The organism is Halococcoides cellulosivorans, from assembly GCF_003058365.1.
Lineage (GTDB): Archaea > Halobacteriota > Halobacteria > Halobacteriales > Haloarculaceae > Halococcoides > Halococcoides cellulosivorans.
On record NZ_CP028858.1, the window covers coordinates 2233230 to 2290900 of the forward strand.

At 66.7% G+C, this 57671-nt stretch carries 47 protein-coding genes and 1 pseudogene (2 of these 48 cut by a window edge); 17 read left to right on the forward strand and 31 right to left on the reverse strand.

Going from position 1 to position 57671, the window contains the following annotated elements:
* Both HARCEL1_RS11075 and HARCEL1_RS11080 read right to left on the reverse strand, forming a co-directional pair.
* On the reverse strand, positions 1–765 hold the 5' portion of the coding sequence (locus HARCEL1_RS11075; RefSeq protein ID WP_108383520.1) for an RAD55 family ATPase. 66 nt of this gene lie to the left of the window's left edge; only the first 765 of its 831 coding nucleotides appear in the window; the start codon lies at positions 763–765; its stop codon lies off the left edge, out of view.
* A 75-nt stretch (positions 766–840) separates the two neighbouring features.
* The gene (locus HARCEL1_RS11080; protein WP_108383522.1) at positions 841–1647 is read right to left on the reverse strand and encodes an amidohydrolase family protein; all 807 of its coding nucleotides are present in this window, start codon (positions 1645–1647) and stop codon (positions 841–843) included.
* 206 nt (positions 1648–1853) lie between these two features.
* Between HARCEL1_RS11080 and thsA (HARCEL1_RS11085) the strand changes: the two genes are divergently transcribed.
* The 3 genes from thsA (HARCEL1_RS11085) to HARCEL1_RS11095 all read left to right on the forward strand — a co-directional run bounded on the left by thsA (HARCEL1_RS11085) (position 1854) and on the right by HARCEL1_RS11095 (position 5047).
* Positions 1854–3410: a thermosome subunit alpha gene (thsA, locus tag HARCEL1_RS11085; protein ID WP_108383524.1), complete on the forward strand. Its 1557-nt coding sequence runs from the start codon at positions 1854–1856 to the stop codon at positions 3408–3410.
* 81 nt (positions 3411–3491) lie between these two features.
* On the forward strand, positions 3492–4361 hold the full coding sequence (locus tag HARCEL1_RS11090) for a mechanosensitive ion channel family protein (RefSeq protein ID WP_108383527.1): 870 nt from the start codon (positions 3492–3494) through the stop codon (positions 4359–4361).
* Between the two features lie 107 nt (positions 4362–4468).
* On the forward strand, positions 4469–5047 hold the full coding sequence (locus HARCEL1_RS11095; RefSeq protein WP_108383530.1) for a class I SAM-dependent methyltransferase: 579 nt from the start codon (positions 4469–4471) through the stop codon (positions 5045–5047).
* A 4-nt stretch (positions 5048–5051) separates the two neighbouring features.
* Here the strand turns inward: HARCEL1_RS11095 and HARCEL1_RS11100 are convergent, their stop codons facing one another.
* Positions 5052–6722 carry a glutamate synthase-related protein gene (locus HARCEL1_RS11100; protein WP_108383532.1) on the reverse strand — a complete coding sequence of 557 codons (1671 nt, stop codon included), beginning with the start codon at positions 6720–6722 and terminating at the stop codon, positions 5052–5054.
* A 188-nt stretch (positions 6723–6910) separates the two neighbouring features.
* Positions 6911–8794, reverse strand: coding sequence for a HAMP domain-containing protein (locus tag HARCEL1_RS11105; RefSeq protein ID WP_108383534.1), 1884 nt, complete (start codon positions 8792–8794; stop codon positions 6911–6913).
* Positions 8795–9075: 281 nt separating this feature from the next.
* Between HARCEL1_RS11105 and HARCEL1_RS11110 the strand changes: the two genes are divergently transcribed.
* Complete coding sequence (locus tag HARCEL1_RS11110; protein ID WP_108383536.1) at positions 9076–11001, forward strand: beta-CASP ribonuclease aCPSF1; 1926 nt, start codon at positions 9076–9078, stop codon at positions 10999–11001.
* A gap of 21 nt (positions 11002–11022) precedes the next feature.
* Here the strand turns inward: HARCEL1_RS11110 and HARCEL1_RS11115 are convergent, their stop codons facing one another.
* The 15 genes from HARCEL1_RS11115 to HARCEL1_RS11185 all read right to left on the reverse strand — a co-directional run bounded on the left by HARCEL1_RS11115 (position 11023) and on the right by HARCEL1_RS11185 (position 22789).
* Complete coding sequence (locus HARCEL1_RS11115; RefSeq protein WP_233357332.1) at positions 11023–12108, reverse strand: ABC transporter permease; 1086 nt, start codon at positions 12106–12108, stop codon at positions 11023–11025.
* On the reverse strand, positions 12101–13909 hold the full coding sequence (locus HARCEL1_RS11120; protein ID WP_233357333.1) for an ABC transporter permease: 1809 nt from the start codon (positions 13907–13909) through the stop codon (positions 12101–12103). Before HARCEL1_RS11120 ends, HARCEL1_RS11115 begins: the two co-directional genes overlap by 8 nt.
* 2 nt (positions 13910–13911) lie before the next feature.
* Complete coding sequence (locus HARCEL1_RS11125; RefSeq protein ID WP_108383541.1) at positions 13912–14805, reverse strand: ABC transporter ATP-binding protein; 894 nt, start codon at positions 14803–14805, stop codon at positions 13912–13914.
* Between the two features lie 132 nt (positions 14806–14937).
* Positions 14938–15522 (reverse strand): NAD(P)/FAD-dependent oxidoreductase, encoded by a 585-nt coding sequence (locus HARCEL1_RS11130; RefSeq protein WP_108383544.1) that lies wholly within the window; start codon positions 15520–15522, stop codon positions 14938–14940.
* Between the two features lie 251 nt (positions 15523–15773).
* A complete protein-coding gene (locus HARCEL1_RS11135) occupies positions 15774–16109 on the reverse strand; it encodes a rhodanese-like domain-containing protein (RefSeq protein ID WP_108383546.1) in 336 nt (111 codons plus the stop codon).
* 75 nt (positions 16110–16184) lie between these two features.
* Complete coding sequence (locus tag HARCEL1_RS11140) at positions 16185–16712, reverse strand: NUDIX hydrolase (RefSeq protein ID WP_108383548.1); 528 nt, start codon at positions 16710–16712, stop codon at positions 16185–16187.
* 49 nt (positions 16713–16761) lie between these two features.
* Positions 16762–17088: a DUF5810 domain-containing protein gene (locus HARCEL1_RS11145; protein WP_108383550.1), complete on the reverse strand. Its 327-nt coding sequence runs from the start codon at positions 17086–17088 to the stop codon at positions 16762–16764.
* A 25-nt stretch (positions 17089–17113) separates the two neighbouring features.
* Entirely contained in the window at positions 17114–17569 is a 456-nt protein-coding gene (locus tag HARCEL1_RS11150) for a GNAT family N-acetyltransferase (RefSeq protein ID WP_108383553.1), read from the reverse strand.
* A 309-nt stretch (positions 17570–17878) separates the two neighbouring features.
* Positions 17879–18103 carry a YgaP family membrane protein gene (locus HARCEL1_RS11155; protein WP_108384267.1) on the reverse strand — a complete coding sequence of 75 codons (225 nt, stop codon included), beginning with the start codon at positions 18101–18103 and terminating at the stop codon, positions 17879–17881.
* Between the two features lie 112 nt (positions 18104–18215).
* Entirely contained in the window at positions 18216–19943 is a 1728-nt protein-coding gene (locus tag HARCEL1_RS11160; protein ID WP_108383556.1) for a restriction endonuclease, read from the reverse strand.
* A gap of 131 nt (positions 19944–20074) precedes the next feature.
* Complete coding sequence (locus HARCEL1_RS11165; RefSeq protein WP_108383558.1) at positions 20075–20632, reverse strand: HemK2/MTQ2 family protein methyltransferase; 558 nt, start codon at positions 20630–20632, stop codon at positions 20075–20077.
* Positions 20633–20635: 3 nt separating this feature from the next.
* The gene (rsmA, locus tag HARCEL1_RS11170) at positions 20636–21475 is read right to left on the reverse strand and encodes a 16S rRNA (adenine(1518)-N(6)/adenine(1519)-N(6))-dimethyltransferase RsmA (protein ID WP_108383560.1); all 840 of its coding nucleotides are present in this window, start codon (positions 21473–21475) and stop codon (positions 20636–20638) included.
* Positions 21468–22034 carry a DUF655 domain-containing protein gene (locus HARCEL1_RS11175; RefSeq protein ID WP_108383562.1) on the reverse strand — a complete coding sequence of 189 codons (567 nt, stop codon included), beginning with the start codon at positions 22032–22034 and terminating at the stop codon, positions 21468–21470. Before HARCEL1_RS11175 ends, rsmA begins: the two co-directional genes overlap by 8 nt.
* Before the next feature lie 108 nt (positions 22035–22142).
* Complete coding sequence (locus HARCEL1_RS11180) at positions 22143–22499, reverse strand: RNA polymerase Rpb4 family protein (RefSeq protein WP_108383564.1); 357 nt, start codon at positions 22497–22499, stop codon at positions 22143–22145.
* Positions 22496–22789 carry a 50S ribosomal protein L21e gene (locus HARCEL1_RS11185; protein ID WP_108383566.1) on the reverse strand — a complete coding sequence of 98 codons (294 nt, stop codon included), beginning with the start codon at positions 22787–22789 and terminating at the stop codon, positions 22496–22498. The genes HARCEL1_RS11180 and HARCEL1_RS11185 overlap by 4 nt, the downstream gene beginning before the upstream one ends.
* A 281-nt stretch (positions 22790–23070) precedes the next feature.
* On the opposite strand from HARCEL1_RS11185, the gene HARCEL1_RS11190 reads away from it, so the two are divergent.
* Positions 23071–27951, forward strand: a complete 4881-nt coding sequence (locus tag HARCEL1_RS11190) for a PGF-CTERM sorting domain-containing protein (protein ID WP_108383569.1) — start codon at positions 23071–23073, stop codon at positions 27949–27951.
* Positions 27952–27990: 39 nt separating this feature from the next.
* Positions 27991–28893: a hypothetical protein gene (locus tag HARCEL1_RS11195; protein ID WP_108383572.1), complete on the forward strand. Its 903-nt coding sequence runs from the start codon at positions 27991–27993 to the stop codon at positions 28891–28893.
* On the opposite strand, the gene HARCEL1_RS11200 is transcribed toward HARCEL1_RS11195, so the two are convergent.
* Positions 28894–29880, reverse strand: a complete 987-nt coding sequence (locus tag HARCEL1_RS11200; protein ID WP_108383575.1) for a zinc metalloprotease — start codon at positions 29878–29880, stop codon at positions 28894–28896. It lies immediately after the preceding gene.
* Between the two features lie 303 nt (positions 29881–30183).
* Between HARCEL1_RS11200 and hisH the strand changes: the two genes are divergently transcribed.
* The 3 genes from hisH (at position 30184) to HARCEL1_RS11215 (ending at position 32603) form a co-directional block, all read left to right on the forward strand.
* Positions 30184–30831, forward strand: a complete 648-nt coding sequence (gene hisH, locus HARCEL1_RS11205) for an imidazole glycerol phosphate synthase subunit HisH (protein ID WP_108383577.1) — start codon at positions 30184–30186, stop codon at positions 30829–30831.
* A gap of 25 nt (positions 30832–30856) precedes the next feature.
* On the forward strand, positions 30857–31405 hold the full coding sequence (locus HARCEL1_RS11210) for a KH domain-containing protein (protein WP_108383580.1): 549 nt from the start codon (positions 30857–30859) through the stop codon (positions 31403–31405).
* Between the two features lie 205 nt (positions 31406–31610).
* Positions 31611–32603, forward strand: a complete 993-nt coding sequence (locus HARCEL1_RS11215) for an ATP-binding protein (protein ID WP_108384270.1) — start codon at positions 31611–31613, stop codon at positions 32601–32603.
* Here the strand turns inward: HARCEL1_RS11215 and HARCEL1_RS11220 are convergent.
* The 3 genes from HARCEL1_RS11220 to HARCEL1_RS11230 all read right to left on the reverse strand — a co-directional run bounded on the left by HARCEL1_RS11220 (position 32600) and on the right by HARCEL1_RS11230 (position 37155).
* Complete coding sequence (locus HARCEL1_RS11220; RefSeq protein WP_108383583.1) at positions 32600–34015, reverse strand: cellulase family glycosylhydrolase; 1416 nt, start codon at positions 34013–34015, stop codon at positions 32600–32602. The genes HARCEL1_RS11215 and HARCEL1_RS11220 overlap by 4 nt on opposite strands.
* A gap of 83 nt (positions 34016–34098) precedes the next feature.
* Complete coding sequence (locus HARCEL1_RS11225) at positions 34099–35361, reverse strand: family 43 glycosylhydrolase (RefSeq protein WP_108383586.1); 1263 nt, start codon at positions 35359–35361, stop codon at positions 34099–34101.
* 81 nt (positions 35362–35442) lie between these two features.
* Positions 35443–37155 carry an endo-1,4-beta-xylanase gene (locus tag HARCEL1_RS11230; protein ID WP_108383588.1) on the reverse strand — a complete coding sequence of 571 codons (1713 nt, stop codon included), beginning with the start codon at positions 37153–37155 and terminating at the stop codon, positions 35443–35445.
* Positions 37156–37240: 85 nt separating this feature from the next.
* Here HARCEL1_RS11230 and HARCEL1_RS13450 point away from each other — a divergent pair, with 85 nt between their 5' ends.
* Positions 37241–37393 (forward strand): hypothetical protein, encoded by a 153-nt coding sequence (locus tag HARCEL1_RS13450; protein WP_159077112.1) that lies wholly within the window; start codon positions 37241–37243, stop codon positions 37391–37393.
* Positions 37394–37459: 66 nt separating this feature from the next.
* Here the strand turns inward: HARCEL1_RS13450 and HARCEL1_RS11235 are convergent, their stop codons facing one another.
* Together HARCEL1_RS11235 and HARCEL1_RS11240 are read right to left on the reverse strand one after the other, a co-directional pair.
* Positions 37460–38521: a TrmB family transcriptional regulator sugar-binding domain-containing protein gene (locus tag HARCEL1_RS11235; RefSeq protein WP_108383591.1), complete on the reverse strand. Its 1062-nt coding sequence runs from the start codon at positions 38519–38521 to the stop codon at positions 37460–37462.
* A gap of 66 nt (positions 38522–38587) precedes the next feature.
* Positions 38588–39772 (reverse strand): polysaccharide lyase, encoded by a 1185-nt coding sequence (locus HARCEL1_RS11240; RefSeq protein WP_159077113.1) that lies wholly within the window; start codon positions 39770–39772, stop codon positions 38588–38590.
* 382 nt (positions 39773–40154) lie between these two features.
* Here HARCEL1_RS11240 and HARCEL1_RS11245 point away from each other — a divergent pair, with 382 nt between their 5' ends.
* A complete protein-coding gene (locus HARCEL1_RS11245; protein ID WP_108383596.1) occupies positions 40155–41288 on the forward strand; it encodes a Cdc6/Cdc18 family protein in 1134 nt (377 codons plus the stop codon).
* Here the strand turns inward: HARCEL1_RS11245 and HARCEL1_RS11250 are convergent.
* The 3 genes from HARCEL1_RS11250 to HARCEL1_RS11260 all read right to left on the reverse strand — a co-directional run bounded on the left by HARCEL1_RS11250 (position 41266) and on the right by HARCEL1_RS11260 (position 48924).
* Positions 41266–42954, reverse strand: coding sequence for a PAS domain-containing sensor histidine kinase (locus HARCEL1_RS11250; protein ID WP_108383598.1), 1689 nt, complete (start codon positions 42952–42954; stop codon positions 41266–41268). The genes HARCEL1_RS11245 and HARCEL1_RS11250 overlap by 23 nt on opposite strands.
* 41 nt (positions 42955–42995) lie before the next feature.
* Positions 42996–44168, reverse strand: a complete 1173-nt coding sequence (locus HARCEL1_RS11255) for a glycoside hydrolase family 16 protein (RefSeq protein ID WP_233357335.1) — start codon at positions 44166–44168, stop codon at positions 42996–42998.
* Between the two features lie 142 nt (positions 44169–44310).
* A complete protein-coding gene (locus tag HARCEL1_RS11260; protein WP_108383601.1) occupies positions 44311–48924 on the reverse strand; it encodes a S8 family serine peptidase in 4614 nt (1537 codons plus the stop codon).
* A 429-nt stretch (positions 48925–49353) separates the two neighbouring features.
* On the opposite strand from HARCEL1_RS11260, the gene thsA (HARCEL1_RS11265) reads away from it, so the two are divergent.
* From thsA (HARCEL1_RS11265) to HARCEL1_RS11280, 4 genes and pseudogenes are all read left to right on the forward strand, one after another.
* Positions 49354–51042 carry a thermosome subunit alpha gene (thsA, locus tag HARCEL1_RS11265; RefSeq protein WP_108384273.1) on the forward strand — a complete coding sequence of 563 codons (1689 nt, stop codon included), beginning with the start codon at positions 49354–49356 and terminating at the stop codon, positions 51040–51042.
* Between the two features lie 964 nt (positions 51043–52006).
* Positions 52007–52321 carry a hypothetical protein gene (locus HARCEL1_RS11270; protein WP_108383604.1) on the forward strand — a complete coding sequence of 105 codons (315 nt, stop codon included), beginning with the start codon at positions 52007–52009 and terminating at the stop codon, positions 52319–52321.
* A gap of 424 nt (positions 52322–52745) precedes the next feature.
* On the forward strand, positions 52746–53138 hold the full coding sequence (gene tnpA / locus HARCEL1_RS11275) for an IS200/IS605 family transposase (protein WP_108383606.1): 393 nt from the start codon (positions 52746–52748) through the stop codon (positions 53136–53138).
* Position 53139: 1 nt separating this feature from the next.
* Positions 53140–54452 (forward strand): annotated as a pseudogene (locus HARCEL1_RS11280) (RNA-guided endonuclease TnpB family protein).
* Positions 54453–54500: 48 nt separating this feature from the next.
* Here the strand turns inward: HARCEL1_RS11280 and HARCEL1_RS13455 are convergent.
* Positions 54501–55148, reverse strand: a complete 648-nt coding sequence (locus tag HARCEL1_RS13455) for a DUF389 domain-containing protein (protein ID WP_159077114.1) — start codon at positions 55146–55148, stop codon at positions 54501–54503.
* A 379-nt stretch (positions 55149–55527) separates the two neighbouring features.
* On the opposite strand from HARCEL1_RS13455, the gene HARCEL1_RS13460 reads away from it, so the two are divergent.
* Positions 55528–55977 carry a hypothetical protein gene (locus HARCEL1_RS13460; protein ID WP_159077115.1) on the forward strand — a complete coding sequence of 150 codons (450 nt, stop codon included), beginning with the start codon at positions 55528–55530 and terminating at the stop codon, positions 55975–55977.
* A 35-nt stretch (positions 55978–56012) separates the two neighbouring features.
* On the opposite strand, the gene HARCEL1_RS11295 is transcribed toward HARCEL1_RS13460, so the two are convergent.
* Entirely contained in the window at positions 56013–56678 is a 666-nt protein-coding gene (locus HARCEL1_RS11295) for a riboflavin synthase (protein ID WP_108383614.1), read from the reverse strand.
* Positions 56679–56757: 79 nt separating this feature from the next.
* Here HARCEL1_RS11295 and HARCEL1_RS11300 point away from each other — a divergent pair, with 79 nt between their 5' ends.
* The gene (locus HARCEL1_RS11300; RefSeq protein WP_108383617.1) at positions 56758–56988 is read left to right on the forward strand and encodes a DUF7533 family protein; all 231 of its coding nucleotides are present in this window, start codon (positions 56758–56760) and stop codon (positions 56986–56988) included.
* On the opposite strand, the gene HARCEL1_RS13465 is transcribed toward HARCEL1_RS11300, so the two are convergent.
* Positions 56985–57671, reverse strand: the 3' portion of a protein-coding gene (locus tag HARCEL1_RS13465; RefSeq protein ID WP_159077116.1) for a helix-turn-helix transcriptional regulator. Its footprint extends 267 nt past the window's final position; only the last 687 of its 954 coding nucleotides appear in the window; the start codon falls outside the window, past its right edge; the stop codon is at positions 56985–56987. The genes HARCEL1_RS11300 and HARCEL1_RS13465 overlap by 4 nt on opposite strands.

Genomic DNA, 57671 nt, shown 5'->3' on the forward strand with positions numbered 1-57671 from the left:
GATGTCCTCGGCCTCGATCTGGGCGAGCACGCCCCGGAACGACCGGACGACCATCGTCCGCTGGCGTTCGTTGCCCGCGCTCTCCCAGTCGAACTGGAGCACGCCGGTCGCGGCGTCGACCAGTCGGCCGTGCTGGATCGGTTCGAGCGCCTGTTCGTCGACGTGGACGAGGACGACCGCTCTCCAGGTCAGCGCCGCCCGCGTGAGCGCGCGCATCATGACCACGACGTCCCGCCAGTCGGCGGTCTCGCCCGGAGCGCCGACGAGGTCGGTCAGCGAGTCGACGACGACCAGACTCCCGGGGGCGTGGTCGCTGAAGAGGTGCCCGACGCGGGCGAGCAGACCCTCACGGTCGCCACTGGAGAGGTCGGTGATCGAGTCGGCGGCCTCGCCGTACCAGTCCCGCGGGATCGGACTGGGCTCGAAATACCGCGACGCGAGGTCGTGGACGGTCATCTCGTCGAACGCCGCACTGATCGAGGCGTCGACCATGCGATCGATCTCCCAGCGAACCTGGTCGGAACTCGACGTGACCGAGAGGTAGTGCACCGCGTCGGGGAGGCGCGCCTCCGCGGAGAGATCACCGTAATAGAGGTCGTAACTCTCGGGGTCGGACAGCGCGAGCGCGTTCATGATCGCCGTCGTCTGGACGAACGACCGCGCTCCCGCTCCGGCCTCGCCCGAGCAGAGGACGACGCTCCCCACCGGTGGGCCACCCCCCATGAGGCGATCGAGTCTGCGGATACCGAACGGGATCCGCTCCATACCCCGCGTTCACACCCCGCGCGTTTGGCCGTTGTGGCCCGCGGCGTGGTCAAAACGCGCCGGCCGTGCCCACCCTCAGGGCGCCAGCGACTCGAACACCCGGCCGGGATTCGTCGAGAACACCCGTCGCATCGCGTCTTCGGGCACGTCCAGGGTGAGAATCTCCATGATCGCGACGTTGGGGTGGGCCATGGGCGCGCCGCTGCCGAACAGGATCTGGCCCGGGTGTTCCATGATCGCGCGTTCGAGTGGGTCACGGAAGCGCACGAAACTCGTGTCGAGATAACAGTCGTCGTAGCTGCCGAGCAGGTCGATCGCCTCGTGGGTCAGTGCGTCGTCGAGTGGGTAGCCACCGAAGTGCGCGACGATCACCGGCATCGACCGGTCGAGCAGTGTCGCAGCGATCCGGTCGGGCGGGAATCGTCGCCCGCCGTGGACGATCACCGGGAGGCCGACCGATTCCAGGCGGTCGAGGACCGCCGGCGCGGGCAAGCCGTCGACCCCGGGGTCGAGTTTGAACCCCTCGAAGCGGTCGTCGTAGGCGTACTGTTCGACGTCTTCGGGAGGCGTTCCCCCGCCGGTGACTCGTCGCCCGGCGTTGACGGCACGGTCGAGTGGTCCGTCACCCGGCCGGCGAGCGCCGTCCAGACGGGCGATCGGAACGAGCGAGCGATCGACACAGAGGCGGGCGACCGCGTTGTTCGCCGCGAGATAGCCGTCCTGGCGGGCCGCCGGGAACACGAGCGAGCGGACGATGCCGGCCTGGTGCATCTCGCGTTCGAGGCCGTCCGGATCCGGCGCGTCGCGCGGTCGGCGCTCGGGGTCCGGCTCGAATCGCGTGTGGACGTCGACCACCCGGAACTCGTGTTCCAGTTCGAGCATCACCCGAGTCGGGGGGCGCCGGAGCCTTAACTGACCGGCCCAGAGTATCAATATAAACCCCGTGCGGCGGACCAACCAGGGGACGCTCCGGGGGCCACGCGCGGTCGCCAGACGGCGCGGTGAGCGCCGTCGATGAACACTTTTATATAGAACCGCTAACGACCATTGAGTGAGGAATTCCAATCATGTCATCTGGTCAGCGCCGCATGGGGGGTCAACCCCTTTTCGTTCTCAACGAGGACAGTGAGCGGACCCACGGGAAAGACGCGCAGTCGTCGAACATCTCTGCGGGCAAGGCGGTCAGCGAGACCGTCCGGACCACACTCGGTCCGCGCGGAATGGACAAGATGCTCGTCTCCGACGACGGTGAGGTCGTCATCACCAACGACGGGGCGACGATTCTCGAAGAGATGGATATCGAACACCCCGCCGCACAGATGATCGTCGAGGTCGCCCACACCCAGGAAGACGACGTGGGCGACGGCACCACGACGGCGTCTGTGCTCGCGGGCGAACTGCTCTCGAAAGCCGAAGACCTGCTCGACGACGAGGTTCACCCGACCTCGATCGTCGAGGGGTATTACGACGCCGCCGATCTGGCTCACGAGGCCGTCGACGACGTCGTCATTTCCGGCGATCTGAGCGACGAGCAGTTGATCCAGGTCACGAAATCCTCGATGACCGGCAAGGGCACCGGCGACATCGAGGCCGGGCCGCTCGCCGAGACCGCCGTCGAGGCCGTCCGCCACGTCGACCAGTACGGCGGAGGCCGTGACGACATCGACATCGAGGGGAAAGTCGGGGGCGCGTCCTCGAACACCGAACTCATCGAGGGCGTCCTGATCGAGGAGGACCCCGCCCACGAGAACATGCCCACGTCGATCGACGACGCGACGATCGCGATCGTCGACGACGAGATCAATCTGGCCGAAAGCGAGATCGACGCCTCCTACGACGTCACGAGCGTCGACCAGTTCGACGCCGCCCTCGAATCCGAACAGGACGAACTCGACAGCTACGTCGAGGCGATCGACGAGGCGGGCGTCGACGTGCTCGTCGCAGGCCGGAAGGTCGCCGATCGCGTCCAGGTCGGGCTCGCACGAGCGGGCATTCTCGCGCTCCAGAACGTCAAAGACCAGGACATGGCGTCGATCCACCGCTCGACCGGGGCGTCCCGCGTCAGTAGCGTCTCGGAACTCGAAAGCGACGACCTCGGGACCGCCGACAGCGTCCACGTCGAGGGCCCGAAAGGCGACGAAGTCGTCTTCTTCGAAGGCGGGTCGGGATCGGAATCCGTCACGCTGTACGCCCGTGGTGGGACCGAACACGTCGTCGACGAACTCGTCCGCGCGCTCTCGGACGCCGTCGACGTCGCGCTCGCCGCGATCCAGAGCGGAAACGTCGTGCCCGGCGCTGGCGCGACCGAGATCACCGTCAGTGACTATCTGCGCGCCGAGGCCGCGAGCATCGACGGCCGGAAACAGCTCGCCGTCGAGGCGTTCGCCGACGCCATCGACGTGATCCCCCGGACGCTCGCAGAGAACACCGGGATGGACTCGATCGACGCGCTCGTCGAACTGCGCGCCGCCAACGAGGAGGGCGACACCGTCGGGATCATCTCCGAGGGCCAGACGGGCGTCATCGACGACCCCGCCGACTACGGCATCCTCGACCCCGCCGCGGTGAAACACGAGGCCATCGATTCGGCGACCGAGGCCTCGACGATGATCGTCCGGATCGACGACGTCATCTCCGCGAACTGATCGGCCGTTTCGGTTCTGTTGTTCGAGTGTTATATATCCCACCGGGACCAGCTATATACCCACTCCGTCGGAACCGCAGCCATGGCCGTCGGTCCCGACCTCGTCACCCAGTTCGAGCCACTCCTCGACCAGTACAGCGAGTGGTTGCGCACGGCCGGGATCTTCCTGGGGACGTTCGTGGGCACGTACTTGCTCGGCCGAATCGTCCTCGTCCCGCCCGTGGTCCGGGCGGTCGCCAGCCGGAACCCCGACAACGAGACGCTGGTCGGCGCGATCGGACTCTATCTCCGGGTGGCGATCGCCATCCTCGCGGTGCCGATCGCCGTCACGGCGGCCGGCTTCGGCGGCGTCGCGGTCGGCTCGAGTGTGATCCTCGCGGCCGCGACGCTCGCGTTCGGTATCGCCGGCCAGGACGTCATCGGCAACTTCGTCAGCGGGATCTTTCTGGTCACCGACCCGGATTTCAACGTCGGGGACTACGTCGAGTGGGACGAGGAGTGTGCCGGCACGATCGATCGGATCTCGCTGCGGGTCACGCGGATGCGCACGCCGTCGGGCGAGGTCATCGTCGTCCCGAACACCGAACTCGCGACCGCCGCCGTCCGCCATCCGTACGCCCAGGACCGGTATCGGATCAGCCAACGGCTGGTCGTCGGGTACGGCGACGACATCGCGAGTGTCAGAGCGTTGCTCGTCGAGGAAGCCGCGGCCGACGAGCGAGTGCTCGCTGAGCCCGCACCCGTGGCGAACGTCACCGATCTGGGCCCGAGTGCGATCGAACTGACGGTGCTGTTCTGGGTCGGCGATCCGAAGGATCGCAACATCGGCGACGTGCGGACCGCCTTCGCGACGCGGGCGAAAGAGCGGCTGCTGGCCGAGGGCGTGGATCTCGCACCGACCGGGACCCAGGAGCTCTCGGGTGAACTGGGGATTTCCGAGCGCAGCGGGTGACGCTGCGGCGGGTGACGTGGTCGATCTTGTCGTCAGCACGTTTTCGCCGCGGTCCGCGTCAGCGCCAGCCCGGCTATCTTTACATCAGCCCGCACGAAGAGGCCGCCATGATCAGTCGGTTGGTCGAACAATCGAGACGACCAGACGGACTCCTGGGTCGGGTGCTGCTCTGTACGATGGGGCTCGCTCACCGGCGACTCACCGCGTGGGGCCTGGAGCAGGTGGACCTGGGGGCCGACGACACCGTCCTCGACGTTGGCTGTGGCGGTGGTGGAGCGCTCGATCGGTTGTCTCAATCGGTGACCGATGGCCACCTCCACGGGCTCGACCTGTCCCGGACGGCGCTCACGAAAGCGCGACGGATGACCCAGGCCGACGACGCGACGGTGCGCCTCACACAGGGCACAGTCTCGACGATGCCGTTTCCAGACGAGAGGTTCGACATGGTCACGGCGTTCCAGACGCACTATCACTGGCCAGCTCTCGACACTGATCTCGCCGAAATCTATCGCGTCTTGCGTCAGGGTGGGCGGCTCCTGATCGTCGGCGAAAAAGTCAAACTTCAGTACCACCTCGAAGACTACGAGACGACCACGGCGACGGCAGATCTGCTCGACGCTGTCGGATTCTCCGAGTCTGAGACAGTCGATCACCCGGAATGGCTCTGCGTGATCGGCGTTCGGTGACCGCTCAGTCGTCGGCCGTGACCGGCTCACTCGCCGACTTCAGCAACGCCTTCGCTTCCTCGTCGTACGCTTCGGTCAGCAACGGCAGGTCGGTCACCCGCGCGGTCTCCTCGTTTTCGGCCATCAGATCCGAGCGCTCGATGGCGTCGATGCTGAACTTGCGTGCGCCGGCCATGAGCTGTTTCAGCCCGGCACCGAGTTTGTCGGTCAGGTTCCAGAGCGCGACCGCGCCGTAGGGGATGTCCTCGACCGACTGCTCGCCCAGCGCCTCGTCGACGTCCTGCCAGCCCGAGAAGATCTGTTCGGGCGTCTCGCCGTACTCGGTGACCGTCGGGGGCAGGTCCTCCCAGGTGCCGTTGATCTGCTCGCGGCGGTCGGGGTGGAGCGCACCCTCGACGTTCGTCCCGACGAACCCGGGGATCATCAGCGCCCGGCCCATGCAGACGAGCTTGACGTACGGGGAGCCAAGCGCGAGCGTCTTGAAGATCTGATCCTCGGTGGCGATCCCACCCGCGAACGCCAGATCGGGCACGAACTGGCCCTCGTCGTCCATCAGTTCGGCGTATTCGAGCGCTTTCGAGTGGATGTGGACCGACGGTGTGCCCCACTCTTGCATCATGTTCCAGGGGCTCATGCCGGTGCCACCGCCCGCGCCGTCGATCGTCAGGAGGTCGAGTTCGGCCTTCGAGGCACACCGCATCGCCAAGGCGAGGTCTTCGTTCGAGTACGCCCCCGTCTTGAGCGTGATGCGCTCGAAGCCGAGTTCGCGGAGGTATTCGACGGTCTCCAGGAACGACCGCTCGACGTCTTCGGGTTCGGGAGCCTCGGTCGCGCCCAGGCGGCTGTGTCGGGCGAAATGCTCCAGATTGCCCTCGCGATAGGCCTTCTGGACTGCCTCTTTCGTCGGGTCGGGGTCGACGACGTAGCCCCGATCCTTGAGGAACTGGGCGTACTCGATGGAGTCGACCTGGATCTCGCCGCCGATGTCTTTGGCACCCTGGCCCCACTTGAGTTCGATGATGACGTCGTTACCGTGCTCCTCGGCGACGTACTCCGCGACGCCGTTGCGCTGGTCCTCGACGTTCATCTGGACGATGATCGCACCGTACTCGTCGTCGGCGTACTCGTTGTACGTCTCGATCCGGCGGTCGAGTTCCGGCGAATCGACGACGCGGCCGTCTTCCATCGTCGACTCTCGATCGACAGCGACGACGTTTTCGCCGATCACGATCGGGAATCCGCGCAGCGCCGCGCCCACCGCGAACGATTCCCAGTATTTTTCCGCGATAAACGTCGACCCGAGCGCACCCGTCATCAGCGGGAGCTTGCACTTCGTGGTCGTCTCGGCCCCGAATTCGGTTTCGAGGTCGACGTTCGTGTACAGCGCGTCGTCGGCCGATGCGGAGACGCCCTCCGGCAGGCCCTCCGCGCCGTGGGCGTACCCCTGGATGCGCATCGACTCGTAGCTCACGCCGTCGGTGGTCGCGTTGCGTGCGCCCGCCGTGATATCGCCGTACCGGCGCGGATACAGCATCTCACGGCCGCGCAACGACGACATCCAGGTCTCACACGACCCCACGCAGTCGGAGGTACACAGCGTACACAGTCCCGACTCGGCGGGGTCGCCACGGTTGGTCGTGTCGAGCACGTCGTCACGCTTGTCGTATTGTGGCATTACTTTCCGGTTCTCAATCTTCGTACTTAAATGGACCGGATTTTGTCCCAAATATCCCCGGTTTTGGCCCACAAAACCCGACCAATCGTCAACTAATAGCGTCGGATCGGTCGAGAACCACCCTCAAACGAGCGGGAGCGTCACGAACGTCACCCCGATTACTCGTCCGATGGTCGATCGACCAGTTCTTACTCGTCGTCCGAGGCCCCGGGCCCGGTCGGGAAGTAGAACTCGTGTTCGGAGTCGGTCTCGAAGCGACTGAGCACGTCGTCCAGCGGCCGAGCGTACCGCGTGAGGTCCTCGGCACGCTGAGAGACTTCCGAGAGTTCGGCGGCCTGTTCCTCGGCGGCGCCAGAGACGGTCTCGGCCTCTGCCATGGTGTCTTCTGCGAGCGCGAGGATCTCGTCGATCGCGTCAGCGATCGTCTGGAGGTTCTCGATCGAGTCGTCGAACTCGACGTCGGGGCTCTCGATGCCCTCGAACGCATCGATCGCGGCGTCGAGGTCGTCACGAACGGCTTCGAGGCGTTCGATCTGGTCGTCAGTGTCCGCGGAGATCTGCTGGACCGAGTCGGCGGCCTGTTCGGAGGCTTCCCGGACGTTCGCGGCGGACTCGAAGACGACCTCGCCGCTGGTCTCGACCTCGTCGGCAAAGGTCGCGAGTTGCCCCGTGGTCTTTTCGAGTTCCGCGATCATCTCGTTGAACGACGCGGCGATCCGGTCCATCGACTCGTTCTCGCCGTCGGGGTCCATCCGCTGGGTGAGATCGCCCGCCGCACACCGCTCCATGGTCTTGGAGTACTCCTCGGCCTTGCGTTCGAGGTACTGATTCATCTCCATGGCCTCGGCCCGGGAGACCTCGGCCTCTTTGCGGGCCTGCTGGGCCTCGTCGATCTGGATCGACAAGGCCTTGCGCATGCTGTCGAGACTGCCGTACAGCTGTCCGATCGCGTCGATGCGGTCGGTCTCGATGTCGACGTCGAGGTTGCCCTGCTCCATCTCGACGGCTTTCCCGCGAAGCCGATCGATCGAGCGGGTGACCGACAGTCCGAGGCCGGCCCCGACGATGCCGAAGAGGACGAACCCGACGATCGTCGCGAGGAATCCGAGCGTCCGGAGCGTGCTCACGAACGAGAACGCCTCGTCGGTGGGCGTGTGGACCGCGACGACCCAGCCTTCCGTGAGGTCCTCGACCTGCACACGGGAGGTCGCGACGGTGTACTCGCCGCCGTAGACGTCGTTCGGACCCGTGCGTGGTGAGAAGCACGTCTCACCGACGCCGGGCGTCTCGAACACACAGTCGATCGGCGCCGACCCATCACCGCCCGTGTAGGCGGTCCCGACCTCGGAGTCGGTCGATGCGGCCTGGACGACGCCCGACCCACCGACGATCTGGGTGAACTGCTGGGACGACTCGGCGTCCTGGCTCACTTCGGCCAGCGTATTGCGGAGCCCTTCGACGCTGAACTCCGCGACGAGATACCGGTCCGAGGTGAATCGGACGGGACTGACGAACCCGATCACGTTCCGATCGCCAGTCCGGTAGACCTCCGACATCGCCACTTTGCTCTCGGGCATGTCCGCCGGGGCAGCCTCGGTGACCCAGCCCCGGTCGGCCGAGGAGAGCGTCGCGCCCTTCTCGATGGTCGCGCTCTCGATCGTCCGGAACTCACCCGACTCGGTGCGCTCGACGAGGTGAAGCTGGTCGACGCCGAACATCACCGTCCAGGTGTCCGTCCGGGCCGATCTGAGTGCGGCATCCCGTTCCGCGGGAACACCCCAGACCTCGTTTTGCGAAGAGAGCCGGACCGACACCGCGTTTCGCTCGATCCAGGTCTCGACGGTCGAGGCCTGCTGCATCGCGATCTGTCGGTGCTCGTCCTCGACGGTCTGTTCGACCTGCCCGGCCAGTAGCTGGGTCGCTCCCAGCCCGACCGCGACGACGATCAGCCCCATGACGAACAGCACGAGAACGAACTTGAGAGCGAAACTTCGACGGATCGGGTCCGGCACGATCGACGCGACTATGCCCGACGGTTCGCTCGAATCGTCCGTGTCTGAAACACCACTCATTGCGTTAATCCCCCGTGAGAGCGACGGCCGAGACCAGTAGAACCGGCCAGTCACACGGTCACGTTCCACGAGATTACCCCTCAGAATACAAAAGTATTCGGGAACCCGTCGGCCGCTGACGACAGGTTTTTGTACGCCAGAGAGGCAAAGACCGACCAGACGTCGGTTTTCCGGAGCGTCCGGATCGCAATCCCGACACCCAGCGATACAACCTATGATTATCAGTGCCAGCCGACGGCGCGGGCTCCCCGCTGGAGCCGTGCCGGGCACCCCTACGAGCCATGAGTAGAGTCGACGAGCGTCTCGACGAGATGGAACGAACCGTCGTCCGGGAAGTGCCCGACGACATCACGATCACGGACGTCGCCTTCGAGGGTCCCGAACTGGTCATCTACACCCAGGATCCGCGTGCGTTTGCCGAGCGCGGCGACCTCGTTCGACACCTCGCCTCCGAGTTGCGCAAACGGATTACCGTCCGGCCCGATCCCGCCGCGCTCGACCCGCCCCGGGAGGCCGAATCCGACGTCCAGGCGGTCATTCCCGACGACGCGGGCGTGACCGATCTGGACTTTCACCAGGACACCGGCGAGGTGATCATCGAGGCCGAAAAGCCCGGCATGGTGATCGGGAGCCGGGGATCGACACTCCGTGAGATCACCAGCGCGACGGGCTGGACACCCGAAGTCGTCCGGACGCCACCGATCGAGTCCGCGACGGTCTCGAACGTCCGGGATTTCCTGATGCAAGAACGCGAGGATCGCCGTGACATCCTCGAACGGGTCGGCCGGCAGATCCACCGCGAGGAGATGTCCGACGACCAGTGGGTCCGGATCACCACGCTCGGCTGCTGTCGCGAGGTCGGCCGCGCGAGTTTCATCCTCTCGACGCCCGAAACACGCGTGTTGATCGACTGTGGCGACAAGCCGGGCGCCGAAGACGAGGTGCCGTACCTGCAGGTGCCCGAGGCGCTCGGCAGCGGCGCGAGTTCGATCGACGCCGTCGTCCTGACGCACGCTCACCTCGACCACTCCGCGCTCGTTCCCCTCCTCTTCAAGTACGGCTACGACGGGCCGATCTACACGACCGAGCCGTCCCGGGATCTGATGGGCCTGCTCTCGCTGGACTATCTCGACGTCGCCGCCAAGGAAGGGCGAACGCCGCCCTACGATTCGGAGATGGTCCGCGAGGCGATCAAACACACCATCCCGATCGAGTACGGCAACGTCACCGACATCGCCCCGGACATCAAACTGACGCTGCACAACGCGGGCCACATCCTGGGCTCGTCGATCGCACACTTCCACATCGGCAACGGCCGGTACAACGTCGCCTTCTCGGGTGACATCCACTACAGCGACACGCGATTGTTCAACGGGGCCGTCAACGAGTTCCCGCGGGTGGAGACGCTCGTGCTCGAATCGACCTACGGCGGGCGCAACGACTACCAGACCGACCAGGAAGATTCCGAACGCGAGTTGAAGAAGGTCATCAACCGGACGATCGAGCGGGACGGCAAGGTGCTCATCCCGGCCTTCGCGGTCGGGCGTGCCCAGGAGTTGATGCTCGTCCTCGAAGAGGCCATGCGCGAGGGCGACATTCCCGAAGTGCCGGTCCACCTCGACGGGATGATGTGGGAGGCGACGGCGATCCACACGACTTACCCCGAGTACCTCCGCGACGAGTTGCAAGAACGCATCTTCCACGACGACACCAACCCGTTTTTGGCCGACCAGTTCAACCACATCGACGGCGGCGAAGAGGAACGCCAGGAGGTCGCAGACGGCGGGCCCGCGATCGTCCTCTCCACCTCTGGGATGGTCAACGGCGGGCCGATTATGTCATGGCTCGAACATATCGCACCCGATCCCGACTCGACGCTGACCTTCGTGGGCTATCAGGCCCAGGGGACGCTCGGGCGGCGCATCCAGAACGGCCGTGACGAGATTCCCGTCGGGAATAGCAACGGGCGCGGACGACAGAACACCGTCGCGCTCAACATGGACGTCGAGACCGTCGACGGCTTCTCGGGGCACGCCGACCGGCAGGGCCTGGAGAACTTCGTGAAGACGATGAACCCCCGCCCGGAGAAGGTCCTCTGTGTCCACGGGGACGAATCGTCGGTGCAGGACCTCTCCTCGGCGCTGTATCACGACTACAACATGCGGACGTTCGCGCCGAAGAACCTCGAAACGTTCCGTTTCGTCTAGATTTCTTCGAGAGTGCGGCCGTCAGGCCGTGACGGACGCTCGGCCCACCCACCACCGCACGACGAGGTACGCGACCGTCGCGCCCGCGACGATCACGAGCAGGTGCACCCAGGTACCGACCGTCGCGCTGCCGACGCCGAGTTTCGCGACGGTGTTCACGGGGTGTTCGGGCAACGCGGCCGTCGCCGCGAGCAGTGCCAGGCCGAGGATCGAATACAGCAGTTGCGCGGGGCGTCGCCGACGGAAGGCGAGCGCGAGGCCGCCGCCGAGTGCGCCCAGTGCGAGTGCCACGCCCGTGACGAGCGCGAGCAAAGCGACCGGGCGGGCGACGCTGATCCCGTTGACCGCAAAGAGGGCGAGCCAGGCGGCGGCCTGCAGGGGTGCGAGCGCGACGAGACCCAGGGTCTTCCCGTCGAGGATCGTCCGGCGGTCGATCGGCGCGACGTCGAGTAGTTCGATCGTCGCCCGCTCGAACTCCTCGGAGAGCGTGTCCACGACGACCGACCCCATGATGAAGGGGGGCAGGAACATCAACAGTGGGACGAGCACGGTGTAGACGAACGAATAGTACTGGTTCGACTCGACTGGCTGGGGCACCTCCAGGACCTGCTGCTCGATGGCGTCCGAGCGGACGATCCGCTCCTGGCGTTCGAGCGTTTCGAGTACGTCTCTGACCGTCGCGACGTACACCGTCGGCCCGACACTGCCCTCCGGGATGTACGCCGTCACGGCGATGCGCCCGTCGACGATGTCAGTATGCAAGGCCACGTCGACCACCCGACCCTGGAGCGCCCCCAGCGCGGCCGACTCGCTCTCGTACGGCGATATCGCGACGGCGTCGTGTTCGCGCGCCGCGCGCTGGAGTTCCTCGACGGCGTCGCCCGAGACCGCCGCCTCGATGGCCTGTTCGCCGCCGGTCGAGGCGGGATCGTACAGCGTCGTCAGGCCGACGACCAGAAACGACGAGAACGCCGCGACGAACAACTGGATCAAGATTGCGAGGACGATCGTCTTCTCGCGACCGAGCGAATCGATCTCGCGGCGCGCGATCCGAACGCGCGGGCGACGCCCCCACGCGGCGATCCGCTGACGAAGGCGGTCAGGCAAGCGCCATCACCACCACGAGGTTGTAGGCCAGGTGGACGACGACCGCGAGCGAATAGCCGACGGCGTAGCGGCGCCGCCCGCCGATCGCGCCGAGTGCCGACAGCGTCGCCGTGCCCGCGTGGAGGACGAGTGGCGCGAGCAGGAAGCCGATCAGCACCGGAACGGACTCGGGCACGCCGCCGGTCACGAGCGCGGCCTCCTGGACGGCGGGCGTCTCACCCCCCGCGAGCGCGACGATCAGGACGAACTTCTCGGCGACGAAAAAGCCCAGGCCGCTGGCGATACCGATCTTCAGGGCGCTCGCTCGCGTCCTGGGATACAGGTCGTGGACTACGCCCGCGTAGAGATGAATACTCTTGGCGGCCTCCTCGACGAGCGCGACGACGACGAGCACGAGCACGATCGCGACCGTCGGATAGGACAGCGAGACCGGAAAGAGTGCGGCGACGCCGATCAGTTCCGCGACGAACACGAACGGGATCAGGGCGGCGCTCAACAGGGCGGCCGACCGGACGCCCGTGATCCGCCCCGCGAACGCGTCCAGGACCTTCCAGGGCACCGGGCGCTGGGTGAACAGGTCTTCCTCGCGATAGAGGCCCATGCCCAATCCGAACGCGATCAGCGCGACCAGCGCGGGCGGGCCCATCGAGAACAGCGCCGCGCCGGGCTCGATCGGCAGGCCCTGGAGGTCCCGCACGACGATCGTTAGCGGCGAGATCAGCGCGATCGGCAACTGATCGGTGAAGATCGCCGGGACGAACGCATACGAGGTGACGCCGACGGTGATCGTCACCGTGAGGAAGGTGAGTTCCTTGAACGAGCGCGCGAACATCGCCGCGAGGAAGGTCAGGCCGAGAAAGAGGCCGACGATCGGGAGCACCGCGAGCACGGCCAGCGGGCCCGCCCCCGAGCCGCCACGGAGCACACCGATCCCGACCGCGAGCAGGACCTCGAACCCGACGGCGATAGCGAGGTAGGGCAGGGTCTTGCCCGCGACGATCTCACTCGGCGTGACGGGCGCGACGAGCGTCAACTCCCCGCGACGATTCAGCCGCTCGCGCAGCATCGAACTGCCGTACGCCTGGATCACGAAGTTCAACGGGAGGACGAACAGAAAGGCGAAGATCAGCGATCGAAACGGGAACGGTGGGTCGATCGAGGATGGATCGCTTCTGGAGGAGTTCTGGGTCGCGAGCAGGCCACCGAGCCCGCCCAGCGACCCGCCGGCGTCCGAGACCTCGCCGTCGCTCGCGTCACCCGTACCGCCGTCGCCAGTACCGCCGGGGCCGTCGCCGCCCGTCCCGCCGGTGGACCCGTCACCGACTGACCCATCGCCAGCGTCGCCAGCGTCGAGGTCGATCGCCGACCGTTCGACGTACTGGACGGCGACCGTGACGGGAAAGGCGGCGGACTGATCGGCCTCCGCGCGCATGCGGACATCGTTGTACGTCCCGATCGCGCCCCGGAAGTCGGTGTAGGCGGCCCGGCCTTTTTCGCTGTCGGCGAGGCTGATCTGGTGGGGCTGAACGAGCACGTCGATCTCGCCGTTGTCGGGCGATCGGACGGCGAGCGCGGGCGCGGGAACGGGATCGTCGTCGACGACCGGGTGGTAGGGGCTGGTCTCCTCGACGCCGATCCGGAACAACCCGGACTCGGGGCTGACCCCACCGATGGCCGCGACCGGGAGCGTCGCGCTCGCGAGGAGGAGGGCGACGGCGATCATCGCGCCCGTCCGGCGGTCGATCGCGACCGATCCGGCGAGTTCCCACCGCGCGATCCGGGCGATCGGACGCCAGCGCACGGTCAGGCCTCCCGGGTCCGCTCGGTGGCCTGCTCGCGCTCGGCGACGTTCAAGAAGACCTCTTCGAGGCTGGACTCCTCGGTGCGGATGTCCAGGACGCGCCCGTCGCGGTCGGTGGCCGCCTCGCGGATCGCCTCGACGGCGTCCATACTCGATGCGACAGAGTGGTACTGCCCGCCCTCGCTGGTCGCGCCCGACACCTCGACGTCGGTGTAGACGTGATACCGGCGCTCGCCGTGCTCTCGACGGAGTTCCTCCAGCCCACCGCGCGCGACGATCGCACCGTCGTTCATGATCGCGACGCGATCGCAGATCGACTCGACGTGAAACAGGTTGTGCGCGCTGAACAGGATGGTCTTGCCCGCGTCGGCCAGATCGCTGGTGAACTCGATGATGTAGTTGGTCGTCAGCGGGTCGAGGCCACTCGCTGGTTCGTCGTAGATCAACACCTCGGGGTCGTTGATCAGCGATCGCGCGATGGCGACCTTCCGGGTCATCCCCTTGGACATGTCCCCGATCCGGCGGTCGCGATGCTCCAGATCGAGATCGGTCAGCGTCTCGTCGATGCGCCGATCGGCCACGTCGCGGGGGACGTCGTACAGATCCGCGAAAAAATGGAGATACGAGGTCGCGGTCATCTCCTCGTACAGCGGGGATTCCTCGGGGAGAAAGCCCAGATGGCGGCGCATCTCGGTGGTGGCGACGTCGTGGCCCGCGACGGTCGCCGACCCGCCGGTCGGTTCGATCAGGCCCGCGAGCATCTTCAGTGTCGTCGTCTTGCCCGCGCCGTTCGGGCCGACGATGCCGAACACCTCGCCCGAATCGACCTCGAAGGTCGACCCCTCGACGGCGACGAAGCCGCCGTAGGTTTTGCGCAGGCCGTCCGCGGAGATCATGGCCACTGATTGGACCTCACGGTGTTTGTAGCCACCGGCGATCAGCCTTCCTTCCGGCTGTTTTCGGGCGAATCGAAGGTCGCCCTCGCGGTTCGGCTGGCGATCCAGTCACGCACCAACCGTCGATCCCGGTCACGCGTCGATCAACGAGTCGAACAGCGCGTCCGCGTCGGCGGGCACGTCGAAGTCGTGGTAGTGCTCGCCCTTTTCCTTCGAAAGAATGTTGAGCGCCGCGGCGGCCCCGTCGCCGGCGGCGATGACCGCCTGCCACTCCTCGACGCGGACCACCGCACCGGTCGCGTAGGCGTCCGCGACGGAGGTCTCCATCGTCACGTCCACGTCGACGACGTCCTCGGCGGTCGTTTCACAGCCCAGATCGGTCGCGAGCGAGCGGTCCGCCCCCGTCGCAAACACGACGTAGTCGGCGGTCTCGGAGCCCTCGGTCGTCTCGACAGAAAAGCCGTCGTCGGTCGTCGTGACGCGCTCGACGGCCGTGCCCTGGCGACGGTCGACGTCGAAGTCGTCGACCTGATCGCGGAGTGTCTCCATGTACACCGAGCCGTCGATAGACCCGATCCCGGGGTAGTTGAACAGGTGCGCCTTGTGCATCCAGGTCTCGTCGGTGTCGAAGACCGTCGTTTCGAGTCCGTTCTTGGCGGTGAACAGCGCCGCGCTCAGTCCGGCGGGGCCGCCCCCGACGACGATGACGTGTGTCATGGAGGGGGCTCTCGCGCCGTGGTGTTAAAGCTACGTCACGGGGCGAGAGGGTGTCGGCACGGGCACGGCGACCCCACCCCCGCGGACGGTCCAACATCGAGGGTAGATACCGGCCATTTTAGAGCACCGACGATATACAGCCTGACGGTGGCGATGACGAGCAGTTACCCCCACCGAGCCCCGTGTGACGAGGCCCACTGACCGAGCCACCGTCTTTCGACACAGACGCCCACCAGCGCCCGCTTCACAGGTCACTCCGCGTCGACGGCCGTGCCGGTCACCGGTCCGTCCCAGGCGTCGATCCCGCCGGTGAGGTTGTAGACGTGATCGCCGTCGATACCGCCGTGGGCCGCGAGGAGCCGCGCGCCCTGCTGGCTGGCGATCCCGTGGGCACAGACCGTCACGATCCGGTCGGGGTCCCGGTCGGCGATCGCGTCGCTGTGCTCTGGAATCGTCCCCAGCGGGACGTTCTCGCTGTCGGGGATGTGCCCGCGCTCGAAATCGGCGGACGCGCGCACGTCGACGAGCAGCGTGTCGTGGTCCTCGCGGACCGCGGGGAGGTCGTCCGGATCGATAGCTGCGACCATGCGAGACATCGCGGTGGTGGAGACAAACCCGTGGCGGTCGCGGCAGGCAGTCGCGACACGCGACCAGCGGGGGCCCTACAGCAGGCCCTCCTCGGCGGCGAGCAACAGTCCCTCGATCGTGGCGTCGTTGGCGGGATCCGCGCGAGCGCGGTCGAGGGCCTCGTCGATCGGCACCCGGACGATATCGAGGAACTCGTTGTCGTCGCGGTCGATCTCCACGGGGTGGAGTCCCTCCGCGAAGACGATGGCGCGTTCGTGGCGCAACACGCCCGTCGCCACCCAGAACTGTTCGAGCAGGGCGAGCCCCGACGGATCGAGACCGGTCTCCTCGCGGAGTTCGCGCGCGGCGGCCTGCGTGTACGATTCGCCGTCTTCGACGATCCCCGCGGGCAGTTCGAGACAGGACTCGCCGATCACCGGCCGGTACTGCTCGACCATCACCAGATGGTCGCCCGCCCTGGCGACGACGACCACCGCCGGCGGGAGTTCGGCCCAGTAGTAGCGTTTGGTCGACCCGTCGGGCTGACGAACGCGGTCGTATCCCCCGGTGTACCAGCCAGTCTCGTACTCGACGACGGACTCCTCGACCTCGAATTCGTCCATGCCGGCGCTCGGCCCCTCACACACTCAAGGCTACCGCCAGCGCGGGCGGTCACTCGTCGGCGTCGGTCCGTTCGTCGGCGTCGGTCCGTTCGTCGGCGTCGGACCCGTCGGTCGCGTCGAGCCCCGCCTGGAAGGCGTCACGGGCCTGTTCGGCTCTCCGATCCACGCCCGGCGCGTCCGGTCCGGGATCGATCGGTTGGACCGACTCCGCGATCCGGTCAGCGAGCGCCGCGGTCGTCAGATCGGGCCAGTCACTCGCGTGAGCGTCCAGCCAGCGCTCGTGGTCGTCGCCCTCGATACTCGCGGTGATCGCGACGTGATCGGTGAGATGGTCGAGATCGGCCTGCCGATCGCCACAGACCGGGCACTCGTACATACGCGCCCATCGGCGCCGCGGTCTATCAACCTGACCGTCGATGGACGAAGAGCACGGCGTCCTCGCCGTCCTCGTAGTACGCGGCTTCGCGGCCGTGCTCGCGATACCCGACCGCCCGGTAGCAGGCGATCGCCGCGGCGTTCGAGGGCCGGACTTCGAGGCCGACCACACCTGCGCCCGCGTCGTGAAGCCGCTCGGTCGCCACCCCACAGAGGTGGCGGCCGACGCCCGCGCCACGGGCCGCCGGCGCGACCGCGAGATCCTTGATGTGTCCGCACGGGCCGTCGGGGCAGGATTCGAGCGTCCCGACGACGAACCCCTCGATCGCATCGCGACGATCGTAGACCAGAAATCCTGGCGCGTCCACCAGCGCCGCGAACGCCTCCCGTGGCCATGGGGCGTCGAACGAGGCGCGCTCGATCGCCGCCACGGCGTCGAGATCGCGTCGGCGTGCACCCCGAACGACGGGCGAATCGCTCACGGCCGCCGTTCGACCCGACGGGATTTGTGCCCGTCGACCCGACGGAACGCTGACGGCCCGAAGATATTCGGCCCCGAGTTTCGAATGCGATAATTGCGAACGAACATTCAAGTACAACGACCGATCATATCCAGGTGCACCCAACCGGGTGCCATCCCCACCCACCCCCCCCCCACCCTCTTTCCGTTTTTTACCTGAGAAGCGATAGCGCCGAGCGTCCAGTCCCGTCACTGAGCGTGGCGTTCCATCGATTCGAGCGCCGACTCCGTCACTCAGAGCGTCGCGTCCCGGACGAAAGCAGTGGCGCCGTCAGTCGCTGGTGTCGACGCCGATCAGCGAATAGAGCGCACACGTCTGTGTCACGCCAGTCCCGATCAACACGAGTCCGATCAGTCCGACGACAGCCGCCACGACGAGATCGACCGGCGATCCCAGGCCGGCGACGCCCATCGCCACGACGACGGCGACGATTACGGCGACGAGGCCGGCGGCGATCCGAACGATGCGATCCGTCTGTCCCACGTTGTGGTTCATGGTGTCTCCGGTCGGCAGTGCGTCGGGCACCTACTTAAGATAAGGTGGCGAGATTCGATCGAACGGGGCGAGAACCGATCCGTTCGCGTCCGAGGACTCCCCGCGGAGTTCGTCAGGCCGCCGCCCCGGACTCCGGGGTCCGATCGGCCTCGATGATCGTCGCGAGGCGCTCGGCACTGAGCACCGTCAGTCCGCGCTCGGTCGCCCGATCGTGGACTGGCGGTGGGATCTCCGGTGCGACGAGAACGCCGACGTCGGCACCCGACGTGGCGTCGGCGGCGTCGGCCAGTCGTGTCACGTCACGTGTCGTCGGCGTCCCGTCGTCACCGACCACACAGACGAGAATCCGGATGTCGAACGGGTCGTCCCGCGACGCGATCAGATCGTACGGGTCGTCGTCGCCCGCGACCGTCGTGGTCGACCAGCCGTTGCGTGTGACAACGTCCGCGAGAAGGTCGGTCAGATCGGCCGAATCGAGAGCGTCGAGTTGGTGGTCGAACCCGCCCGCCGAGAGTGGTTGGACCTCGGCGCTGGGTTCGGGAACGCCGTCGGGGCTGGCGGTCGACGGGGCGTCGAGCGATTCGAGGCGATCGTCGACGGCCTCGAACCACGGATCCAGGTCGCTATCCAGGTCGGGATGGAGTTCGCGTGTCACCGCTCGGGCGCGATCGAGATGCGTGCGGGCGTCGTCGTAGTGTGTCCGGGCGCGGTCGTCGTCGCCCTGGTCCGCATACGCGTCACCGTCGACCAGTCGATCCCACGCGAGGTTGGTCCACGCCTCGTAGATGCCCTCGACGATTTCGATGATGCGCTCGCGAATCGCCTCGGGATCACCGTCGAACTGGTCGCCACGGTCGCCCCAACAGACCGACAGTGCATCCCGATACTCCTCTAAGGCCTCTTCTAAGGCGATCGCTCGGCCCATCCCGTCGAGTTCGAGGGCGTGTTCGTACGCCGATCGAGCGTCCGCGAGTGGTCGCCGGGAGAGATCAGCCAGATCGCGTTTCACGGTGGCGAGTCGGTCCTCTACCGGTTCGTCCAGCGAGGGTGGCTGAAGATCGGCCGCTCGCTGCAGGGCGTCCCGGGCCGTCGTCATCGCGTCGTGGGCATCGTGATACGCTCCCGCTTCGATCGCGTCCTGAGCGCGCTCGTGGTGGCGTTCGCCCCGATCGAGATGGACTCGTGTCCGGAGCATCGCCACGTCGTCCTCCCCGGCGAGTCGTGTCAGCGACTGCATCGCGCCCGGTCCGAGCGATTCCAACCGTGACTGGGCCTGCATGAGCGCCGCTTCGGCGGCGTCGGCCCGGTCGAGTGCCGCGTCGTACTCAGAGGCGTCGAGGCGGTCGAGCGCGTCGGACATCCGCTCGCGGAACGACTCGATCGCCGTGCGCGCGCCCGACCACGCACTCAATGCCCGTTCGAGGTACGCCTCGACACGTTCGAGGTCGCCTTTGAACGGGACCTCCCAGCGCTGAGCGGGCGTGACGAGCACCAACCGCTCCGAGAAGAAACTCTCCTCGCGCCGGACCGCGACGATCTCGACGTAGGGGACGTTGACGACGCGGTCGTCCGTGCCGTCGGCCCCACCGACGACGAACAGCGTCCGCACGTCCGTGAGGATCACGACCGTGTTGTGGCCCGCACTCGGCTCGATCTCCTCACAGTCGCCGTCGTCGTCCAGAATCAGTCCGCGCTGCCCGTTCGTGAGGAGGTACTGTGGCTCCTCGTCCTCACCGAGATACTGGTCGAGAACGCGCCGTGCGCCCTCGATCCCGGCGGCGTCGACTGTGTCGCCGGGATGACCCCGACGACCGTCCGCGATTTCGATGATCTCCCCCATTGATTGGCCCCACCAGGGCTCGGCCGTTGGTACAACAATGAGGCTGCTAGTACAAAAATAATGCCTATGAAAACAAAGTGATTTTTCTCACGCCACACGGCGTGAATCGATCGCCGTCTACCGATCGGGGGCTACCGGCGGAGTTCGAGAACAGTCAATCGTTCGAACGGAAACGACTGCTCAGCGACCGCCCGAGCGGAAAATCCCGCGTCGGCGGCCCGCTCGCGGACGGCGTCGAGGCCCGTAAGTGTGCTCACGAGCAGATACGCCCGTCCGCGCGGGCGGAGCGCGCGCCCCAGATCGTCGAGAAACGGGTCGATCACGCGGCGGCCGTCCGGCCCACCGGAGAGGGCCCGCGCGAGCCAGTCGTCGCGTTCCTCGTCGGCCGGCGTCGGGAGATAGGGCGGGTTGAACGCGATCACGTCCGCCGCGTCGGTGGCGATCGGATCCAGGAGGTTCGCCCGCACGATCGGGAGACCGCGATCGTGAGCGCGCCGGCAGGCGTGCGGGTTCAGATCCGTCGTGATCAGGCGGCCGGGACGGTCAGCGACGCTGGCGGCGACCTCGCCGCTGCCGGTCCCGACTTCGAGCAGGGTCTCGCCCGCCCGGAGGTGCTCGTCGATGACCTCCGCCAGGAGATGGGAGTCCTCGGCCGGCTCGTAGACGTCCGGAAGGTCGTCGGGAACCATCGGTCAGGCGAGACGCGCGATCCGGGCGAACGTCTCGGGCGCGAGCGATCCCGGGCGCGCGTCGAGAATCTCCTCGTCGAGCGCGTCGAGCACGGCCGCGGGGTCGTCGATGCCCGTGATGTGAGTCGTGTTGCGGATCGCGTTGCGCGTCGTCTTCCGGCGCTGCGTGAACACGCCCCGCACCACGTCGAAAAACCGGTCGTCGTCCGAAACCTCGTAGGTCGGCGTTCGGGGGTCGAGCCGGACGACCGCGCTCTCGACGGCGGGTTGTGGATCGAACGCCGTCGGCGGGACGGGCTCTTCGATCGTCACCGCGGCGTAGTGGCCCGCCGTGACCGACAGCCGGCCGTACTCGTCCTCGCCGGGGCCGGCAGCCATCCGCTCGGCGAACTCCCGCTGGACGAGGACGACGGCGGGCCGCCCCCGCGGGAGCATCTCGAAGAGGAGTTCACTCGACGGCCCGTAGGGCAGATTCGACACCGACGCCGTGTATGCGGGCCACTCCGCGTCGAGGGCGTCACCCTCGATCACGGTCAGCCGATCGGCAGCGATCGCGTCGACGAACTCCCGCCGGAGGAAGGCCGCGAGCTCGGAATCGCGCTCGATCGCGACGACGTGGTCGGCGACTGCGAGCAGGCGATCCGTGAGCGCGCCCGTCCCCGCGCCGATCTCCAGGACGGTCGTGGTGTCCATCCCGGCCTCGACGGCGTACCCGACGATCCGATCGAGCACGCGGTCGTCGATCAGGAGGTGTTGATCGTCGCGTGGGTCGGGGTCGAGGCCCGCCCGATCGCGGAGTGCGTCCGGGTCGCGACCGTCGTGGTCGTCGAGTGGATCAGTCATCGTCGACGAAGATTCGGTATTTGAGATCGTCTTCGCGGATCTCTTCGAGGATGCGATCGAGGACGACCTCGCGAGGCGTGTGGAGGCCGTCGACCCGCTCGGAGAGGTCCTCGAACGACTCGAACGGACCGCGTTTGCGCTCGTCGAGGATCGCGTTCCGGAGTTTCTTCCCGATCCCCGGCAGCAGGTTCAGCGCGTGCAGCCGCGTGGTGATCGGCTGGGCCTCGGTGTAGAAATCGACGAACCGTCGCTCGTCGGTCGCGACGATCTCGTCGATGGCGTACTCCAGTTCGGACTGGGCACCGCTCGGCAGGTCGTCGTATGCGATCTGGTTGGCTCGCTCGATGACGTCCGCGTACAGCGGAACGCGATCACCGATCGAGACGTCGCCGTCCTCGGAGCACACGCACTCGAACAGTCGAAAGCCCTCGACGGTCACCACGTAGGCCAGCGGCTGTTTTTGATACTGCGGGCGGTCGTCCTCGGTGCGACCGTGGGGCAAATGATCCAGTACGACCGCCGTCGGGGACTCAGAATCCCCCTCACCCGCGCCGTTCATGACGGTCAGGTACGCAGAGCGGATACTTAAAAGCTCTCTGGTCGGACCGTCGCAGTCCGGCGACGCGAGTCGCCACGCCGGCCCGACGGTCCGGCCGGACGACGCGCGTCAGGCGTACTTCGCGACGACGTTGAGGATCTCGTCGAGTTCGTCGCCGGAGAGCGTGTACCGCTCCTGGGCGAAGACGGCCCGGAGTTCGTCCCGATCGCGAGGTTTGAGATCGACGATCTTGTGGGCCGTCCGCTCGTCGATCTTCTCGATGTCGTCGAGTTCCGCGAGGAACTCCTGAGCCTCCTCGGGGTCGAGCGTGGCGAACCGGTTCACGTGCTCGACCGCGCGCGTGAGTTCGTACCGCATCTCGCGGTCCTCGTCGAGCGCGCGGTCGGTCTCGATGTCACCGAGGATCGTCTTGGCCTCCGCGATGGTGAGGTACTGCTCGTCGACGATCTCGTCGAAGATCGTCATTCGTTCTGTTGCTGGAGGTGGGCCGGTTTCGCGACGATCGTCTTCGGCGTGTCACCGTCGACGATCTCGACTTTGTACGCCGAGCCCTGCGAGCCGACGACTGTGCCGGTGTGACCGTTGAATCGCGGGTGGAACCGGCCCTCACTCACGCTCGGGTCGAGTGCGAGGTGGACCGAATCGCCGTCGTCGAACTGCTCGACGACCTGCTGGGGCGGCGTCGTGCCGCGGTTACGCGAATCGTTCTGGAGTTTGTTGCGCGTCCCCTGGAGCGGACCGTTGGAGTTGGGCATAGATACGGACTGTTACCCCTCTGGCCGTAATAAAACGTGCGTTCCCGTCCCGACGACTGCCCCCACCGTTCGGAAGACGAGACAGAGATCAGACAAGTAGGCCGCCATCCCATTTTCTATGATGGTCTTCCAATAAAAAATAGCGACAGGTATGCGAAAAATCTATGTCGGAATCGATCGTACAGTTAGGGAGAGCGATGGATCCGGATTTTGATCGACCAGGGGTGGCGGGGGCATTGGCAGTCGTAATGACATTAGCCGCGATAACAGGGGGTATCGCGGTGTCGAGCGTCACTGGAGCGGACGCAGCCGTTCAGCCCGATCTGGCGGTCGACACGACCGTCTCGGGCCAGGAAGTGACGATTTCGGTCGACTACACCAACGCCTCCGCGATCAACATCAAGGAGGTGCCAAACACCTGGACCGTCGTCGATAGTTCGGACGGTCTGGCCGAGAAATCACCAGAGGGAGAGAGTTATCGCAACGTCGGCTGGGTCTGGATGGACAGCCAGACCGGCACGGAGACCGTGACCCTCGAAGTCCCCGAGGGTGAGAGCGGGCCCTTCTCGCTCCCGGTCGAGGCCGAGAATATCGACGGCGGAACGGTCTCGGAGACGGCCGAGTTCTCACTCGACGAGAGCACCGACACCGAGACGACCGACAGTGCGGGCGACACCGCCCCGGGCCTGACGGTCCAGGGCGATGCCGTCGCCCCCGGTGAGACCGCGACGGTCTCGGTGACCGCCGAGAACGTCGGTCTCCTCTCGCTCGACGGCATCCCGACCGACTGGACGATCGAGAGCTACGACACGGCCGGCGGGTCACCGATCGAGGAGACCACCGACGGCACCGACGAGATCGCCTGGGCCTGGGATCAGAACCAGGACAGCGTCACCGTCGTGGTCGCACTGGCCGTCCCCGCGGACGCCGCGATCGGTGAGACGGCACTCACCGCCGAGGCCGCCAACGACGCCGAGGGGACAACCACCGCACCGATCGGCATCGACGTGATCGAAGAGGAGGAAACGGTACACACCCACCAATCCGGTGAAACGACCGACACACCCGATGTCACCGACGAGCCGACGGATTCCACTGGTGACGATCCGACCGAGACGGTGACGCCGACCGACGAACCGGCCGTCAGTCTCGAAGGAGCAGTCGTCGCGCCCGGCGAGACCGCGACCGTCACGGTGACTGCCGAGAACGTCGGCTTGCTCTCGCTCGACGGCATCCCGACCGACTGGACGATCGAGAGCTACGACGCGGCCGGTGGGTCGCCGGTCGTCGAGACCACCGACGGCACCGACAAGATCGCGTGGACGTGGGATCAGAACCAGGACAGCGTCGCCATCGACGTGGCCCTGTCCGTCCCTGCGGACGCCGCGATCGGTGAGACGGCACTCACCGCCGAAGCCGCCAACGACAACGAGCTGATCGCCAGCCACACCGCGTCTGTGCTGGTGAGCGAGGGCGTCCCGACCGACGAGACGCCGACCGACGAACCGACGACCGAGGAGACACCTGGCGACGAACCGACGACCGAAGTCGGTGACGAACCGACCGAGCAGACCCCGAGTGACAACCCGACGACCGTCTCACCCGGGAGCCCCGCCCTCAGCGTCGGGAGCGGAGTCGTCGCCCCCGGTGAGAGCGTCACTGTCTCGCTCGTCGCGGAGAACGTCGGCCTCCTCTCGCTCGACGGCATCCCGACCGACTGGACGATCGAGAGCTACGACGCGGCCGGGGGATCACCGATCGTCGAGCCCACCGACGGCACCGACAAGATCGCCTGGACCTGGGATCAGAATCAGGATCGGGTCGAGATCGGCGTGACCCTGTCCGTGCCCGCGGACGCCGCGCTCGGTGAGACGGCACTCACCGTCGAGGCCGCCAACGACAACGACATCTCGGTCACCGACACCGCCACCGTCTCGGTGACCGACGAGACGTCGACCGACGAACCGACGCCCGTCCCCGGGAGTCCGTCCGTCAACGTCGAGGGAGGCGCAGTCATGCCCGGTGAGACCACGACGGTCTCGCTGACTGCCGAGAACGTCGGCCTCCTCTCGCTCGACGGCATCCCGACCGACTGGACGATCGAATCCATCGACGACGCCGGCGGGTCACCGATCGACGAGACCACCGACGGCACCGACAAGATCGCCTGGACCTGGGACCAGAACCAGGACAGCGTCGCCATCGACGTGACCCTGTCCGTGCCCGCGGACGCCGCGCTCGGTGAGACGGCACTCACCGCCGAAGCCGCCAACGGGGCTGATCTCTCGGCCACCGACACCGCCACCGTCTCCGTGACCGACGAGGAGGTCCCGACCCAGGAGACGCCCGAAGAGGCCGTCCTGAGCATCGAACCCGTCGAGACCGAGGACGGGTACGCGGCCTCGCTCGTGCTCTCCGAGGCTCCGAACGGCATCTCTGGCTACGAGGTGACGCTGGCCAGCGACAACACGGACGTCCTGCAAGTCGCCGGCAGTGACCGAGTGAGTCCGGTCACCTGGGGCGACGCGTTCGACACGATCAACACGGTGAATCGGGCCGACGACGGCTCCGCGATCACGCTGAAAGCCACCAATTCGGAGGACATGCACGAACCGGTGACGGACATCGAACTCGCGACGATCGACCTCGACGCGATGGGTGAGGGGTACGCTGAGCTCGACGTCGGCGTCCACGATATCCAGGACGGTGGAGGATACACCATCCCGGTGACCACCGAGTCCGAAGTCCTCGCCGTCGGTGGCGCGCCCGAGACGACCGACCCGGGCACCGACGAGCCGAGCGAGACGACGGTCACGCCCGTCGATAATCCGGGCTCCAGTGAGGACCCGGCCGTCAGCGTCACTGGCGGCACGGTCCGCCCCGGTGAGACCGTCACGGTCGACATCACCGCCGACAACGTCGACGCGCTCTGGTTGGGAGGCATCCCGAACAGCTGGACGGTCGAGTCCGTCGACGACCAGGGCACGACGCCGATCGTCCAATCCTACGACCACGGTCAACAGATCGCCTGGAACTGGGGCAGCACGGTGACCGACGTCTCGGTCTCCGCGACGGTCGCCATTCCGGAGAACGCGACGATTGGCGACACGACACTCAACGCGACAGGGAATCTGGCGGGCCTCCCCCAAACGAGTGACACGGCGACCGTCTCGGTCGTCGACGAGGTCCCGACCGACGAGCCGACCACCGACGAGACGCCCGAGCCGGCCGTCCTGAGCATCGAACCCGTCGAGACCGAGGACGGCTACGCGGCCTCGCTCGTGCTCTCCGAGGCCCCGAACGGCGTCTCTGGCTACGAGGTGACGCTGGCCAGTGACAACGCGAGTGTCCTGCAGGTCGCCGGCGGCGATCGAGTGAGCCCGGTCACCTGGAGCGACGCGTTCGACACGATCAACACGTACTCGCGGGCCGACGACGGCTCCGCGATCACGATAGAAGCCACGGATCCGAACGAGATGGTTCAGGACGGGGCCGAGGACATCGAACTCGCGACGATCGAGATGGACGCGATGAGTGAGGGGTACGCCGGACTCTCCGTCGGCGTCCACGAACTCCAGGACGACACTGGCGCCGACATCCCGGTGACCACCGCGTCCGAAGTCGTCGCCGTCGGTGGCGCGCCCGAGACGACCGACCCGGGCACCGACGAGCCGAGCGAGACGACGATCACGCCCGTCGACGAGCCCGGCTCCGGTGACGATCCGACCGTCGACGCCACCGATGGCACGGTCCGCCCCGGAGAGACCGTCACGGTCGACATCACCGCCGACAACGTCGACTCGCTCTGGTTGGGAGACATCCCGAACAACTGGACGATCGAGTCCGTCGACGATCAGGGCACGACGCCGATCATCCAAACGTTCGACAGCGGCCAGGAGATCGCCTGGAACTGGGGCGGCACGGTGTCCGACGTCTCGATCTCCGTGACGTTCGCCATTCCGGAGAACGCGTCGATCGGTGATACCACGCTCACCCTCGGAGCGAACGGTCTGGACTCCGTCGACACGTCGACCATCTCGGTCGTCGAGGAGCTCCCGACTGACGAACCGACTACCGAGCCCGGCACGGACGAACCCGGCACGGACGAGCCTGGCACGGACGAGCCTGGTACGGACGAGCCCGGTACGGACGAGCCTGGTACGGACGAACCTGGCACCGACGAGCCTGGTACGGACGAGCCTGGTACGGACGAGCCTGGCACGGACGAACCCGGTACGGACGAACCTGGCACCGACGAGCCTGGTACGGACGAGCCTGGTACGGACGAGCCTGGTACGGACGAGCCTGGTACGGACGAGCCTGGTACGGACGAGCCTGGTACGGACGAGCCTGGTACGGACGAACCCGGTACGGACGAGCCTGGTACGGACGAACCCGGTACGGACGAACCCGGTACGGACGAACCCGGTACGGACGAGCCTGGCACCGACGAGCCGAGTGACGCACTCTCGGTCTCTGTCGCGAACGCGAGCGTCGCACCCGGTGAGAACGCGACCCTGACTCTGACGGCCGAGAACGCCGGCATGCTCTCGCTCGACGACATCCCGGCCAACTGGACGATCGAATCCGTCGAGGCTGGCGGAGCCACGTCGATCGACGAGACAGTCAACGACAGCCAGGAACTCGCCTGGACCTGGGATCAGAACCAGGACAGCCTCAGCCTGAACGTCACGCTCGGCGTGCCGGCGAACGCCTCGACCGGAGCGGTCACGCTCACGGCCACCGCGTGGTCGAGTGACGACAGCAGCGTGACCGACACCGCCACCGTGTCGGTGACCGAGTCGGCCTCGGAGACGCCGACCGAAACGGATACCCAGGACGACGAGGGTGACAGCGGCGGGAATGGCGGCGGCGTCGGCGGCGGTGGAAAGAAAGAGATCCCGACGGACGACGACTCGGGGTCCGACGACGGTGACACCGAACCGATCGACCCGATCGACCCGGACACCGAGTCTGACGACGACTCCGGTGGTGCGGCGGAACCCTCGACCGACGACGCGGCCTCGACCGCGACGACGACCGGTGAGGCAGTCGACCCGCAGACGGAGTCCCAGACCGACGCCGGTGGGCCTGGCTTCGGGCCGCTGGTCGCGCTGATCGCACTCGTCGCCGCCACGCTCGTCGCCGTGCGTCGAGACTAACCCCAATCGCTTTTTGTCGCGCCGTCGCCTCGTTCGTGTATGGAGAGAACAGCGACCCACGGCGAGGGGGTGGCCCGCGTCGCGACGCTCGCGGTCGTCGTGATCCTCGTGGCCAGTCTGGCCGGGCCGGCGCTGGCCGACCCGACCCAGGAGTCGTTTCCGAGAGCCTCGGGGAGCGATCACGTCGTCGCGCCGGGCGAGACGGTCACCATAGAACTGGCGGTCCAGGACGTCAATAGCATCAAATTCGAGCCAGTGCCGACCGACTGGGAGATCGTCTCCAGCACCAGTGACGGGACCGACGGGCAAGTCGAGCAGTTGGACTCCGGCGACCGGGTCGTCGGATGGGTGTTCCCCGAGGCCGTGGCGAATCGAACCGCGACGGTCACACTGCGCGTCCCCGAGGACGCCGCCACCGACCAGTATCGGTTCAACGTGAGCGCCGAACACGTCGAGAACGGCATGGCGCACGCCTCGACGATCGTCAACGTGAACCCGGACGCCGATTCACTCGTCATCCCCGAACCGAACGCCCACGGCCCATACACTGTCGTCGAGGGCGAGTCCGCCCCACTCGACCCGGTCTGGAGTGAAGACCCCGACGGCACGGTCGCGGGCGTCACATGGCTCCAGTTGGGTGGCAACGGCGAAATCGACAACCAACACTTCTTCCCGCCGAACGTCATCGCCACGAACGAAACGGCGACCGTCGAGTTGCAGATCCTCGACAACGACGGCCTGCTGGCGACCCAATCCGCACAGATCCTCGTTCTCCAGTCGGAGTTCGCCCCCGAGACCCCGACGCCCGAGGAGTCGACGCCACGCGACCCGCCCCGGACGCCACTCGACGACGAGAGCGGGGCCTCACCAGTGATCGGCGGGATCGGAACGCTGGTGTTGGTCTTCTTGCTGGTCGTGCTCGTCTACCACCGCCGCGAGTGACTAGCGCTCTCGATCGAGAGTGGTCTGTGTCTCGTTCGGGCCACAGGTGACCGGCGGGCGGTGACGGTCGTCTGCGATGAACGCCCACTCGTCGCGGCCCAGATCACCGGAGCCATCGGAGAATTCGAGTGACGTGTAGAGGCCGTTGTAGTTCATCACGCTCGGGTACTCGTCGAGGGAGTATCTCTCAGAATCGACGCCGGGCAAACTCTCGTCGAACCCGAAGGCGTGGCCGAGTTCGTGAACGAGCAGCGACGCCGTGAGGAACGGGTCGGGGTAGGATTCGAACATGACGACGCCGGGTTGGCCCGCCCCGACGTACTCCGGGTCGCCGTCGTACGCCACCTTGTCAGCGACCAGGACGTAGTAATGCCCCGCAGTCCGGTAATCGCGGTGCGCAGTGGTCACGTCACCGATGTCGTCGGCCGAGCCAGGCCGGTCGATCGTGTCGACGGGCGACCCGAGGGTCAGATCGCCGTCGTCACGCCGGACGTGGAGGTCGATCCCGCTCTGGCCGTCCGGGTTCGAGACGGGCGCCTCGGCAAAGGCCGCCTCGGCCCGTTCGATCGCCCCGTCGCTCAGCGACTCGCCCGACTCCGAGTCGACTTCGAGATAGAGGTCCTGGTGGAGCGGGTCCGCTCCCGGCAGCGCGTCGGTGCAGGTCGCCTCCGCACCGTCCGGCAGGCCGTCCCCGTCGGTGTCGGCGTCGTGGGGATCGGTGCCCAGGCGCTGTTCGACGATGGTCGCCAGTCCGTCATCGTCCGGATCAGCGAACAGCTCCGACCCGCCGGCTTGTGCGGCGGAGCGTTCGTCTGCCGGGGACGGCATCATCGACCACGTCTCCGGTGCTGGCCCGCCACCCTGGGTGGGCGCCCCGGCCGAGTCCGCCGGGGGCGCCGAAGCGTCCGACGGGGCCGCCGGAACGGCGACGCTCGCCCCGAAGCCGGCGATCGCTGGAGCCATCAACACGACGAGCGCGACCGTCACGACCAGTCGCGACCCGTCGCGTCGAAGCCCACGGCCCTGCGAGCGCGGTGCTCGATCGACGGCAACGCCAGCATTCAGATATCGATATACAGAATGAAAGGGAGACTGGAGAGCTGAGCGGGGCGCGCCACGATCAGACGATTTGGAGTTCATGCCCTGTTTTCTCCCAGAATTGCCCGTAGTAATGACTACGGAGCAGAGAGACTTGAGCGGCATGACCTCAATACTAGTAGTGATAATAGCGGTTGGCGCGATCCGGGCGGGTGACGGAAGGAACTTGACGATGGCCGGTGAAGCGACGCTATGAACCGGTCTCGAGACGTTTCGATCGCGATCGTGGACTACGGGCTCGGAAACCTCAGGAGCGTCAAGAGCGGCCTCGAACGCGCCGACGCGACGGTGGCGGTCGTCGATGACCCTGGCGCGCTCTCGACGGCCGACGGCGTCGTCCTCCCGGGCGTGGGAGCGTTCGCGGAGGGCATGGACAACGCCGGGCCGTATCGCGACGCGATCCGCGAGGTCGTCGAGACGGGCACGCCACTCTTTGGCATCTGTCTGGGGATGCAGATGCTGCTGACGGGCAGCGAGGAGTCCACACACGCGGGCCAGGGCGACGTCGAAGGACTGGATCTGGTCCCGGGCCAGAACCGGCGGTTTTCGACCGAGATGACCGTCCCGCACATGGGCTGGAACACCCTCTCGGTCGAGCGCGAACACCCGCTGTTGGAGGGCGTCGACGGCGAGTACGCCTACTTCGTCCATTCGTACTACGCCGACCCCGACGACGACGGCGCGGCCGTCGCGACGACGGAGTACGGCGAGCGGTTCGCGAGCGTCGTCAGCGACGACTCGGGGCAGGTCTTCGGCACGCAGTTCCACCCCGAGAAATCCGGCGAGACGGGGCTGCGCATTCTCCGGAACTTCGTGGAGTTGGCCGATCCGACACGGTAATGGCGACCGCCGCCATAGCACCGGTATGCAGCACGTGACGATTCCGCAGGACCGAATCGGGGTGCTGATCGGTGAGGGCGGGGAGACGATGCGGGAGATCGAATCGGCCGCAGAGGTGCGACTCGATATCGACTCCGAGACCGGATCGGTCGCCGTCGAGACCGTCGGTGACCCGGTGATCGGGCTGAAAGGGCCAGACGTGGTCAAGGCCATCGGGCGCGGGTTCGCCCCCGATCAGGCGCTCGAACTGCTCGCTGACGACCTCGTCATGCTCGACGTGATCGACGTCGAGGCCGCAGCGCGCAACGACCGCGATTTGCGACGCATCAAGGGCCGACTCATCGGTGAGGACGGCCGCACCCGGGAGTTGATGGAGGACCTCAGCGGTGCGAACGTCCGGATCTACGGGTCGACGCTGTCGGTCATCGGTGAACCCGAGCAGGTCGACGCCGTCCGGGAGGCCACCCAGATGCTGATCGACGGTGCACCACACGGCTCGGTGTACGCCTTCCTGGAGCGGCGGCACAACGAGATGGCCGACCCCGGCATCGAGTACCACCAGTTCACCGGGTGATCGGCGTCCGCCGGCGGCCAGTACTGTCAGCGAGCGACTGCGTCACCCCGGTCCGCCCGCCGGCCCGCCCAAAAATATAACAGATTGCCCCGCCGAATTCTTCATCGGAGCCCAGGAGGTCACCGTGTCTCACGAATCCGAACAGACCGGGGGACTCGATCCCCCCGCCCCCGACGAGACGAGCGATGCCCAGCAGATCGGTGAACTGGTCGAGCGGTTACGGGAGTTCCGCGACCCACACCAGTCCGATCCAGCCAGCGACGGCGTCCTGATCGACCAACTCGAAGAGGTCGAACAGCGACTGCTGGCCTTCGGGCGCGCGCTCGGTGGCGACCCCAACGACGTGACTGACCTCCCCTTCACCGAGGAGGCGGCCCTCCACAGCATGCCCGAGCCACTGTACGTCCGTCACGACCGGGAGATGCTCAACCAGATCACGAGCTGGCTGCTTCAAGACCAGCACATCGGGTTGATCAGTCCCTACGGCACGGGCAAGACCGCGTTCCGCGAGATCGTCCGTCGTGATCTGGGCAATCACGACGACTTCGTCGTCGCCTTCCTGGACAATCCCGAACAGACCACGCCCCGAAAGCTGTACGCGACCGCGCTCGAAGCCGCCTACGACGCGGGCTATCGCATCGACACCAGTGAGTTCCGGCAGGTCCGAGACGGCATTCCGTGGGTGACCGAGGACACCAAAGCCGCCGTCAGCGCCATCGTCGACATGATCCGCGACGACGGCGGGACACTCCTGCTCGTCATCGACGAGATCGAAGTCCTGCCCGAACAGCTCATGTCGACGATCCAGGTCGCCGGCGACACCGGCGTTCGCCTGTTCTTGCTCGGGACGCCCGAGGGCAAGCGCCGCCTGGCGGAGTTGCGCGGCACGCTCGATTCACGATTGCGCTACTACGAGGGGATCGATCCGTTCGACCCGAAACACGTCTCGGAGTACATCGCGCGCTCGATCGCGTACTTCCGCGGCGAGGAGTTCGACGGCACGCGCCCGGGGCTGTTCACCGAGGACGCGATCAAAGACATCCAACGGCGGACCGACGGCGTCCCCCGCGAGGTCCGCATCGAGTGTCGCGAACTGTTCACGCGCGCGGCGTTCGTCTGGTATCGCACCGGCCAGGACATCGACCGCATCAAGATCACACCCGAACTCCGGCATCGGCGGTTCGGGATGGGCCGTTAGATCCGCTCGAACAGCGCCAGCACGTCCTGGGAGTCGACGTCGCCGTCGCCATCGAAATCGAACATCGTGGGCGTGTTCTGGACCGCCGGCGCGTCGGTGTTCTGGAACAGCGTGTTCACGTCGGGGAAATCGAGGTCGCCGTTCCCACTCACGTCCTCGAACACCCCGTCGCCGTCGGGATCGGTCGGGCGAGCGTCCCCGAGAATCGGGGGTTCCGGGGGCGAATCGCCCCCACTCGCGGCGTCCGCGAGCCACTGGCGGATGAAGCCGCCGTGCTCCTCGGGGCCGTCTTTGAGGGCCCAGGGCTGACTACTGTCGCCGGTCTCCTCGAAGAAGGTCGGCGCCCACGAGTGATCAAAACACCAGCCGAACCAGCCCACGTTGTCGTACGAATCGACCCACTCGCGGAACGGCTCACCCCACCCCGAGGTCGTCCCGTAGCCCTCGTCGTCCTCGGGGAGGCTCGGGTCCCAGCCGAACTCCGTGATGGCGACGGGCACGTCCTCGGCGGGCGCGCCGTACACCGAGTCGAACTCCGAGGGCTGGCCGTTCGGCGGGTAGATATGGCCGGCGTAGACGAGATTGTCGCCCTCGAAGGGGTACTCCGGGGCGAAGTCCGTCCGGGAGGTCCAGGACGGCGAGCCGACAATAATCGGCGTCTCGGGCGCGTGCGCGCGGATCTCGTCGACCCAGGGCTGGGCGGTCTTCTGCCAGAGTGTCCACGACTCCTGGCGGTTCGACACGTCGCTACTGCCGTACGATGACCACGCCACCGGCAGCGTCGGCTCGTTGAACAGTTCGTACAGCACGTGGTCGTCGTCAGCGAACGCGGGCGCGACGGCGCTCCAGAAGTCCATCAGCAACTCGTCGGTCGGCACGCTCGCGTCGAAGCCCAGATCGTCGATCGTCTCGGCCCACCCGTCCGCGACCATCCCCTCGGCGTTCGCCCGTGTCTCGACGTACGGCCGGATCAGATGGAAGTCGATCATGGCGTACACGCCCCGATCGGCCAGAACGTCGACCGCCGGGCGCAGCAACTCCTCGACGACGTACGCTGGGCCCTGCTCGATGAAGGGCCACTCCGTGACGGGCAGTCGGATCGCGTTCGGCTGCCACTGTTCGCCGTCGGTCGCCCGCTCCAGGACCTCCGTCGTCGAGAACGGGTACCAGTCGTTGGCGATGAAATCGAGCCCCGCGGTCGCGAAGCCTCGCAACTCCACGTTCTCGCCGGCCGGATCTCTGATCCAGCGGCCCTCGGTGTGCAACGGTGGCGTCGACCCGCCGACCGCGCCCGCCGTCCCGACGAGGCCGCCCGTCGTGACGCCGGCGACGCCCGCCCCCGTCGCCCGGAGGAAGGTTCGTCGATCGATCGTGCGCTCGATACCGTCGATGGCGCTGCGGTCCCCTCGCATCGTCCGTCGTGTTCGGTCCCCGGCCCCAAATATATTCGTACAAAAGTTTGATTAAATTATCCAGTACGCAGATCGAACGCCGATCAGACCGACTCGAACAGCGCGAGCACGTCCTGGGCGTCGACCGTCCCGTCGCCCGAGAAGTCGTACGCGTCGGCGTGGTCCTGGACGGACGCCGACTCGATGTTCTGAAACAGCCGATTCACGTCCGGGAAGTTCAGCGTCTCGTCGCCCGAGAGGTCCTCGTATCGGCCGTCGCCGTCCAGGTCTCGCGGGACGGTCCCGTCGATCGGATCGGGGCCCGTCGGCGCGGAATCGACCGTCGGACGCGGATGCTCCCGACAGGGCTGGCCGTCACAGCCGACGACCGGCCAGTCCGCGTCGTCGAACCGAATCCGGTCGACCATCAGCCGTCGCCCCGGATCGTCTCCGAGCGCTTCGATGTGATACAGCATCCACCAGTCGCCCGCCGCGTCCCGAATGGCCGTGTTGTGACCCGTCCCGACGAACTCCTCGGTCGGGGAGAGGACGGCCTGGCCGGCGTGGTGGTCGTGAATCGTTCGGAGATCGCGGCCGTCACGCGTGCGATACGGGCCGAACAACGATTCGGACCGGCCGACCTCGATTTCGTAGGTACTCTCCACCCCGTCACAGCAGTGCCCCGTCGAGCAAAACAGGTAGAAGTAGTCGTTCTCACGGACGAGCATCGCGCCCTCACGGTTGTCGCCCGCCAACTGCCAGGCGGTCCCGGGGACGTAGTCCATCCCGTCGGGCGTCAACTCGACGCCCCAGATGCCGAAGAAACTCCCCCAGATCAGGTACGGCGTGCCATCCAGGACGACCAACTCAGAGTCGATGCAGTTGGTCTGCGAGAGGTCCTCGTTCCGGAAGACCGGGCCGTGGTCGGTAAAGGGGCCCTCGGGGTGGTCGGCGGTCGCGACTCCGATCCCCGGGTTGTCCTGACTGCCCCACGTCGAGTGCGAATAATAGAGATACACGCGATCGTCGAAACGGTTGACGTCGGGAGCCCAGAAACCCGCCTCGGGGTCGCCGTGCCAGTCGGGGTCCCAGTCGACGGCCTTGCCCTGTGGCTCCCAGGTCACCAGGTCGTCCGACCGGGCGAACGCCCGCCCGGTGCCGTAGACGTAGTACGTGCCCGACCACTCGATCACCGAGACGTCACCGAACCCCGGCGGGCCCGTCGGATTGTGGAACTGCCCGCCGGTCTCGTCGGCCACCCCCGATCGGGTGGCCGTCCCGATTCCCCCGAGTGCCGCCGTCGCGCCCCCTATTCGGGCCAGCATCGACCGACGACTGAGTCCCCCCGCGCCCGGATCCCCGTGCATGGCTCCGTACTACGGTGTCCACCGACAAATGAATTTCTGCAGAGCCGTTCGCAGCGAACGTAACGGTAGCGCGAGGACCGATCAGACCGACTCGAACAGCGCCAGGACGTCCTGGGAGTCGAGGTCGCCGTCGCCGTCGAAGTCGTAGTACTGGGTGTTGTCCTGGGCCACCGTCGAATCGGTGTTCTGGAACAGCGTGTTCACGTCGGGGAAGTTCAGTTCACCGTCGCCCGAGAGGTCCTCGTACAGGCCGTCGTCGTCGGGGTCGGTCGCGCCCTCGGGCCAGTCGGGGCCCTCGGGCGTCGGATCGACCGACCCTTCGGCGTCGACGGTGACCGTGACCTGCGTCGTCCCGCTCGAATCGGTGACCTCGACGCTCGTCGTACTCGACTCGCCGTCCGCCGTGGCGGTGATCTCGTGACTTCCCAGGTAGGCACTCGTCACGAACACGCCCGACCCGTCGGCGGTGCCGGACTCGCTGGTCCACCACTCGTCGAAGACGAGGTTCTTCCAGACGTCGAGCGCGGGCTTTTCGGACCAGTCGTCCTGGAAGAACGGCGCCTCGTTCTCCCAGTGGCGACCGTCCCAGAACCCCCAGATGATGAAGTCGGTCACGTTGGGGTGACCGTACGCCGTCTTCATCCAGGTGTACATCAGATCGGCGCGTTCGTCCTGGCCGTTCCAGTCGCTGCCGTTGTACATGTCGAACTCGGTGATCTTCAGGTCGGCGTCGTAGTCGGTGAAATTCGAGAGGCGCTCGTTGATCTCGCTGTAAGTCAGCCGACCGTCCGGATCACTGTTGTTCTCGCCGGGGTTAGAACTCCGCGCCCCCACGTGGCTCTGGAACCCGATCATGTCGATATCGATGCCGTCGTCGATCAGCGACTCGATCTGGCTCTGATATCGGCCCTCGGTGTACGGCCACTGGCCTTCGAGGGTGTTGAAGTCGTTCACCCCGATATCGATGTCCTCACCGGCGACGTTCTGGGCCGTCTCGTACCAGTCGGTGAGTTGATCTGACGTCCACGGGAGCACGTCGCCGGTCCAGGGCTCTTCGGAGTCGATCTGGTCGCCGTAGATCGCCTTCTGCATCGCGAAGTGATGCATCGCCTCGTTTACAATTTCCCACTCGTCGACCTGGCCCTCGTAGTGGGTGATGATCTCTTCGATGTGCTCGGTCGAGCGCTGTTTGATCGTCTCGGCGTCGCCGTTGTCGATCGCCGTCTGGACGTCGTTGGGGATGGCTCCGACGCCGGTCCGGCCCCAGACACAGACGTGGCCACGGACGTACAGGTCGTGGTCGACCAGCCACTCCGTACACCGGTCGGCACGGTCGGTGTTGTCCTCCCAGAACTTCCACTTGTGGCCGTTCTCCAGCACCGCGGTGTTGAACAGTTCGGGGATGACCTGCCGGTACTGGTCCCCGTCGCTGTACTGGTCCCAGACACGGGCGTTGACCGCCGTCCCGAACCCGTAGTCGTGCTCGGTCATCTCGACCGAGACGTCGGCGTTCGGGATCGGTCGCCCCTCGGGGTCCTCGACGACGACTTCGAGGTCGCTGGTCTGGTTCTCGGCAATCCGCTGGTCGGCCAGTTGTTCCCAGTCGGGGTCACGCCGGTCCTTCCAGTGAGTCTCGGCGCTCGCCGGCGTTGCCGACGCGCCCAGCAGCGTCGCCCCACCCGCGACGCCCGCCGATTTGACGAACGATCGCCGGTCGACGTCGAGGTCTGTCAGTCGCTCGGTGCCCTCCGCCGCGCCGCCCGCGTCCGCGTGAGTATCGGGTGTCTCAGTCATGAATGGAAAGTTGGGCGCTCGATTTCGAGCGCCCGTGTGATCGGACCGAAAGCGAGGGGAACCGCCAGTCCGTGTTCGTCCGCCGATGCAGTGGGGGACGGCCCTGGTCCGCACGATCGCGGACGGTGAGTCGGACCGGCCCAAGATGGTGTGGGTCGACGATCGTCTCGTGGACCCACCCCCGGACCGATCGTCGGGTGCGGCCGATCTCCCCGGTATTAATTTCGGCACGGCGTGAGTAAATATTTGTCGGTAGTTTGATTCGACATGTGATGTCGGAGACTCGAATCACCACGGAGCGACATCACTCGTCGCGGTGTTCGAGTGTGACCGACCGGGCGACGTAGTCCTCGACGCTCGCGCCGGGACTCGCGATCGTGACCTCCCTGTCGCCGGTATCGAGCACGAGCACGCGTTCGAGGGAGAACCGTTTCTCGCCCGGTTCGATCATGCCCTGGGACACGTCGACGACATCGCCAGTCAGCGTCTCCGTCCGCCCGGTGTCCGTCGAGGTCCCCTCGACGGTCGCCGTGAGCGGGGTGCCCTCTCGCCGGTGGAGTGTCGCGTGGACCAGCGCCCACGGGAACACCTCGAAGGTGTGAGGGAGTTCGACGGCATCGGGAACGGCGATTTCGGTGCCGAGACGCCACTCGTTGCCCAACAGCGACCCGATGACCCGGGGGGCCATGTTCCGCTGTTCGAGATAGATCGCCGGGCTGTACGATCCCGCGGATGCGCCGGCGGCGTTCGGGATGACATAGAGCGCCTGGAAGTAATCGACACCCAGGCCCGCCTCGTCCCACGTCGCGAGGTCCTCCCAGACCCGGACGACGCTGGCGATCTCACCGAGCGGGCGGCCCTCGATGTCCGCGCCGTCTTCGGTGACGACCAAGACGAGGACGCCGCGGTCGACCGCCTCGCGGAGTTCGGGCGCGAGGTCTTCCAGCAAGTCCCGCCGCGCGACGAGGATGAGCCACTCGGTCGCACTGGTGATCATCGACCGGCAGCGATCGACGACCGCCGGGCGGTGGTTGAGCACGTCGACGTTCCCGATCGGATCGCTGGGTTTGGCGTACTGGCTCTCGATCCGGTCGAGGATCTTGTCGTGGCTTTTCGACATCACGGTCTCGACGTGGTCCGGTGGCGACGCCTGGATCACCGTCGGCTGGAGGTGATCGTTCACGTCGACCAGACCGCGCCGCTCCAGTCGCTCGACGATGCGATAGACGTGTCTCGACGTGACCTCTGCTCGATCGGCTACGTCAGACACGCGCGCCTCGTTGAGATCCAAAACGGCGACGTAGACGTCGATCTCCGCCTCGGAGAACCCCCACCGTTTCAGCTCCCGCCGGAGCTCGTCCGCCATTCGTTGCAGCTACGGTCTCGACGCACAAATAAGGGGTCGTCTTCGGGGCGCGGCGTCGGCCAGCGATCAGATCGACTCGAACAGCGCGAGCACGTCCTGGAGGTCGACCACGCCGTCACCCGAGACGTCGTACGCCTCGACGTGGTCCTGGACCGCCGCCGACTCGGTGTGCTGGAACAGGCGGTTCACGTCGGGGAACGCAACTTTGCCGTCGCCGTCGATGTCCTCGTGGAGGCCATCGCCGTCGAGATCGCGCGGCGTCTCGCCCTCGATCGGGTCGAGATCCGGGGTCGGGTCGGTCGTCGTCTCCGGAGTCGTGGTCGACCGATCGGGCCCGTTCCAGATCGGCGCCTCGGAGATCACGAACTCGTCGTAGTAGATGTGTTCGTCCCGGGAGTGCGCCCACTTCGGCGTGTTCCCGCCGCCGAAAAACGAGGAGAAATAGAATCGGTTGATCCCCCGGTCGGGGACGTCCCAGAAGCGGAGATCGCGCCGCTCGAAGACCTTCTCGCCGTCGAACCAGCCTTCGAGGACGCCGTCGTGTTCGCCGGGCGTGTTCATCACGACGTGGTGTTCGATCTCGTGGGTGCGATCACGCTCGAAGTAGACCTGCTCACCGCCGTCGTCCCAGTGCATGTTCTCGCCGTACTCGCCGGGTTGATCGGGGTGATAGACGTAGAACATCGCGAGCCCACGGTCCGGGTCCTCGTCGATCGGGTCGCGCCACATCATCCGGGCAGACCAGCCGTTCGTCCCGTCGGGGTCGTCACCGCCCGTGACCGCATACACGCCGTCGGCCGACCCGATCAGACCGGGGAGTTTCCCGCCCGCGTTCGAGAACTCGAAGCCCGCGCCGAACCGGACGCGGTAGCCCAGATACAGTTCGTCGTAGTGACGGCCGAGCGGGACCATCATGTCGACGCCGCCATTGCCGTTCCCGGCCTCGCCCGCGGGATACTGGGTGTCGAGCATCGTCGCGCCGTCCTCGCGGACGACGTCGACGTAGGTGGTATCGACACTCCAGGGGTTCAGGCCGTCCCACTGGGACTCGTCGACCGTCCAGTCGCCCACCGGACGGTCCTCGAAATCACGGTGGAGCACGACGGGATCGTCGCTCCGGACCGACGCCGGAAGGCCCGCACCGAGGACGCCGACCCCGAGCGCGGCCAGCACCGCTCGCCGGGTGGGCGTCGCGTGTCCGTGCAGTCGTGGTCTGGTCGGTCGGGCCATGAGTTGGTTTCGACCGCTCACTGTATGGTTAGATCGTGGAGGATCATAATCGTGTCCCCGTCCTCGGACCGGGTCGTGACGCTACGCGGCCAACTCCGAACGGCGCGCACGTCGGGGTCGTCGGCCCCGAGGCGCGCGTCGACGCCGTGGTGGGCCCCCCCACTCGGCCGGTGCCCTCCCCACTCGACCGTACAGACGGGCGTGTTTGAATACTCCTGAACCGGTCCCGCATCCGACAGACCGGGTGTTCAGGACCCCCGACGCGGTGGCCGGGGCGCCACCGAAGACCGGCGTGCCAACCCGACCCGACGCACGGATCGCGTCCGGACGAGGTCAGGATCGCACGACGCCGTTCCGACCGTCGGAACGAACTGTTTTCGGTGTCGGCCGACTGTGTCGACGTATGGCGTCCGCATCGTCGGATCGGGTGTTCACCGATCGGTCACTGCTGGATCCGGACACGATTCCGGCGGTCTTCGAGCATCGCGATGCGGAGCGTGACGCGCTCCGGACGGTCCTCTCGCCCGCGCTGTGGGGGTCCGGCCCGGCGACGGCACTGATCACCGGTCCGCCGGGCGCGGGCAAGCGCACCACGGTCGCGGTCGTCACCGCCCGGACCGACACCCCCGGCGATCGGCCCGCGCCGCGACTCGTCCCCGTCGCGTGTACGGGAGAGGCGACGGCCTACGACCTCGCGATCACCACGACGAACACGCTCGCCGGCGAGGACGTTCTCGCCGCGAGTGGGTACACGCGCGAAGCGGCGTTCGGTCGGCTGCGCGACCGGATCGTCGACGCTGCGGCCCCGCCCGTCGTCCGACTCGACGGCGTCGAGCGACTCGACCCCGCCGAACTGGAGGGGTTTCTCGGCGGGCTGTGCGACGAATCGGCCGCCTGTGGAGTGGTCGCCGTCGCTGACGACCGCGAAAGCCTCCCGCGTGGCGTGCGAGAGCGGTTTCACGGCGCGATCGACGTCGCGCCCTACGACACGGCGACCGAACGGGCGATCCTCAGCGACCGTGCCGAGCGGGCGTTCACGGACGGGGCCTGTCCGGCCGCGACCGTCGAGCGAGCGCTCGACCGCGCCGACCGCGGACTCCGGGACGCGCTTCGACTGCTCGACAGTGCTGGTGACCGGGTCGCGTCCGCAGGCCGCGAGACGGTCGCCCCCGACGACGTCGACGCCGCCGACCGCACCCTCCGCGAGCAACGCCTGCGCGACCGGATCGACGACCGATCGCGCCACGAGCGACTCACGCTGGCGGCCGTACTCGACGGCGATGGAGCCCAGCGGTTCGCGGACCTGTACGCGAACTATTGCGATCGATGTGCGGCCGCCGACGTCGACCCCAACCGCGAGCGGTCGGTCCACAACTACCTCGACGCGCTCGTCACCAGCGGCCTGCTGACAGCCGAGCGTCGCCGCTCACCGGCGGCTGGCACGCACTTCGCCTATCAGGCGGCCGTCGACCGCACCGTCCTCCGGCAGTCGCTCGTCGCCGTCGACGACGCAGTCAGTAGATCCGAACGCCAGTGAACGTCACTCGGGCGCCACCGCTCGGGCCGTCACCGATCGTCAGCGTCCAGCCGTGAGCGCGGGCGATCGCCGCGACGACCGCCAGCCCCGACCCCAGGCGGTCGTCGCGCTCGGACCTGCCGTACTGGAGGACCTCCGAGCGACGCCCCGGGGGGATGCCGGGGCCGTCGTCAGCGACGAAAAACCCCTCGTCGATCGTCCCGATTCGAACGGTCGGGGCGGGCCCGGCGTACGTGGACGCGTTCTCGAACAGTTCCGCGAGCAGCGTTTCGAGCAGGCCTGGATGGGCGTCGATCACCGCCGAGTCCACCACGTCGAGCGTCGAGTCTGCTCCCGGACTGACGCGGTCCTCGTCCGGGCTCCGATCGCCCCCGCCCGTCCAGACCGCTCGCGCCCGGTCAGCGAGGTCGGTCGCCGCGGCGGCGTCGGGCAACTGGCGTGTCTGGAGCAGCGTCCGGAGGTCCGCCACGGCCGCCCGAATCGCCGGTCGGTCGTCCGGGTCATCGCCCCCGAGTCGCGAGGCCAGGTCGGTGCGGAGGATCGTCTCGACGGTCTCCAGGACGTCGGCCTGGATCGCGGCCCGTCGCTTGGCCCGCCAGCTATCGGTGTCGTCGATGGCGATGCCGATCACGCCCGCGATCTCGCCGTCGCGGTACCACGGCACCTTGAGGTCGGTGACGGCGAACCGCTGCTCGTCGGCCGTCAGACGGACGTTCTCGCGCTCGATCACCGGCTCGCCGGTCTCGACGACACGCTCGTCGGTCTCGCGGAACCGCTCGGCGTTGGCGTCGGGGTACAGATCGAAGTCGGTCTTACCGATCACGTCGGCAGGGACGTGGTGGATCGTCCCGTCGGGCGCGTCGATCGTCGACGTGTCGTCGGCCATCCCACCGACCAGCGCGTGGCTGACGGCGACGTGTCGGCCCTGTCGGTCCTTGACGTAGATTGACAGCGGCATCTGATCGAGCAGCGAGTCGAACATCGACACCGACGGGTGTGTGCCACGGTCGGCCCCGGTCGGAGCGCCGAGCGCGCCGACGAGACGCTCACCGTCGCGTCCGACCCACAGCAAGCGGGACGGAGCGGACTCCTCGGCGGGCAGCGTCACCGACAGCGGGCGACTATCGGTCGCCGCGCTCGCGAGGTCCGTCGCGCGCTGGTCGAACACACTCGACACCGGCGCGTCGATCAGCGCCGCGGCCGACCGGCCCACGCAGTCGGAAAAAGCCGCGTTGACCGCGCGGAATCCGCCGTCGTAGACGAACGCGGGCACCGGGATCGACGCGATATCGACCGTCGCCGCCCGGTGGGACGCGGTGAGTTCACGCAGGTGGTGTGCGACGATGCGGGCCGTGCGATCGGTACCGTCGTCCCGAACCGCCCGGATCGACGGCTCGTCGAGCAGGTCGGCGGGCATCGCTGCCGCCTCGCCCACCAGGACGATCGGGAGATCGGGTGCTCGGGCCCGGAGGTCGACGGCACGCTCGACGTGTGGGCCGGCGAGCACGACCGCGTCGCCGTCGGCGGCCCCCTGAACGGTCTCGAACTCCCCGACCGCCCGCACGTCGAGTGCGGCCATCTCCTCGACGACACGGCCGGGTGGTGTGACGGGATCACCGAACGTGCCGACCGTGAGGACCGTCACTCGGTCTGTGCCACCGGTCATCACCCGTCGTTCGCCGGTCGAGAACAAAGGTCGTTCGACACTCAGACCGACTCGAACAGCGCGAGCACGTCCTGGGAGTCGACCACGCCGTCACCCGAGAAGTCGTACGCGTCGACGTGGTCCTGGACCGCCGGCGAGTCGGTGTGCTGGAACAACGCGTTCACGTCGGGGAAGTCGAGTTTGTCGTTGCCCGAGACGTCCTCGTACAGGCCGTCACCGTCGAGGTCCTGCGGGACGCGACCGTCGATCGGGTCGACCTCGGGGGTCGGCGTCGTGGTCGGCTCCTCGGTCGTGGTCGTCGTCGGCGTCGACTCGACGGCCTCGAACTGGCGGACGTAGTCGACGGTCATCCGCTGTGGGAACTCCGTGGAGGCGTCGGGGTAGCCCGGCCAACTGCCGCCGACGGCGACGTTGAGCAGGAAGAAAAACTCGTGATCGAACACCCACTGGTTGCCTGCATCCTCGACCTCCGAACGGGTGACGTCGTGGAAGTGGGTGCCGTCGACGTACCAGTCGATCCGGTCTGGCTGCCAGACGATCGAGTAGGTGTGCGCCGACTGCGAGAAGTCCGTCCCGGCGTCGGTGTGGGAGGTGTTGATCCCGTCGGCGCCCGAGTAGCCGGGGCCGTGGACGGTCGCGTGGATCGTGTCTGTATTGTGACCGAGAAACTCCGCGACGTCGATCTCGCCGTCGTCGGGCCAGCCGTAGCCGCCGAGCATCCAGATCGCCGGCCAGAGCCCCTGGCCCTCGGGAAAGGTCGCGCGGACGTCCAGGCGCCCGTACTGCATCGTGTGTGCGCCCTGAGTCTTCAGACGACCGGAGGTGTACTCGTTGACCCCGTTCGGGGCGGTCTCCTCGCGGGCCTCGATGACGAGTGATCCGTCCTCGACGAAGGCGTTGTCACCCGCCGTGTAGTACTGTTCTTCCTCGTTGCCCCACGGACAGGTGCTCTTGTGGCGTCGGTTTTCACCACAGCCACCGCCGGTCTCGTGTGTCCAGGCGTCGTCGATCGATCCGTCGAACTCGTCGCGCCAGACCATCTGCCAGGACTGATCGCCGGGGGCGTCGATCGCGGGCGCATCGTCCGGGACCGCCCGTGCGGCACCCATGGCGGCGAGGCCGCCGACCACGCCCGCCCCGACCGTCGAGAGGAAGCTCCGGCGAGTTCGGTCACGGGTCGATACTGTGCGTCGATCGGTGTTGTCGTCGGTCATGGTGGGATAGGGTCGCGGTCCGCTCGCGGACCGGACACAGGTGTCTATTCTCTCAACGGGACGCACAATGAAAAGATCTTCCTGAACGGCCACTCGACGACCGATCGAGTGAGCGACCACTCGTTCAGCACCCCGTCCCCACTCAGACGCGGCGCACGACGAGTGCCGCCGCGACGAACGCGAGGACGCCGACGAGCGCACTGATCGGGCCGAGCGGGAGGCCGCCGTCGGCGGGGCCAGCACCACCCGCGTCGGTCGTGCTCTCCGTCTCCGGGGTCGACGTCGCCGTCGGATCGGGCGCACTCGTGGTGGTGGGCGTCGCGGTGGTCGGGACCGGCGTGCGGACCGCGTCCGTCGGTGCCTCCGTGGTGATCTCGATGCGGTCGTCGACCGCGACGCCACCACCGCCCGAGTCGTCGGTCGCGGGCGCGGACTGGACGGCGAGCGAGGTCGCGACCGACTCGTTCGCGCTCGCGAGGCCGACGGTATGCTCACCGGCGTCGACCGCGTGTCGAACGGTGATCGTCCGACGCTGCCCCGGTGCGAGTGTGATCGATCGAGAGGCGACGACGCGGTCGTCGACGGACAGTTCGATCGGCGCGGTCCAGTCCGCACGGCCCAGATTCGTCACCGTCGCGGTGGCCGTCACCGAGCCATCGGCCGACCCGATGTCGACCGCAGAGAGGCCCAGATACCGCGCGCGCTGGCGGAGCCGAACGATCGCGCTTTCGTTGCCCCCGACGGTGCGCGATTCGGTCGTGTAGCCCGCTCGCTCGACGGTGAGCGTGTACGACCGATCGGGCAGCAGGCCGTCGACGGCGAACGCACCGGTCGCGTTCGTCGAGACGGTCCGGCCCTGGGGGCCTTCGACGGCGACCGTCGCGTTCGCGACGGCGTGGTCGTCGCGGTCCCCGAGCACGCGACCCGCGATCCGACCCGTCGGTGCCTCGACGGTGAGGGGGGCTGTGAGGCCACTGCCACCGGCGGCGATCCGCTGGGTGTGAGCGCCCAGCGTCGCGTTCGCGGGGACAACCCAGGAGAGTCCGACCGTTCGCGTCTCGTTCGGAGCGAGTGCAATCGTCGTCGAATTGCGCTCGACACCGTCGGCCGAGTACCGGATCTCGTCGGTCACGGTCGTCGCGCCGGCGTTCTCGACCGTGGCGCCGAGCCGCACGCGCTCGCCAGGCCGGGCCCGATCTGGCAGATCGATCGCGGTGACCTGGAGGCCCTCGGATGGCTCACCGAGGAGTGCGTAGGTGCCCGGCAACGCGACGTCGTCGGCCGCGGCCCGGCGGTCGTCGTCGGCAGCGGCCGTCGCGGTCCAGCCCCCCGACGCGTAGCGCGAGAGGGCGAGCGTCGTGAGATCCACGGCCCCGATCGGCCCGGTGTCTCGAACGCCGAGGTCGAGTGTGGCCGACGGCCCCCGCTCGGTCGCGCGGAGCGCGGGACTGACACGCTCGCGGTCGTCGGGCAGGGCCGGCGGCGTCGTCCGCCGAACGGTCACGTTCCGGCCGCTCGCGGCGATACTGGCCGACCCGCGGACCGAGAGATTCCGAACGGTCGCCGTCGACGGATCGACCGCGCCGAAGGAGATCGACCCGTTGGTCACCCGAGCGTCGTCGATCGTGGCCTCGCTGCCGTTCTCGATCGCGATCGCCCGGTCGGCCCCGGAGACGGTCGCTCCCGAGACCGAGACGTTCCGCGTCGTCTCGGGGAGGGCTGCCGAGGAGCCGTTGTACGCTCCGACACGAAGGCCCTCCGGAGCGTCCTGAACGGTCAGATCGGTGATCGTGGTCCCGCGGACCGACTCGATGTCGACGCCGGCGCCCCGGACCGTCGCCGCGGAGACGGTGGCCTTCGACTCGACGATCTGGATGCCCGACACGGCGGTGGGGTCGTCGACACGCACGTCGACGTCGCGCACCGTCCCGTCCGTGACGAGAAACAGTCCGCGTGGCCGGAGTTCGGCCAGTCCAGACGGCGACCGAGAGGGTCGAGACGAGTTCTCGACGTCGACATCGAGGTCACGGACGGACACGTTCGACCCCTGGACGATAGCGCCGATCTGAGACACGTCGGCCGAGGCGTTCCGAACGCTGACACCGTTCGAAAAGAGCCAGTAGCCGGTCCTCGCGTCCCGAACGGTCGTGTTGGAGATCGATCGCATCGGTCCGTAGGTATCCACCCCCAAAGAGACGTTCTCGAACTGCGAGTCCGTGATCGACCCGCCCGCCGCGTCGGCCCCACCGAGCGAGTAGAACAGCGGGTAGTGTCGGAATCCAGTGGTGACGTCACGAACCGTGGTGTTCCGGACGGTCACGCTCGGGCCCTCGTTGGCGATGCCCGTCGTCACGTTCCCCTCGATCGTGAGGTTCGTGATCGTCACCTGGGGACTGCTCGCGATGGTCGCGATGGCGGTCGAACTCCCGCGCGTCCGACTGACGAAGCGCAGCGGGGCCGCGTCGGGACTCGCGGTGATCGTCATCGGCCGCACCACGGCGAGTCCGGTGTCGAACACGGGCCCGGCCTGTGTCGATTCGGCCGACGCGTTCGGCGTGACGGGGATCGTCATCCGCTCGTCGTTCTCGAACCGGACCGTGGTGCCCGTCCCGGCAATGTTCAGCGCCGACTGGAGGTTCTCGGAGCCGACGTCGTCCGGGACGACGATCGGATCGGGGTGAATCCGGAGCGGGCCGACCGTCCAGTTCGATCTCGCAGTCCCGTCGCTGGCGACGAGTGTCAGGCCAACCTCCCCCACGTAGCCCGCGTCGGGCCGCATCGTGACGTCGACCGTCGACGCGTTCTCGGGCAGTCCGACGGTCTCGTTCGGGCGGACCGACTGGCCCGCCACCGACAGACCGAGGCCCGCCGACTCGGAGATCGGGTCGCCGTGGACGACCGGCGTGAGTTCCTCGGCGCTCGCCACGCGGACGCGCGTGGTGATGGTCTCGTTCGGGGACGCGTACTGATCGGGCCCGGACGACAACGCGATGGCGGGCGACCGCTCGGTGATCGAGAGGTTCACACGCGTCCGCTCGGCCGAGTCGACGGTCTCACTGGCGCGTTCCCACCCGAACTGGTCGGCCGAGACGGTGACCGCGCCGGCGGGGACCCGAACCGAGTAGGCCCCGCTCTCGTCGGTCGTCGTCGTGTATCCCGCCGCCCGGACGGTGACGTTGTCCGCCGGACGACCGTCGATGTGGACGACGCCGCTCACGGTCTCGGATCGGGGCTCCAGCGCCGCCGTGAGGTCGATTACGCCGTGCCCGGCCCGCCGGTTGACGGTACCGTTGCCGTGATACTGCTCGGCGGTCGATTCGAGGCGATATTGGACGCCGGCCACCGTCAGGTCGGGGTGTTCCGAGCGGAGCAGAGCGACCGCTCCGGCGACGTGGGGGGCGGCCATGCTGGTCCCGGACATCCGCCCGTAGCCGCTCGGAACCGCGCTGTAGACCTCGTACCCCGGTGCGACGACGTCCGGCACGACGTACTCGTCGGGCCAGTCGTCGGGCGCGTACAGGCCCCACGTGCGCGACGTCTGGACGCGCCGCCCACTCGAAAAGTCAGTCACGCGGCCGGTGTCGTCGACGGCACCGACCGACAGCGACGGATAGATCGACGCTGGCGATCCGGACGTTCCGACGCCCGAATTCCCGCTGGAGACGACGACGACCGTGCCGGCCGCACGCGCCCGCTGGACGGGTTCGATGAACAGCCCCCGAGCCGAGAGCCCGAGACTCAGCGAGATGGCGTCCGGCCGGGGCCGCTGTTCGATCGCCCACTCCATGCCGGCGATCACCGACGCGTAGGACGCGGATCCACTCCCGGTGGCGACCTTCCCGTGATACAGTGTCGCGTTCGGCGCGACGCCGTAGTGGGTACCGTTGGGTGTCGTCGCCCCGACGGCCGTGCCGCTCGTGTGCGTGCCGTGGCCGTGGGGATCGTAGGGCTCCGAGGGGACGTGGCCCCCGTCCATCGCGAACTCGGACCAGGCCTGCGGTTCGAGGTCCGGATGGGCCGTCGGATCGACACCGGTGTCGAGGACGGCGACGGTCGCGTTCCCGCCGCGCTGGTCGTACGACTGCCAGGCGGCGGTGGCGTTGATCAGTTCCAGGCCACCCGTCGCAGAGCCGTTCGGACGCCCAGTAGCCGCGAGCGCACGCGATTCAGTCGGCCCGACGCCGTCCGGGCGCGGCGCGATTCCGTCTGGCTGGCGCTGTGTCGCCCCCGGGACCGGCCGAACGCTCTGAGTCCCCGCGGCCCCCGTGACCGGAACGCGGACGTTCGGGTGGATGGCCGTGACGCCCGGAACCCCGGCGAGACGGTCGAGCGGCAGACGGTCGGTGTCGACCGTGACGAGCAGCGCCTGGCTCAGCCAGAACGTCCGATCGACGGTGATCCCGGATTGCGTCGCTGCAAACTGCTCGACCGGGCGACGGGCCTGCTCGGCCCGGGATTTGAGGTGTGAGATCGACGCCTGACCGCCGTGTCGTGAGTCCGGTTCGACCCGGACGATCACCTCGACGGTCCCGTTGGCGTCCCGAAGCGGAGGGGCGATCGCTTGCTCGTCGCTGGACGAGAGGGGACCGTCCGCCCCGCCGTCGTCGACGGGAGCGGTCTGGTTTCCGAGGGTTCGATCGGAGACCGACCGATCGATCGGTGACTGTCCATCGTCGAGGGGCACCGCCCCCGCGACCCCGCTCGAACCGACGAGCAGGGCCACGACGAGCGCGCCCAGGAGGGCTCTCGATGTCATGTATGGGTATCTACGGGTTTTTGCCGCCCCTGGCCCACCCGCAAAGGTCCCAGGGCGTCCGCATCTGTGATGAAACCGACAGCAACATATAAAAAATAATCGATCTGTACAGATGATATGGGTCGCCGTACTGTGATTCACGGCCCACGCCGACGCCACCACGCGCGTCGATCACCGGGTGGGCCCATCGACGACCTCTCGCTACGGTCCGAGCAGAAACACGACCGGTCGATCCGACTCGGTCGGTAGGGGTGAACGACATGCGGGTAAACGACGTGCGGGCGTGAACACACCAGACGGGCCGAACTTAAACCCGAGCGTGGCACGCGGGCACACGTCCGTACCGCATCCGGACGGGCCAGCGTTCGAACGAGACCACAGGGTTTATATAGAAGCACTTTCAATCCTCGGTTGATTATGGCACAACAGATGGGAAACCAGCCGCTCATCGTTCTTTCCGAGGACAGCCAGCGAACGTCCGGCAAGGACGCTCAGTCGATGAACATCTCCGCGGGCAAGGCCGTCGCGGAGTCCGTGCGGACCACACTCGGTCCGAAGGGCATGGACAAGATGCTCGTCGACGACGCGGGCAACGTCGTCGTCACGAACGACGGCGTGACCATCCTCGACGAGATGGACATCGAGCACCCGGCCGCGAACATGGTCGTCGAGGTCGCCCAGACCCAGGAAGACGAGGTCGGTGACGGCACGACCACCGCCGTCGTCATCTCGGGCGAACTCCTCTCGAAAGCGGAAGACCTCCTCGACCAGGACATTCACGCGACGATCCTCGCCCAGGGGTACCGCGAGGCCGCCAACGAGGCCCGCGAGATCCTCAACGACATGGCGATCGACGTGGACGCGAGCGACACCGACACCCTCGAACGCATCGCCTCGACGGCGATGACGGGCAAGGGTGCCGAGAGCGCGAAGGACACGCTCTCGGAACTCGTCGTGCGCGCCGTGCAGGCCGTGGCCGACGGCGACACCGTCAAGACCGACAACGTCAGCCTCAAGACGGTCGTCGGCGGGTCGATCGACGAGTCCGAACTCGTCGAGGGCGTCCTCCTGGACAAGGAGCGCGTCCACGAGAACATGCCGTTCATGGTCGAGGACGCCGACGTGGCCGTGCTCGACACGGCGATCGAGGTTCGCGAGACCGAACTCGACGCCGAAGTGAACGTCACCGACCCCGACCAGCTTCAGGACTTCCTCGACCGCGAGGAAGAGCAGCTCCGCGAGATGGTCGACGCAGTCGACGCCGCGGGCGCGGACGTCGTCTTCTGCCAGAAAGGCATCGACGACATGGCCCAGCACTTCCTCGCGGAGAAGGGCATCTTCGCCGCCCGCCGCGTGAAGAAATCCGACACCGAGTCGGTCGCCCGCGCGACGGGCGCACGCATCATCTCGAACGTCGAAGACCTCACCGCCGACGACCTGGGGTCGGCCGGCACGGTCGCTCAGCGCCCGGTCGGCGGCGACGACCACATCTTCGTGGAGGACATCGAGGACGCCAAGGCGGTCACGATGTTGCTGCGGGGCGGCACCGAGCACGTCGTCGACGAGGTCGAGCGTGCCATCGAGGACGCCCTCGGCGTCGTCTCCGTCACGCTCGAAGACGGGAAAGTCGTCCCTGGCGGCGGCGCTCCCGAGGCAGAGCTCACGCTCGGACTGCGTGATTACGCCGACTCCGTGGGTGGGCGCGAACAGCTCGCCGTCGAGGCGTTCGCGGACGCCATCGACGTCGTGCCGCGCACGCTCGCAGAGAACGCTGGCCTCGACCCGATCGACTCGCTGGTCGAACTCCGCAGTGCCCACGACGGCGGCGACACCACGGTCGGGCTGGACGCCTACACCGGCGACATCGTCGACATGGAAGAAGACGGCGTCGTCGAGCCGCTCCGCGTGAAGACCCAGGCCGTCGAGAGCGCGATGGAGGCCGCCGTGATGATCCTCCGCATCGACGACGTGATCGCCGCGGGCGACCTCAAGGGTGGCCAGACCGGCGACGACGATGACGAGGGCGGACCCGGTGCCGGCGGCCCTGGCGGTATGGGCGGCGGCATGGGCGGTATGGGCGGCATGGGCGGTATGGGTGGCATGGGCGGTGCGATGTAAGCGAGATTCGAACGAAGTGAGAATCTCGATACGGCGAGCGGGCCGTCAGGCCCGCGAGCAGCGAGAGTCTGAAAGACTCTCGACGACGCGAACGGGCCGCAGGCCCGTGAGCGGGAGAGGCGACGCGTAGCGAGGCTCTCCGATAGCGAGCGGGCGGCGAGGCGGTTGAAAACCGCCTCGAATTCGCGGCGCGGAGCGCCGCGCGATGCCCGCGAGCAGCGAGGTCGTGAACGAAGTGAACGACCTCGGAATGGCGAGCGGCGAACGGTAGAGAGCCGCGAGCAGCGAGCCCGGAAATCGCCTGACCCACTCTCCGCTCTGGAACCACCCCGACCCACTGCGGTCGGCGCTGTTGAATTGCGATTTTTCGACGAGTTCTCGTCTGGAGCAGTCGTTCGCTGAATTCTACCGGTGAGCCGAAATGTTTTGATGTGCTACCGAGATTGTCCCGCTATGGAGACAATAGAATCAGGGATTCTCGGTGTGCAGATAACGCTCGTCGGGTTGTTTCTCGTCGTATTCTTCGAGGGAGTGCATCCGTATCCGCTGGTGGGCCTCCTGTTCGGACTGGTCGGGACCGCCGTCGCATTCATCACCGGCAAAGGTAGACCGTTACAGGTAGTTATAAGATGTCGAAATACTGGAGGCCGGCAATCAGCAGGATGGCACCAATCAGTACGAGTTTCATCACCCATGATGGAACATCTTTTCGAATTCTGAAGCCCCAGTCCATACGAGTCAATTATCTGCCCGGTTATTAAAATACCAAGCCGGGTATCTGGTTATGAGACATGATTGAATCGCCCGCTACGTGGGTAACCTGTACGTACCGAAAGGGCCGACCAGATCGGGGCTGATTCTCAAACAGTTGATTCGGCGTGGAACAGCCCCTCTGAAGGTGTACGAACTACCCGTCCATACCATCAAGAAAACCCTTTAATATTTATAAGTAAAAAACAACTTGATGGACAGATCGAGCAAAGCAGTCGTTGGTGGCGGACTGCTCGTCGTCCTGTTCGCCATATTCTCCGGACTGATCGGGGTCCCGCTGTCGAGTGATAATAGTTGTCCGCCGTCACTCCACGTTTCGAACGCCGGTGCCGAAGAAACCAGTACCGGAGTGGACTACGAGAACCTCTCCGAGCGCCGCCAATCGGAGTTTCGAGATGCATTGCAGAGCAGTTACACCGAAATCGACACGACCGCGGACGCGTGGGTGAATACGTCTCGCGTGACCTACGACGGTGAAACGTATTCGACTGCTGTCGCAGTCTGCTAGCTGTATTTCACACGGCCGAACCCACTTTCCGGTCGACGCTGTTGAAGCGTTGTTCTTCTGATCCTCAATTGGCGATGGGAGCGGCCGTGCTGAACACAGGGCGCGAACCTCCGAGGAGAGGGCCCACCGATTGCGACTGGAATCGTTCAGTAGAGGGGACGAGTTCGCCAGAGACGCCCGTTCGATGCGGGAGGGACCAGCGAATCAGGGGACCGGTGCGGTGGATGCCTATCTTGATTCAGCGAGAGAATCCCGCCCTTCCCGTGAGTGACGAGTGTTCCGACGCCCAGTCGGAACCGAAGAGCGAACAGGGCGGGAGTGAATCGCGTAAGCTCTGTGCAACAAACCACTCGGTTTCTCCTTGCTGAATACCTCACGTCACAAGAGTTATCTGGATTGGGTGTATCGTATCTGCTAAGGCCAAATGGAGTATCATCTGCAAACCGGGTCGCACACAGTGTACGCGCTTCAGTATCATTTCGTGACTGCTACGAAGTACCGTGCCGATATTCTCACGGATGAGCGGCTGGAGCGTGTCGCTGAAATTGCCCACGATATTGCAGACGACTTCGAGGCCGACATCACAAACGTGGACGGCGGTACCGACCACGTTCACATTTTGTTTCGGACCAAACCAACCACAGACCTCACGAAGTTCATCAACTCGCTCAAGGGTGTCACATCCCGCCGGATTCGGCAGGAGTACCCCGAGGTGAAACAGACGCTCGAAGATGCGTTCTGGCAACCGGGATATTTCCTCGCCACGACCGGTCAAGTGAGCATCGACGTGCTGATGGACTACGTGAACGACCAGTAGCATGACCGCGACGACCACGAAAACGCTGGAGGCCACGCTCGCGCCGCCGACAGCCCACAAAGAGCGCAAACTGTGCGACCTGCTCGACACCTACCGGGCAGGACTCCACGAGGCGTTCGAGGCCGGGTGCGAGACGATGAGCGCAACCAGCGACGTGGTGACGCCCTACGACCTGCCGTATCAGGCGAAAGCGGCCCTGTGCAACTACGTCCCGCAACTCCACGGCACCTACGACGCCGAGGAGTTGGACGACGACCACCCAGTTCGACTCACCAACCAAGCCGCCGAGTTCGACCACTCACCGGAACGGGACTACGAGTTCACATGGTGGGTACCGCAACCCGGTCGCGGGACGAATTTCTGGATACCGCTCCGTATTAATCCCGAACAAGACGGTCTGTGGCACGACCTCGTACACGGAGACGCTTCGGCGGGACAACTCCGACTGCAACGCAACCGCACGTCGTGGACACTCCACGTCACCGTCGAGTTCCCGGTCGAAGAACCGAACTACGAACCGACCGACGACGATGTAACACCAGTTGGCTTCGACATTGGCGAAGCACACCTGCTCGCGGGCTGTGCCTGCGAGCAGGGGACTCCGACTGACCCACTGCTCATCAACGGTGGTCGCGCTCGCCACCTCCGCAAAGAGATGCATACGACGCTCAAGCGACTCCAGGAGCGTGACACCGCCGAGTGGCGGATTGACGAACGGTTCGACCACTACCAGAACGCACTCACAGACATCATCGAGAAGGCGTCTCGGCAGGCCATCGAGTACGCCGAGCGCTTCGATAAGCCTGTAGTCGTTCTGGAAGACCTCTCGTACATCCGCGACGACCTCGATTACGGCGAGTGGATGAACCGACGCCTCCACGCATGGGCGTTCGCTCGCTTGCAGGAGCGCATCGAAGACAAAGCACGAGAGGCCGGGCTTCCGGTCGAATACATCCGCCCAGAGTACACGTCGCAGACGTGCAACGAGTGCGGCCACGTCGGGTATCGGAACGGCGACGAGTTCCGGTGTCAGAACGACGAGTGTTGGGTATCGGAGTACCACGCAGACATCAACGCCGCAATCAATATCGCTGATCGCCACGACCCGTGGGGTGAGAGCCTGCCGCTGAAACTGGCGGGCGATGACATCTCACGGGATGGGAGTGCCTGTGACAGCATCCCCAGAAATCTCCGATTTCTGGTGTGCGAACGAGACGCGTCGCGTCTCGTTAACGCCGCGACCCCACCGAGCAGAGCCTACCACGGCAGATGACGCTCGGAGAGGTCGGGTCGGAACCCACTGCCGGTCGTTGACCGGTATTCCCATGCCAGGAAGCCGCGCCCTTCAGGGCGCGGAGGATGTCACTTCGCCGTGTCTGCTTTCCGATCACCACGAGCGCCGAGCCAGAGTGTCACCGTCCCAGTGACCACGACCATGCCTGCATTGAGGAGGAGCAAAAGCAGGCCGCCACTGGCTCTCGCAGGCGCCTGTGACAGTAATGTGATGCCCCCGGCAGCTGCGGCTGGGACGAGTGCGAGGGCCGCGACGACGCCGACGAGCGTGTCTTGTCGATCTTTGTCGGTCGTGACCCCCGCCGCGATGCCCGCCGCGGCAGCAGCAACGACGCTGAACCAGCCAGCCGTAATGCGTTCTTCGAGGAGTGGTTTACCGATGAGGTTCTCCGCCGGTGGGAGCACGCCCGTCAGGTTCAGACCCAGCGTCGTCACGATAGCCCCCGCAGTCGCAGCCAACAGACCGACGACTGCGACCGAGACCCCGAATCTGGCTCGATGCAACCGGTTGGCAGCGAGGCCAGCCGAGACGAGTTCCAACGGCGTCAACACCGGGGCGATGACCATCGCGCCGATGAGGATTGGAATCGAGTTGGTGAGGAGTGCCACGCCAGCAAGCACACCAGACATCGTCATCAAAACAAGATACGACGTATCGAGGCCGACCTGTTCGTACTTGTTCTCGCACTTTTCGCTCAGTGAGACTCCAGGACACATTTCGAACGGATACAGGCGTATCAGTGGAAAATATTGCGACGATGCGGGAGTGTTTCCGACTGGAATGCAGCCAGTACCAGTCCACTCGTACGCGCCCCATCGACCCACTCTATGCAGCAGTCCATTCCCCTCAGAATCACGGACATTCGCCCCCCTCGTGTGAAATGGCGAGGCTCCGCTCCAGATTGTTGACGGCATAAATGACGGAGACACGTATTCGACTGCTGTCGCAGTCTGTTCGCGGTCCATCACACGCCCCCGACCCACCCTCCGGTCCGAGCCGTTCCGACCCCTTTGTTTCAACTCGACGGGCCAGGATATTATCGGTCGTCGAGAACGACGGCAAGGATTGATAGCGTCGGAGTACGGTATTTCCATCATGCCGCCGACCAGGCGGGCGGTCCTCGCGAGTCTCACGGCACCCATCCCGCTCGCGCTCGCTGGCTGTGGAGACTCCGAGGACGCCCCCGGTGACAGCGACCCAGGCCAGAGTGGCCCCTCCTCACTGACGGAATCGGATCCGGACCTGACCGTCGCGGTCACGAATACGGGCACGGAGACCATCGACGTCGAACTCCGACTCGCGCCGGTCGAGACGAGCGCCGGCACGCGCATCGCCCGGTCAGTGACGCTCTCGGCGGGCGATCGGGCGACCGTCGACGTACCCGATCCCGCCGACGCTCGGTTGACCGTCGACGATCGCACGCACGGGACGTCCACGGCCGTCGAGATCACACTCGACGCGGTCCACGACCACGGGCCGAGCGCGGTCTATACGATTTCGATCGACGACGACGGGGCGACGACGACCGGGTTCGAGGACAGCTGAGGCCCCCCGCTGAGAACCGACTCGATCGCCGCGCGCTACTGCTCGGCCAGTCGCTCGGCCCAGGCCTCGCGGTTCGATCCCGACTCGCCCGCGAGCATGTTCTCGACGTATTTGGCGATCACGTCGACCTCCAGGTGGACCGGATCGCCGACCGACTTTGCGGAGAGACTCGTCACCGCGTGCGTTTCGGGGATGATCGCGATGTCGACCTCGTGCGTGGCGGTGTCACCGCCACGTTCTTCGAGGCCGGTTTCACCGGCCTCGCTGGCAACGGTCAAACTGATGCCGTCGACCGCGATCGACCCTTTCTCGACGACGTACTGGCCCAGATCCTCGGGAATCGCGATCGAGTAGGTCCAGTCCTCACCGACCGACTCGATACCGGTGATTTCGGCCGTCCCGTCGACGTGGCCCTGGACGACGTGACCGTCGAACCGGCCGTCGGCGGGCATCGCGCGCTCCAGATTGACCGGATCGCCGACCGACACCTCCCCGAAGAAGGTCCGATCGAGCGTCTCGGCCGCGAGAAAGACGGTGAAACTGTCGGCGTCGAACGTCTCGACGGTGAGACAGACGCCCTCGACGGCGATCGACTGGCCCTCGCTCACGTCGAACGGCGCGTCGATGGTCAGGCGGCGACCACCCTCGTCGTCGTCGATCCCCAGCACCTCACCCTTGGTTTCCACGATTCCGGTAAACATACCGAAAACGTGACGTCCCCCGTCCCTGAAGCTTCCGATCGAACGCGGCGTTTAAACGCCGTTCGCCCCCATCGATCGTATGGCCCAGGGGATCGTGGCGATGATCGGGCGCGCGGGGGCGCTCGTCCTGATCGCGCCGGTGATCGTGCTCGCACTCGACGCCGCCGTGCGTGGGGACTGGGGGCTGAGCGTCACGTTCGCCGGCGTCGCGGCGCTCATGTTCGGCCTGGGTGAGATTATTACTCGTCCGAGTGACCTGCCCGGCGAACTCGTGGATCGCGTCGTCGGTGCGATCGTGAAAAAAGACTAGTCCTCGAAGCCCTCGTCCGGGAACGAGATGAGGTTCTCCCGGCCGATGCGAAGTTTGTCGATCCGATCGTTCTCGGCCATCTCCGAGAGAAGTTGGGAGACTTTGGCGTTCGACCAGCCGGTCTCCTCGACGATCGCGGCCTGCTTCATCCGCCCGCCGTTGCGGTCGAGCAGCGCCTCCACGCGCTCTTCGTCGCTGAGCAGGTCGGGATCCGGCGCTGGCTCGTCGTCCGGATCGGGCGATGGCACGGGTTCGTCGTCCTCGGGGCGGCGCGTGTAGAGCCACCACCCCAGGCCGAGCACGACGACGAAGACGAGCACGAGCGCGGGCACCCACCCGAGCGCGCCGACGCCGACGCCGCCGACGAACGTCCCCGACAGCGCGCCGGACTCGAAGCTGTGGGGGCCCTCGATCCGCGATTGGCCGTTCTCGACGCCGTAGGGCCAGTCTGTCGGGCCGTACCCAGAGGGCGGGTCGACGATCAGCGTCTGATTCGCGCCGAGTTCAGCGAGCCAGCGATCGTCAGTCGCGAACGCGTCACCGATGTGGATCGCGTCGTCCTCGACGCGCGCGAAGTTCTCCCAGGTGAACGCGACCGTGAGTTCGCCCGCGTCGCCGCCATGCTCGGCGCGGTACTCGACCTCGTCGATCGCCATCTCCCGGCCGGTCGATGCGGCGGCCAT

Coding starts and splice junctions, on each gene's coding strand:
- HARCEL1_RS11160 (WP_108383556.1), bottom strand. CDS start 19,943: ATGGGGGAGATCATCGAAATCGCGGACGGTCGTCGGGGTCATCCCGGC.
- HARCEL1_RS11135 (WP_108383546.1), bottom strand. CDS start 16,109: ATGGTCGCAGCTATCGATCCGGACGACCTCCCCGCGGTCCGCGAGGAC.
- HARCEL1_RS11220 (WP_108383583.1), bottom strand. CDS start 34,015: ATGCGAGGGGACCGCAGCGCCATCGACGGTATCGAGCGCACGATCGAT.
- tnpA (WP_108383606.1), top strand. CDS start 52,746: ATGGAGTATCATCTGCAAACCGGGTCGCACACAGTGTACGCGCTTCAG.
- HARCEL1_RS13455 (WP_159077114.1), bottom strand. CDS start 55,148: ATGTGTCCTGGAGTCTCACTGAGCGAAAAGTGCGAGAACAAGTACGAA.
- HARCEL1_RS11185 (WP_108383566.1), bottom strand. CDS start 22,789: ATGCCCAACTCCAACGGTCCGCTCCAGGGGACGCGCAACAAACTCCAG.
- HARCEL1_RS11155 (WP_108384267.1), bottom strand. CDS start 18,103: ATGAACCACAACGTGGGACAGACGGATCGCATCGTTCGGATCGCCGCC.
- HARCEL1_RS13460 (WP_159077115.1), top strand. CDS start 55,528: ATGCCGCCGACCAGGCGGGCGGTCCTCGCGAGTCTCACGGCACCCATC.
- hisH (WP_108383577.1), top strand. CDS start 30,184: ATGAACCGGTCTCGAGACGTTTCGATCGCGATCGTGGACTACGGGCTC.
- HARCEL1_RS11090 (WP_108383527.1), top strand. CDS start 3,492: ATGGCCGTCGGTCCCGACCTCGTCACCCAGTTCGAGCCACTCCTCGAC.
- HARCEL1_RS11095 (WP_108383530.1), top strand. CDS start 4,469: ATGATCAGTCGGTTGGTCGAACAATCGAGACGACCAGACGGACTCCTG.
- HARCEL1_RS11110 (WP_108383536.1), top strand. CDS start 9,076: ATGAGTAGAGTCGACGAGCGTCTCGACGAGATGGAACGAACCGTCGTC.
- HARCEL1_RS11140 (WP_108383548.1), bottom strand. CDS start 16,712: ATGGACGAATTCGAGGTCGAGGAGTCCGTCGTCGAGTACGAGACTGGC.
- rsmA (WP_108383560.1), bottom strand. CDS start 21,475: ATGACTGATCCACTCGACGACCACGACGGTCGCGACCCGGACGCACTC.
- HARCEL1_RS11210 (WP_108383580.1), top strand. CDS start 30,857: ATGCAGCACGTGACGATTCCGCAGGACCGAATCGGGGTGCTGATCGGT.
- HARCEL1_RS11180 (WP_108383564.1), bottom strand. CDS start 22,499: ATGACGATCTTCGACGAGATCGTCGACGAGCAGTACCTCACCATCGCG.
- HARCEL1_RS11230 (WP_108383588.1), bottom strand. CDS start 37,155: ATGACTGAGACACCCGATACTCACGCGGACGCGGGCGGCGCGGCGGAG.
- HARCEL1_RS11165 (WP_108383558.1), bottom strand. CDS start 20,632: ATGGTTCCCGACGACCTTCCGGACGTCTACGAGCCGGCCGAGGACTCC.
- HARCEL1_RS11175 (WP_108383562.1), bottom strand. CDS start 22,034: ATGAACGGCGCGGGTGAGGGGGATTCTGAGTCCCCGACGGCGGTCGTA.
- HARCEL1_RS11145 (WP_108383550.1), bottom strand. CDS start 17,088: ATGTACGAGTGCCCGGTCTGTGGCGATCGGCAGGCCGATCTCGACCAT.
- HARCEL1_RS11250 (WP_108383598.1), bottom strand. CDS start 42,954: ATGACCGGTGGCACAGACCGAGTGACGGTCCTCACGGTCGGCACGTTC.
- thsA (WP_108384273.1), top strand. CDS start 49,354: ATGGGAAACCAGCCGCTCATCGTTCTTTCCGAGGACAGCCAGCGAACG.
- HARCEL1_RS11105 (WP_108383534.1), bottom strand. CDS start 8,794: ATGAGTGGTGTTTCAGACACGGACGATTCGAGCGAACCGTCGGGCATA.
- HARCEL1_RS11130 (WP_108383544.1), bottom strand. CDS start 15,522: ATGACACACGTCATCGTCGTCGGGGGCGGCCCCGCCGGACTGAGCGCG.
- thsA (WP_108383524.1), top strand. CDS start 1,854: ATGGGGGGTCAACCCCTTTTCGTTCTCAACGAGGACAGTGAGCGGACC.
- HARCEL1_RS13450 (WP_159077112.1), top strand. CDS start 37,241: ATGCAGTGGGGGACGGCCCTGGTCCGCACGATCGCGGACGGTGAGTCG.
- HARCEL1_RS11125 (WP_108383541.1), bottom strand. CDS start 14,805: ATGATCTCCGCGGACGGCCTGCGCAAAACCTACGGCGGCTTCGTCGCC.
- HARCEL1_RS11255 (WP_233357335.1), bottom strand. CDS start 44,168: ATGACCGACGACAACACCGATCGACGCACAGTATCGACCCGTGACCGA.
- HARCEL1_RS11080 (WP_108383522.1), bottom strand. CDS start 1,647: ATGCTCGAACTGGAACACGAGTTCCGGGTGGTCGACGTCCACACGCGA.
- HARCEL1_RS11225 (WP_108383586.1), bottom strand. CDS start 35,361: ATGCACGGGGATCCGGGCGCGGGGGGACTCAGTCGTCGGTCGATGCTG.
- HARCEL1_RS11300 (WP_108383617.1), top strand. CDS start 56,758: ATGGCCCAGGGGATCGTGGCGATGATCGGGCGCGCGGGGGCGCTCGTC.
- HARCEL1_RS11195 (WP_108383572.1), top strand. CDS start 27,991: ATGGAGAGAACAGCGACCCACGGCGAGGGGGTGGCCCGCGTCGCGACG.
- HARCEL1_RS11270 (WP_108383604.1), top strand. CDS start 52,007: ATGGACAGATCGAGCAAAGCAGTCGTTGGTGGCGGACTGCTCGTCGTC.
- HARCEL1_RS11295 (WP_108383614.1), bottom strand. CDS start 56,678: ATGTTTACCGGAATCGTGGAAACCAAGGGTGAGGTGCTGGGGATCGAC.
- HARCEL1_RS11100 (WP_108383532.1), bottom strand. CDS start 6,722: ATGCCACAATACGACAAGCGTGACGACGTGCTCGACACGACCAACCGT.
- HARCEL1_RS11245 (WP_108383596.1), top strand. CDS start 40,155: ATGGCGTCCGCATCGTCGGATCGGGTGTTCACCGATCGGTCACTGCTG.
- HARCEL1_RS11235 (WP_108383591.1), bottom strand. CDS start 38,521: ATGGCGGACGAGCTCCGGCGGGAGCTGAAACGGTGGGGGTTCTCCGAG.
- HARCEL1_RS11260 (WP_108383601.1), bottom strand. CDS start 48,924: ATGACATCGAGAGCCCTCCTGGGCGCGCTCGTCGTGGCCCTGCTCGTC.